Consider the following 57,671-nt stretch of genomic DNA (forward strand, 5'->3'; position numbering starts at 1 on the left):
GCAGACGGAACTGACTGCATTAATCGGCCTGGGAGTCGCCATTATCCTCTTTGAAGGCGGCATGGATCTCAAGCTGAGCGAATTTCGCCGCGTTGGTCAGGGCGTTGGGCGGCTGACCATTCTCGGGCCGCCGTTAGCCTGGGTTTTCGGTGCGCTGGCCGCGCATTACGCTGCCGGGCTGAGCTGGCCTGTCGCCTGGGTGCTGGGCGCGATCCTGGTGGTGACAGGACCGACGGTTATTCTGCCTATGTTGCGCCAGGCCCGTCTTAACAAGGAATCGGCATCGCTGTTGAAATGGGAAGGTATCGTCAATGATCCGCTGGGCGTTCTGCTGGCGGTGCTGACGTTCGAATATTTTACCCATACGGCGAACGGTTGGGCACAGGGCCTGGTCGGACTCGGCTTGGCAATCGGTGCGGCTGCGGTGTTCGGTGGGCTGGGAGGCTGGCTCACCGGCTGGCTCTATCGGCGTGGCGCGGTTCCCGCGCATCTCAAGGCTCCGATGCTCATGGCGCTGGTGCTGGCTGTGTACTGGCTGAGTAACCTCATCCAGCACGAGGCCGGTCTGCTGGCGGTCACGTTGATGGGACTGGTCATCGGCAACATGCAACTGGTCGAGCGTGAGCCCCTGCACCACTTTAAAGAAAATCTGACCGTGGTTCTTTTGTCGATGTTATTTATTGTCATCCCGGCGCAGCTCAAAATCAGCCAGCTTGAATTGCTGAACTGGCGTACCGCCGTGTTCGTGCTGACCGTCCTGCTGCTGGTGCGGCCGTTGACCATTGCCCTGGCTACCCTGGGCGCGCCCATGCGCGGCAAGGACAAGCTGCTGTTGGCGTGGATTGCCCCGCGCGGCATTGTCGCCGCCGCCACGGCGGGGATTTTCGGTCCGGAACTGGTCGCTGCCGGATACCAAGACGCCGAGGCGCTTCTGCCTGTCGTCTTTCTGATCATTGTCGTCACCGTGCTGGCGCATGGACTCACCCTGGGGCCGCTGGCACGGAAAATGTCCCTGGCCGCCGAGAAAGAAAACGGCCTGTTGATTGTTGGTGCCTCTCCCTGGACGCAGGCCCTGGCGCGAACGCTGAAAAATCTTGATGTCGACGTTATGGTAGCTGACGGATCGTATCATCGCCTTAAACCGATCCGCATGGACGGCATCAAGGTGTATTACGGCGAGATCCTCTCTGAGCACGCCGATAATGAACTCGATGATGAGCATCTGAGTTTTCTCTTGTGCGCTACCGACAATGATTCCTACAACGCTTTGGTCTGCAAGGCACAGGGACATGAATTCGGTCATCATCGCACTTTCCAGCTGGCACCGTACCAGGAATCGAAGCAGGAACAAAAACGGCTGGCTTTGCAGCAGCGCGGCTATTTCGCCTTTGATCCGCCGACGGATTTCCACACCTTGCAGCGGCGGCTCAGGGAGGGCTGGGCAGTACAGACAACCAGCCTGAGCAAGGATTTTGATCTCGACCGCCTGGAAAGCTCTCTCGATAAGCTCAGCGATGACTGGTTGCTGCTCGGCGGCGTGTCTCCGCAGGGCGAGCTGCAGCTTTATTCCAATGAACAGCCATTCAAGGCCGCCGCCGGTTGGACATTGCTCTATTTTGCGCCGGAGGACGAAAACGACAACCATGCCGATAGAGCTGGGGCCGAAGCGTTAGCTCTGAGCTGACTTACCCGGCAAGGCTGCATTGCCGCGACTTGGAATAAAGTTTTGCGGCTCCTGTTGCGACATCAACCCAGGGCACTTAAATTAATTTGGACATCACTCAGTGGTGCACTCAAATTCGCCGCTGCCCGTTTTAAGTGATTCTCGGACAGCCTCCTAACCGCAATGGGGTAATCAGTAGATAACCCTCTTTTTAAAAGGATAATTTTATGGATTTATTTAGAATACTCATCGCAATTCTCCTGCCGCCGCTTGGGGTTTTTCTGCAGGTTGGATTCGGCGGCGCCTTCTGGCTGAATATTCTCTTGACGCTGTTGGGGTACATTCCCGGCATTGTTCATGCCGTGTGGATCATCGCCAAACGCTGACAGCAGCGTGACAATAGGTGACCCGAAAGATCCCTGGACCTGCTACTTGTCTTTTTGCGCTGCTTGCTCGCCGGATGTTTTGCGGATCTGCTCGATGCCGCCGCGCAGGTGGATCATGCTGCGGGCGATGAGGTGAGCGCTGACCGGCGCGGTGATCATCAGAAACATGCCGATCAGCAGTTCATGCAGGCTGAGCCCGGCTTCCAGTGAGCTGAAATGGAGCATTGAGGCGACGAGGATGCCGCCGACCCCGAGGGTGGTGGCCTTGGTCGGGCCATGCAGACGCATGAACAGCTCGGGGAAGCGGGCCATGCCGATGGAGCCGATGAGGGCAAAAAGACCGCCGACGATGAGAAAAAAAGAGATGAACAATTCCAGCATTTCATTTCTCCTTATTCAATTATATCGCCGCGTAGCAGGTACTTGCACAAAGCGACGGTGCCGACGAAGCCCATCAGGGCAATAAGCAGGGCTGCTTCGAAGAATACCGTGAGGCTTAAGTGAATGCCGAAGAGTACCAGCAGTGCGGTGGTGTTGATATACATGGTATCCAGTGCCAGGATCCGGTCCGGCATGGTCGGCCCGCGCAGCAGCCGGTAGAAATTGAGGAGAAGGGCTGCGGCGATGCAGATAAAAGCAATGGTCATGGCGGTTTTCAACATTCGAAAATCTCCTGCAGGGGTCGTTCATAGCGCTGTTTGATATGGGCAATGAGCTGTGCTTCATCGTCGACATCAAGGACGTGAATCAGTAGAGAACGCCGATCGATGCTCAGATCGGCCGAGACGGTACCCGGCGTCAGGGAAATGGTATTGGTCAGCACGACAATGGCAAAATTGTTGCACAGATCCAGGGGAAGGTGGATAAATGCCGGGCGAAGCCTGCGCATCGGACCAAGGATCAATCGCGCGACCACCAGGTTGGCGAGGGTAATATCCCAGAGCAGCACCACCAGGTAGCTTATCAGCCGCCAAGGCCGCAGCAGACGAGGGCGATTGGGCCAGAAACGCACGGTAAAAAGAGGGATGGCCACGGCAAGCAGACCGCCCAGCAGCACCTGGCCCGGGGCGGCACTATTGTTCAGCAGCAGCCAGATCAGCCACAGGCACAGACTGAATAAGGGCTGGGGCAAAAGTCGTTTCATTATTGTTTCTCCTCGCGCAGCACGGCGGTGATATAGTTGCCCGGCGTCAGCAACTGGGTGGCGGTGGCCTCTGCATAGCGGCAGATCGGCGCGGCGAAAAGGGTCATGACCACACTCATCGTAAGCAGCAGGACGACTGGCACGACAAGGCGTAGACGAAGCCCTTGCCCCCGCGTGGTCACCATTTCCCCTTCCGTTGTCCAGAATAGCAGGCTGCCGGCCCTGCTGAGGGAAATCAGTGCGGCCAGGCCACCGAGCAGAACGATGGACCACAGCCATATCAGCAATACGGTCTCCTCCGGCGGCACGGCCTGGAGCAGCAGCAGTTTGCCGATAAAACCGGACAGCGGCGGTATCCCGGCAGATGCCACGGCACCGACAAAAAACAGCACCCCCAGCAGGGGCAGAACCTGAGGTGCCATCGGCGGCCCAGGGGAAAACCAATCTGCCGCGGCGCCGCGCTGCCAGGCGATCAGGTCGGCCAGGAGAAACATGCCGGCGGTGATCAGGGTGGTATGGGGGAGATAGTAGAGTACGGCGGTGATACCGGCCACAGTGAACAGGCCGATCCCGGCCAGCAGCGTGCCCACCGACACCACCACCAGATAGGCGATGAGCGCAGTCAGCCGGCGACTGCTGAGCAGTCCCAGGGTACCGGCGGCCATGGTGAGCAGGGCCAGCGGTGGCAACCAGCCGGCGACATCGGATGGTGCACTGTTCAGGGGAAAGATCAGGGTAAAGGTGCGCAGAATGGCGTAGACGCCGACCTTGGTCATGATGGCAAAAAGCGCGGCCACCGGGGCGGTGATGCTGCTGTACAGCGTCGGCAGCCAGAGGTGCAGGGGCAGGACGGCGGCTTTTAAGGCAAAGACCACCAGAAGCAGCAGGGCACTGATGCGCAGCAGGGTCACCTGCTCCGGGGCTGCCGTGGCGACTTCCACCGCCAGATCGGCCATGTTCAGGGTGCCGGTCATTGCATACAGCGTGCCAATCGCCACCAGAAACAGGCTGGAGCCAAGCAGGTTGAGCACCACATAGTGGAGGCCTGCGCGGATTCGCCCCGGGCCCCCGCCATGCACGGCCAGGCTATAGGAGGCGATCAGCAGGATTTCGAAAAAGACGAACAGGTTGAACAGGTCGCCGGCCAAAAAGGCGCCGTTGATGCCGAACACCTGCAGGGGAAAGAGCACATGGAAATTATGGCCGCGCCGGTCATCACCGCCTGTGGCATAGAGCAGCACCGGCCAGGACATGATGGCGGTCAGCAGCAGCAGAAGGGCGCTCAACCGATCGACAACCAGCGCGATACCGAACGGGGCCGGCCAGTTGCCCAGCTGATAGACGATGGGTGCACCGCTGTCGGCCAGACGGAGCAGCAGGACCGCCACCGGCAGCAGACCGGCCACGGCGATGAGGGATACCAGACGCTGCGGACCGGGGCCGCTTTTGACCAGCAGCAGGTTCAGTATACCCGCCGCCAGCGGCAGAAGCAGGGGCAGAATAATCCAGTGGCTCATCAAATGATTCATCGCTTTGCTCCCTGTCCGTCGACATGGTCATTATCAAGTTCACCGCGGGCGCGCAGAGCCAGGGCGACAACAAAAGCGGTCATGCCAAAACCGATAACAATGGCGGTGAGTACCAGGGCCTGGGGCAGGGGATCGGCGGTAGCTGTCGTTCCACCGGCCAGAGGCGGGGCGCCGGTTATCAGGCGGCCGGTAAAAAACAGAAAAAGATTGACCCCGTAGGACAGCAAAGACAGGCCGAGCGCCACCTGAAAGGTGCGCGCCCGCAGCACCAGATAGATGCCGCAGCTAAACAGCACGGCGATGACCAGAGAGGCAAGGATTTCCATCAGTTGGCCTCCCTGGTTTCCAGACAGCGTTCGCTCAGTTTTCCCAGGGTGGCCAGAATCAGCATGATCACCCCGACGACGGTGAAATAGACGCCGAGGTCGAACAGCATGGCCGTGGCCAGCTCAAACTCGCCGATCAACGGCAGCTGGAAGTGGCCGAAAGTGGAGGTGAGAAAGGGGTGATCAAACAGCCAGCTGCCGATGCCGGTGGTGATGGCGATAAACAGGCCCAGGGCAATGGCCTTGTGGTATTTTTGCCGCCATTGCCGGTGCGTCCAGGCAATGCCGCTGGCCATATATTGCAGGATCAGGGCAATGGCCGTGGTCAGGCCGGCGATAAAGCCGCCCCCCGGCGCGTTGTGGCCGCGCAGAAACAGATAGATGGACACGAGCAGGGCCATTGGCAGGAGAAAGCGGGTGATCTGGGTCAGTATCAGCGACTGTCGCTCCGGCGCCCAGCGTCTGCCGATGCCGTGCAGGGTGCCGGGAGCCAGGCAGAGATTGTCGAGCAGGGCGTAAATACCGACGGCGGCAATGGTCAGCACGGTAATTTCCCCCATGGTGTCAAAGCCGCGGAAGTCGACGAGGATGACATTGACCACATTGGCTCCCCCGCCCCCGGGCAGGCTGTTTTCCATGAAATAGTCGGAAATGCTGCTATACGGCCGGGTGAGCACGGCCCAGCTGAGCAGCCCCATGCCGGCGCCGATAGACAGGGACAAGAACAGATCCCGGCCACAACGCAGGGGCGAAGTCTCGGCCTGATCCTGCTGCGGCAAAAAATGCAGGGCAAGCAGCAGCAGGATGATTGTCGCCATTTCCACCGCCAGCTGGGTAAGGGCCAGGTCGGGTGCGGAAAACCGGGCAAAGGTGAGGACCGCCACCAGGCCGACGACGCTGAGGGCGATGAGGGCGATGAGCCGCTGCCGCCGCCACAGTACGGTGGCCAGGGCTGCGGCGATGATCAGCACCCCGCCCAGCAGGGTGACCGGACCGATGGCGGACAGCGGCAGTACGCCGATGAGAGGTGCCTTGCCGGTGCTAATCGGCAGACCAAAGGCCACGGCCGCGGCCAGCAGTAACAGCGCGACAGAGCGCTGCAGGGAGCCGTTCTCCATGGTCGTGGTGATGGCGCGGGCGGCACCGGTGACACGATCAATACTTTTCTGGAAGATAACATCGGCGTCGATCGCGGGAAACAGCCGATCATACACGGTAAAAAGACGCTGTCGCACACTGTAGACGGCAATACCGCCGACAAGAGCGATCAGGCTCATCATGAAAGGCGCATTGAAACCATGCCAGATGGCCAGGTTATAGGCAGGCAGCGGTCCTCCCAGCACATCGGCCGAGGCGAGTGCCAGAAACGGTGCCACGGTCAAGGTGGGGAAAACCCCCACCACCAGGCACTGGCCGACCAGGACCGCCACCGGCAGAATCATATACCGCGGTGCTTCGTGCGGTGGATATATAGGCAGGTTGACCGGTTCCCCGTTGAAAAAGACATCGTGGATAAAGCGGGCAGAATAGGCCACCGCCAAAATGCCGGCCAGGTTTGCCGCCACCGGCAGAAGCCAGGCAGCAGGTCCCAGAGCCGTCAAATGCAGGGTTTCGGCAAAGAACATCTCCTTGGACATGAAACCGTTGAGCAGAGGCACGCCGGCCATTGCCGCGGCGGCGACCATGGCCAGGGTGCCGGTAACCGGCAGGTACTTCCATAAACCGTTGATGCGGCGCATGTCGCGGGTGCCGGTTTCGTGGTCGATAATGCCGGCGGCCATGAACAGCGAGGCCTTGAAGGTGGCATGATTGATGATATGAAAGACCCCGGCCACGGCGGCAAGAGGGGTATCGATGCCGAACAGCAGCACGATAAGACCGAGATGGCTGATGGTCGAGTAGGCGAGCAGCCCCTTGATATCATGTTTAAAGAGGGCGACATAGGCACCGAACAGCAGGGTGAGCAGCCCGGTGCCGCCGACGACGAAGAACCATAAGTCGGTGCCGGAGAGGGCGGGAAACAATCGCGCCAGCAGGAAGACCCCGGCCTTGACCATGGTGGCGGAATGCAGATAGGCACTGACCGGGGTCGGTGCGGCCATGGCCCGGGGCAGCCAGAAATGAAAGGGAAACTGCGCCGATTTGGTAAAAGCGCCAAGGAGGATGAGCAGCAGGGTCGGGGTGTACAGGGCGTGGGCACGGATACCCTCACCGGCGGCGATGATAACCGAGATCTGGTAACTGTGGGCAATATGTCCGAGCAGGAGAAAGCCGGCGAGCATCGCCAGCCCGCCGCCGCCGGTAACCGTCAGGGCCATCTTCGCGCCCCGACGGGCTTCCGAGCTGCGATGACGAAAACCGATAAGCAGAAAGGAACTGACGGAGGTCAACTCCCAGAAGATCAGCAGCTGCAGCAGGTGATCGGAGAGAACTATACCTACCATCGAGCCCATGAACAACAGCAATATCCCGTAAAACCGGCCGCGGGGATCATCTTTTGCCAGGTAGTAGTTGGCGTAGAGAATGATCAGCAGGCCGATGCCGAAGATCAGCAGGATGAACAGGCCGGCCAGGCCATCCATGCGCAGGATGAGAGTAAAATCGGCCTGTGGCAGCCACGACCAGCTGCCTGTCATCGGCTCCCCGCGAAAAGCTGCCAGCAGAGGCTCAACCGACAGCAGCAGGCCCGCTGCCGGCACAGCGGCCGCCGTCCAGGCCGCCGCCCCGCGGCCCAGCCGCAGAGCCAGTGGCGGTAACAGGGCGCCGATAAAGGGCAGCAGAACAATGAGCAGAAGATTCATATCCTGGTTAGTTCATCACCAAAAGGTATCTGTATCCGGTAAAGGCTGGAGCTCTTGCCGGGGAGAAAGAAAACTGCACGGACCTGTATAGGAATACTCATTTCGCTTGAATAATTCAACAATCGTCTTGTCCTCTGCTGCTTTAAAAGAGAGACACTTCTTATAAAAAAATTGCATTTGCCAGTCTCCTCTTCTATCCTTCCTGTATACCAAGAATTACTCATAGCATTGCACCCGGTTGTCCCGATCATTTGTTCAAAAAGAGGATGTCATGGCTCGCAGATCAGGAAGTGTCTTTGACGATATTGCTGATATAACATCGAAATTTTCCTGCTGGGCCGGGGTGTCTTGTGCCTTGGTTTCCTTTTTGTTCTTCCACTGGTATGCAGGAAAAGCACTGCCGCCAGTTACCGGGACGGGTGGGTTTTTCGAGAATGTTGTACCCGGCATGCTGCGCTCGCTGGCATTTTTCGGTCAGTTTGTTGTGCCTGGGACATTTTTGTCAGGATCTTTTGTCGTAGCAATGCATAAACAGAGCAGAACCAGGCTGTATGACAAAACGTCCCGGAGCACTGCTCCGTATCCTCTCAATAACCTGTCCCGGCGGGATTTTGAATTTCTGGTGGGAGAATATTTCCGGCGGCGGCAGTTCACCATTGAAAAAACCAAAACAGGGGCCGGTGGCAACACTGTTCTCATTGCCGAAAAAGGCAGGGAAAAATACCTCGTTCGATGTAAGCAATGGAGAACAGACAAGGTCGGTGTGCAGATTGTTCAGGAGTTGCTTGAGGCTATGGTTGGGACTGAGGCAACCGGTGGAATTGTCGTCACCTCAGGTGAATTCACCAAAGATGCGGTAACCTTTGCCCGAGCTAATAATATTCTGCTGTTGGATGGCAGAGAGCTGCACAACAATATGAAGTCGAGTGTGCACGAGGAACCTCGACCGGAGAAGAAAACAGGCAGGAAGCTGGTGGCGGTGAAATGGGCTCTGGCTGGTCTTCTCATGCTTGCAGGAGGCTCTCTTGTATTGCACTCCGATAAAACCGGGACCACCTTTTATTCGATGTGGTCGAGCCGGATAATCGCAATTCTCGCCGCCGGCGGGGAGAGAGGAGCAAAAATCCTGCAAATTGCGCAACCGATCAGACAAAAAGACACGAGCAGGCAAACTGAGGCAAAGAAGTCTTCTTACGAAATAGAATTTGTTTCCGGGGGGAGAGTATATACCGATAATGTAATAATAACCGACAATGAAATCAGCTACACGACCGATAAAGGCCTGGTGGTTTCTCTTAGTAAAAATGCAGTGAAAACCATGAAGAAAACCACTGCTGTTCGGTGAAAAAAAGGCGCTTTACAGGATGATCGAAACATTGCATGATGGCGACAGATGCGCAGCCATCCCCTGATGAAATCTGTTGAATAAATTCCATGTATTGATAAACTCGTAAAAACATAAATCTCGCGATGGCTACGTAAAAAACGCAGGGAGAGACTAGCGAAATCCTTCAACCCCGAGAGGATGCCATGCCCCCAACCACCATCACCAGGAGCCGTTTTGATGCGGTGCTGTTCGATCTCGACGGTGTCGTTACCGAGACCGCCAAAATCCATGCCGCCTGCTGGAAGAAGATGTTCGATGAATTCCTCAGCGAGCATGCCCGCCGCTCCGGAAAGCCTTTTGTCCCCTTTGACATCGTTGCCGATTACAATCAGTATGTCGACGGCAAACTCCGCCAGGAAGGAGTCCGCAGTTTTCTTGAATCGCGGCAGATTCAGCTGCCCGATGGTGATGCGGAGGCCTCCGGCGACCAGCTGACCATCCGGGAACTGGGCAGGCGGAAGGATAGTCTGTTCACCACCGTGTTGCGGGAAAAAGGCGTCGATATCTTTGACGATGGCATGACCCTGGTTCGCCATGTTCGTGCCTCAGGCCTGAAAACCGCCGTGGTCTCCTCCAGTAAAAATTGTCAAGCCGTGTTGCAGGTGGCAAAAATTGAACAATATTTCGACGTGCGGGTGGACGGCCGCACGGTCGAAGAGTACCAGATCAAAGGGAAACCGGCCCCCGACCCCTTTTTGAAAGCAGCGGAGCTGCTCGGCGTCTCCCCGGATCGAGCGGTGGTGGTGGAGGACGCCATTTCCGGGGTTCAGGCCGGACGTCGTGGCAATTTCGGCCTGGTGGTCGGCGTGGCACGAAAAGGGGATGCGGAGATTCTTCGGGAAAATGGTGCCGATGTCGTCGTTACCGACCTGAGAGACCTGATTGGATAATGCATGCTCGGTAGAAAGGCTCACCCCTCTTTTCCTGGCTGAAAGGACAATTGAAGGGGAAGAAATATGGAGAGATAATTATGCTGCATCGAGAAAGACTCAACCCGCCTCGCTATATCTATCCGGGCAATGAATGGAAAATCATCGAAAAACAGTTCTACCCCGATTTCCTCGGCCAGATGGAGACGATCTTTGCCCTGAGCAACGGCTATCTCGGCATGCGCGGCACCTTTGAGGAAGGCCGCCCCTTCTATAATCACGGCACCCTGATCAATGGTTTTTATGAAAGCTGGCCTATCGTCTACGGTGAAAAGGCCTACGGCTTTGCCAAAACCGGGCAGACTATCGTTAACCTCCATGACCTGAAAATCATACGACTTTTTGTCGATGATGAACCCTTCTTCCTGCCCACCGCCAATCTGAAGCATTTCAACCGTACGCTCGACATGAAAGAAGGCACCCTGTCGCGGGATATTGTCTGGGAAATGCCCTCGGGCAAGCTGGTGTCGATCAAATCGACACGGCTGGTCTCCTTTGAACATCGACATCTGGCGGCTATACAATATGAAGTGACTGTGCTGAACAGCCATGCACCGGTGGCGATCCTGTCGGAGATTGCCCCCCATCGGACGATCCGCGGCACCGATGGCGACCCGCGGGACGCTCGGGTTTTCAGGGAAAAAGTACTCATCCCGCAGGCGAAAATAGCCGAGGATCTGCAGATTATCCTCGGCTTTACCACCCAGAACAGTGGGATGACCCTCGGCTGCGGCTTCGATCATACTTTTGCTACCGAGAACCCGGTCAGCTGGGAGAGCGAAGCCTCCGATGATGCCGGGAGAATTACCTTCTCCGTGCAGGCACAGCAGGGTATTCCCGTCTGCATCACCAAATGGATGAGTTTCCACACCTCGCGGGGGACGTCGCCCGAGGATCTGTGCCGGCGGGCGGGACGGACTCTGGCCCGGGCAAAAAAAAATGGTTTCGAAGCGATTCTCGACTCTCAGAAGCATTTTCTCAAGAATTACTATCGGGTCTGCGATGTCCGGATGGCGGTCATCGAAAGAAGAAAGGGACGCGGCCGTTCCACCGAGGAATGGCAGCAGGCCATCCGCTGGAATCTGTTTCAGCTGTGTCAGGCGTCGATCCGGGCTGAGGGAAGCGGCATCCCGGCCAAAGGTCTGACCGGGGGTGGATACGAGGGGCATTATTTCTGGGATATCGAAATATACGTGCTGCCCTTTCTCATTTACACCAATCCGCGAATCGCCAAAAACCTGCTCAAGTTTCGGCACAGCATGCTCGACCAGGCGCGGCAGCGCGCCCGCGACGTCAATCAGAAAGGTGCCCTGTTTCCCTGGCGGACCATCAATGGCGATGAGGCTTCCTCGTATTATGCTGCCGGAACCGCCCAATACCATATCAACGCCGACATTATGTTCGGCCTGAAAAAGTATGTCGAGGTAACCGGAGATATCGAATTTCTCCACCACGAAGGTGTCGAGATGCTCGTCGAGACGGCCAGGTTGTGGCGGGATCTCGGTTTTTTTTCACAACGAAAAAACGGAAAATTCTGTATCCACGGCGTGACCGGCCCGGATGAGTATAATGCCGTCGTCAACAACAACGCCTATACCAACCTGATGGCCCGGGAAAACCTCTGGTTTGCCGCCGATACCGTTGATGACCTCTGCCTCGGAGATGCGGAAATCTACCAGAGCCTGGTGGACAAGACCGGTCTGGAAGAGAGCGAGGTCGAGGAGTGGCGGCGGGCGGCCGACAATATGTATATTCCCTACGACGAGACCCTTGGCATTCATCCGCAGGATGACAGTTTTCTCGATAAAAAAGAGTGGGATATCAATGGAACGCCGCCGGAAAACTTTCCCCTTCTGCTGCATTACCATCCACTGGTAATCTACCGTCATCGGGTGATCAAGCAGGCCGATCTGGTGCTGGCTATGTTTCTCCTGGGGGATGAATTTTCCAAGGAAGAGAAGGAGCGGAATTTTGTCTATTACGACCGTCTTACCACGGGGGATTCGTCACTTTCCGTCGGCATTCAGAGCATTATGGCCTCCGAGGTCGGTGACCTCAAAAAGGCGGCGGAGTATGGCCGCTTTGCGGTGTTGATGGATCTGGCCGATATCGGTGGCAATATCGGCCATGGCTGCCATATCGCATCGATCGGCGCGGCATGGATGGTGCTGGTGTACGGTTCCGCCGGCATGCGCGATTACAACGGCAATATCTCTTTTAATCCGCGACTGCCCAGTCGTTGCACACTGTTCCGCTTTACCTTGAAGATCCGGAAAAGCATCATGGAAGTTGAGCTTGTGCCGGAAGGCGCCATCTATCGACTTGTGCAGGGACCGGATCTGACCTTTCACCATGCTGAAAAAAAGGTTACCCTGACTCAGGAAAAATCGGAGATGATGTGTACCTATGGCTGTACACCGTTGAACGGTGCAGGCGGGTAAGCGACAAGAGAAAAAAACCTTGTTCTTTCAGGGTCCATGTATTTAAGTTTACCAAGCAGCAATTTTCTGGAGATGTACTTTTTACTTAGCCATCCGAAGATTTAAGTTTTTACGAGTTTATCAAGACATGACAAAAGAAAAAACAAAGTGGGATGATATCCCTTCACTTGAGGGGCTCGAGGTGGACTGGCAGTTTGAGCCGGAAAACCCTCTCGGCAAGAGGGCGTTGATACGCATTGCCAAAAGTGATCTGTATCCGCTTCTTGAGGTAAAAAGCATACCGATTAAGGTCGTCTCGAAAAATTTCGATGAAAAAGGCTATGTGGTCGATCTGGCGCAGAGTGGTCTGGCGGTTCTTTTGCCCAGTCCTCTGACGGAAAGCCAGCAGGTAAAGGTCGGTTTTTTTCTTGGTCAACAGAAGATAGTGTCGCGGGCAGTGGTCAGAAATGTTCGTACTGAACAAGGCGGATACCGCATTGGCCTTGAGTTCGTCGATCTCAACCAGGAGTACGCCTCATTTATCGTCGGGCTTATTTCTTCGAAGGGTTATAAACCTGTCGCCTGACCTGCTTGCTGCAACCTTGCGGAACAGGATTCCGGCCATTCTGCGCCAGAGGGCAAAAGACATGGACAGAAGGCAGTTTGTCAGAGATGTGTTGCTCTGGAGTGCCGGGGTAAGTCTCGGCGTTCCCTGTTGGAAGATCGCTTCACTGCAGGCGGCCAATCCGCCGCCGCTGCTTGGCGTGGCCAAAGGCAAGGACTATCGCCTGCTTGTCGAAAAAGCGGTCACCATCGTCGGAGGCATGGCGGCTTTTGTCACAACCGGCGACACGGTGGTGATAAAGCCGAATATGGGCTGGGACAGATCGCCCGAGCAGGCGGCCAATACCCATCCCCTGGTGGTGCGGGCCTTAGCCGAGCTGGCTCTCGATGCCGGTGCCGCCCGGGTGCAGATTTTTGATCACACCTGCAATGAAAAAAGGCGATGCTATACCAACAGCGGTATTATCGATGAACTGAAAAAAGTTGGTGATGCGCGGATACGCTGGGAACATATCGATGAGCGAAAATTTGTCCCCGTCGATATTGACCGAGGCAAATCACTGAAAAGGTGGGAGATATATAAAGACGCCCTGGCCGCCGACTGCTATATCAATGTGCCGGTCGCCAAGCACCACGGCCTCAGCCGTCTGTCCCTTGGCCTGAAAAATTCCATGGGGGTTATCGGCGGCAATCGCGGCAGACTGCACCATAATCTTGGCCAGGAGCTGGCCGATCTGGCAACGGTGGTCCAGCCGAAGCTGACCCTGATCGATGCCACGAGAATACTACTGCGCAACGGGCCCCAGGGCGGGCGGCTCGATGATGTCCAGGTGCTTGATACGGTGATTGCCTGTTCCGATCCTGTCGCCGCCGATGCGTACGGGACAACCCTTTTCGGCATGCAGCCGCAGGATATAGCCAGTACCATTGCCGCCTATGAAATGGGCCTGGGCGAGATGGATCTAGACAAGATGGAGATCAAGACCGTGCAGGTAGAATGATCGATACACGACGAAAACCACGGGAGACCAGGGACCGCCTGCTCCTCCTGCGGCGCCTCGTGCAGCTGGCATTTCTCGCCCTTTTCCTGGTCCTGTTTATAAAAACCGACTACAACGGTTCAGATCGTCTGGACGCAGCGGTCAATATCCTTTTTCGCCTCGATCCCTTTCTTGCCGCCGCTGTTGTGCTTGGTGCAAAGACCTTGGTCGCTTTGTTGCTGCCTTCTCTTGCGGTCATTCTGCTGACCTTTGTCCTCGGCCGGGTGTTTTGCGGCTGGTTCTGTCCCATGGGCACCCTGCTCGATCTGTCGCAGAAAATTCTTCCTGCACGGGATAAAAAAAACCGCACCTATTTTCCCGGCCTGCCGCTTTTCCTCCTGGCCTTTGCCCTTGTTGCTAGCGCCTGCGGTTTTGCCGTTGCCGGCTACCTCGATCCGTTTTCCATCCTGGTACGCGGGCTGGCCCAGGCAGTCTATCCCGTAGTCAACAGTGTGACGGTGGGTTTTTTTACCTTCACCTATCAGCAGCTGCCGGATTTTGTCAACGCTTTCACCGAACCGGTATACGGGATTTTGCGGGACGTTGTCCTGCCGTCCGGGCAAAAATTTTTTCAGCTGGCCTCTGTTTCACTGTTCATGCTGCTCGGGGTACTCCTTCTGGAGGCGGTGCAGCGGCGGTTTTTCTGCCGTAACCTCTGTCCTCTCGGTGCCATGCTTGGTCTTGTCGGCCGCAAAGGCATGTTTGCCGGCCATGGCGGCAATGAGGCTTGCGGCGCCTGCCGCATCTGCAGCAAGAGCTGCCGCATGGGCGCCATTGATGAGGACAGGAAGATTGCTATGGCGAGCTGTACCTTCTGCCATGAATGCGTGGCAAAATGCCCCCGGCAGATCATTCATTTCGGCTTTTCCTTAGCTGGCAAGCCAGGCAGCGGCGTATCACTGTCCCGGAGAAAGTTTGTTGCCGCCGGCCTGCTGGGTTTTCTGCTGCCCACGGTCAAGGGGGTGGAGGTGCTGGCGAAAAATCCCGACCCTCTGCTCATCCGTCCTCCGGGGGCGCTGGCTGAAAGTGATTTTCTGCGGCGCTGTGTCCGCTGCGCCGAATGTATCCAGGTCTGTCTGGGCAACGCCTTGCAGCCGGCGCTTTTTCAGGCGGGACTCGACGGCATGTTCAGCCCGATGCTGCTGGCGAGGACCGGCTACTGCGAATTCAACTGTACCCTCTGCGGCCAGGTCTGTCCGACCGGCGCCATCCGGCAGCTGACCATGCCGGAAAAGCATCTGTTGAAAATCGGCCATGCCTGGTTTGATAAGGATATCTGCCTGCCCTTTGCCAAGAACATTTCCTGCATGGTCTGTGAGGAACACTGCCCGACACCCGACAAGGCTATCCGCTTCAAGGACGTGACCATACAAAGGGACGACGGGCAATCAATCATGGTTCGACAACCCTACGTCGTTGATGAACTGTGCATCGGCTGCGGTATCTGCGAGACCAAGTGTCCGCTTCAGGGCAGAAGCGCCATTTATATTACCAATGCCGGAGAGCACCGGCATCCGGAAAAATCCCTGACCAGCTATGCCGGATATAACTGAACATCTGCGCGGCATCGTCCAGCGGGTCACCTATCACAACCCGGACAGCGGCTGGTCGGTCCTGCGCGTTGCCCCCTTTGACAGCCCGAGTTCCCTGGAGACGGTGACCGTGCACCAGACCAAGGTGTTTGCCGGCGCGACCATGGAATTTCATGGCGCCTGGACCGTGCATCCGCAGTTTGGTCGACAGTTCAAGGCGGATCGGGCGATTGAGAAAAAACCGGCGACCACCGCTGCGCTGGAGAAATATCTCGGATCCGGGCTGATCCACGGCGTTGGCCCGAAAACTGCCGGGAGGATTGTCCGCAACTTTAAGGAAAATACCCTGGATATCTTTGAACATGATATCGGCCGGCTGCTCGAGGTCCCCGGCATAGCCAAAAAAAAGCTGCGTATGATCGAGGAGGCCTGGCGGGAGCACCGGGTAGTGCGCGAGGTGATGATGTTTCTTCAGGGGCATGGCATCTCGACCCTTTTTGCCGTGCGCATCTACAAGAAATACGGCGACCAGGCCATACATAGAGTCAGTGATGATCCGTATCGGCTGGCCGCCGACTTTTACGGCATCGGCTTTTTTTCCGCCGATAAGGTCGCCCTCAGCCTGGGGCTGGCACCTGACAGCGAGCAGCGGATAACCGCCGCCGTTCGGCATGTGCTGGCCGCCGGTCGCGAGCAGGGCCACTGTTACCTGCTGTCCACGCAGATCAGCAGTGAAGTGGCCAGCCTGCTCGGCTTTAATGCCGATAACCGGCTGGTCGATATTCTGCGCAGCATGGAGGCGGAGCAGCAGCTGAAGGTACGCCGGTGGTCTCTGGCCGAAGGCCCGGAGCAGATCTGTTACTACTCGAAATCCCTCTATTATGACGAGGCGTATGTGGCGGGAAGAGTGGCTGCTATGGCCCGGCCTCTGCCGGTTGATGGCCGGGCGGTCGGCGAGTGGATCGATTCGCATTGTACACAACAGGGCATTTCGCTCAGCGAGGAACAGGCGGTTGCCGTCCAGGCGGTTGTCGCCGAGCAGTTTTCCGTCCTCACCGGCGGGCCGGGCTGCGGCAAGACCACCACCACGCTGGTCATCGTCAGACTGCTCGAGCATCTCGGCAAACGGGTGCTGCTGGCCGCGCCGACCGGGCGTGCCGCCCAGCGCATGGCCGAGGTCATCGGCCGGGAGGCAAAAACCCTGCACCGCCTGCTCGAGTGGCAGAACGGCATGTTCAAGAAAAACGAGGAGCAGCCGTTGCCGGCCGATTTTCTCATCGTCGATGAATGCTCCATGCTGGACATCTCGCTGACCGCCTCTCTCCTCAAAGCGGTGCCTGCCGGCTGCCAGGTGCTGTTTATCGGTGATGGTGATCAGCTGCCGTCGGTCGGCGCCGGCAATGTTCTGCGCGACATCATCGAGTCCGGTTCGGTCGCTGCGTTTACCCTGACCCGGATCTTCAGGCAGGCGCGGCAATCAAAGATCATCGAATATGCCCACCTGATCAACAGGGGCGTCACCCCGCCCATCGATTCGCCCTTTAAAAAGCCGCAAATATGGTCGGAGAAGATCGACTGTCTGTTTATTGATTCCGATGAGGCCACCCAGGAGCAACTGAGCTTTGTCGCCCGGGTGAAAAAAATGTACGCGCTGCAGACACCGCAGCTGGAAGGGCTGGTGACCAATGAAAATCTCTATCAATTTCGCACCGGTGAGCCGATCCGTTCCTCCTACGAGACAGATTTCGTCATTCCGCAGAAGTTCCTGCACGTCGATCTGGACAAGGTGCAGCAGGCACAAGGGGCTGTCGATGAGTTGAAAGCGGTCCTGGCCAGGGTGCATCCCTGGTCAACCCTGCATTATGGCCTGTCCGCCGTCGATGCGGTGGTGCGCCTCTATCTCGAGTGGATCCCGAAATATCATGGCCGGGACTGTGAGATCCAGATCCTCTCGCCGATGACCCGCGGCAGTCTCGGCACGGCGAATGTAAACCGGCTGATCCAGGAAGCGGCCAACCCTGCGGCCGAGGGCAAGGCGCAGCTGCTGGTGGGCGAGAGGATTTTTCGCGTGGGCGACCGGGTGATCCACCGGCGAAATAACTATGATCTCGGGGTCTTTAACGGCGATATCGGTACGATACTGTCTATTGATACCCTTGGTCTTCGGTGTGTGGTGGCCTTTTTCCCTGATAAACGACAGGTGGTCTATGAAAAAGATGATATCCTCGAGCTCGATCTTGCCTATGCGATAACCATTCATAAGTCGCAGGGCAGTGAATTTGGTGCGGTCATCATCCCGGTATTGACGCAGCATTTTAAAATGCTCTATCGCAATCTCATCTATACCGGTTTGACCCGGGCAAGAAACCTTGCCGTGGTGGTCGGCACGCGCAAGGCCCTGGCCATGGCCGTGCGTCAGCAGGATACCAGTAAGCGCCAGACGGCATTGCGCCTGCTGCTTGCCGAAAAGCAGGGTGGCGAAACTGCGTTGCAATGTCCGCAAGGTGTATTACGATATGCCGCAAAGAGACCAGAAAACCCTTTCGGAGGAAGTGATTGATGTACATATGTGTTGATTTTGATGGAACGGTGGTTGATCACCGTTATCCCGATATCGGCGAACCGGTGCCGGGGGCGGTTACCTGGCTGCAAAGGCTGCAGCGGCATGGAGCAAAGATCATTTTGTATACCATGCGCTCGAACAGATCGGAAGATATGCCTTTATTGCGCGATGCCGTGCAGTATATGGAGGAAAACAGCATTCAATTATTTGGTGTCAACAGAAACCCGGATCAGGATGCCTGGACCAGCAGCCCCAAGGCCTACGCGGATGTCTATATCGATGATGCCGCCTTTGGCTGTCCGCTCATTCAGCCGAAAGGTTTCGTCAGACCCTGCGTCGACTGGAAAAAAGTAGGGCCCCTGGTTGAACATATGCTTCTCAGCAGGAGGTAGATTGTTTTCTTTCGTCACTGCAGAGAGAGAATATCGTTGTTCCCCCTAATCGGATGAAAATCGGATATACATATAATACATAGAAAGGAAGAGATCATGGGTATGACCGTCACACAGCTTTATCGTAGAATTGATGAAGATCGAGCCTACTGTTTTAATATCGAATCGAACCGGCAATTAACACCCGAGGAAATGACCTGCCTGCGCCTTATTCTCGCCGATGGTTTTCTGCTTGACACTGTCAGTGAAACCCCGGTTCTGCCGGGAGACAGAGTCGTCGAGGTCGGGCCGCGGCTGAATTTTGCCACCGCCTGGTCGTCGAACATGGTCTCTATCTGCCGGGCGACAGGTCTTGATATGATCACCCGGGTAGAGCGGTCCAGGCGCTATCTGGTGCCGGAAACGGAAGATCTGCAGCAGTTCATCGACCGGCACCATGACCGGATGACCGAGTGTTGTTACCCGGCGCCGCTGTCCACCTTTGCCACCGGCATCGTGCCCGAAGCGGTCTATGAAGTGGATCTGCAAAGCAAAGGCCCCGACGGCCTGACCGAGCTGCCGGGGATTTCCATGGACGAATGGGACCGCAATCTCTATTACGACTACTTTGTCAAGCAGCAGCATCGCAACCCGACCATCGTCGAGATCATGGATCTGAACAATGCCAATTCCGAGCATTCCAGACATGGTTTTTTTAAAGGCAAGCAGGTCATTGACGGTGAGGAGGTGGACGGGACCCTCTTTGATATGGTTACCGCCACCCTGCAGGCCCATCCCAGGGGATCACTGATCGCTTTTAAGGATAACTCCAGCGTGGTCAAGGGTTATCAAATTGACACCCTGGTGCCGGCGCAGCCCGGTGAGCCTTGCCCGCTCGTGCCGGTGCAGGTCACCTATCATCCACTTCTTACCGCGGAAACCCATAACTTTCCCACCGGCGTGGCACCTTTTCCGGGGGCGGAAACGGGGACCGGCGGGCGGATTCGAGACGTGCTGGGGACTGGAAAAGGCGGCTTTGTTGTTGCCGGAACGGCTGGATACTGCGTCGGCAATCTGCATATTCCAGGGTACGACCTGCCCTGGGAGAAGCACTTTCCCTGTCCGGACAACCTGGCCTCGGCCCTCGAGATAGAAATTGACGCCAGTAATGGCGCCTCCGACTACGGCAATAAATTCGGCGAGCCACTGATCCAGGGGTTTACCCGATCCTTTGACATGCGCCTTGACAATGGCGAACGCTGGGGATTTTTAAAACCGATCATGTTCACCGCCGGTATCGGCCAGATTGATGGCCGACATACCGAAAAGGCGTCGGCGGAAAAAGGCATGCTCATCGTCCAGGTCGGTGGTCCGGCCTACCGTGTCGGCTTTGGCGGCGGTGCGGCCTCGAGCATGATGCAGGGGGAAAACGAGTCGAGCCTCGATTTCAATGCGGTGCAGCGCGGCGATGCGGAGATGGAGCAGAAGATGAACCGGGTGATCCGCGCCTGCAATGAGATGGGCGACAAAACGCTGATCGACGTCATCCATGATCAGGGGGCGGGGGGGCCGGCCAATGTCTTGAAAGAGCTGGTGGAGAAGTCCGGTGGTCGCGTCGAGGTACGCAATATCCGGGTCGGCGACCCGACCATGTCGGTGCTGGAGATCTATGTCGCCGAATATCAGGAGCGGTGCGGCTTTCTCATCCGTCCGGAGAATATCGAGAAATTCCAGGCCATCTGCCTGCGGGAAAAAGTCAATTGCGAGGTGTTGGGCGAGGTGACCGGCGATCTGCGCTTTGTCCTGCATGATGCTAGCGACGACACGACCCCGGTGGATATCGATCTGCCGGTCCTGCTCGGGGAAATTCCCCAGAAGACCTTTACCGACACCAGGAAACCACTGGGGGCGCACCCTCTGCACCTTGCGGCAGATCTGACGGTTGCAGAGGCGCTGCACGATGTGCTGCGCCTGGTGTCCGTCGGTTCCAAGCGATTTCTCACCAGCAAGGTAGACCGGGCGGTGACCGGCCTCATTGCCCGGCAGCAGTGCTGTGGTCCTCTGCAGTTGACCGTCAGCAATGTCGCCGTGGTCGCCCAGAGTCATTTCGGCCGGACGGGGATTGCTTCGGCCATCGGCGAACAGTCGATCAAGATGCTCGTTGATCCGGCGGCCGGGGCGAGAATGGCCGTTGGCGAGGTGTTGACCAACCTGGTCTGGGCGAAAATTGACGACCTGGAACAGGTCAAGTGCAGTGCCAACTGGATGTGGGCGCCGAAGCTGCCGGGCGAAGGGGCGGCCATCTATGACGCGGCCCGGGCGATGCGCGATGTGATGATCGAGGTCGGTTTGGCGGTGGATGGCGGCAAGGACAGCCTGTCCATGGCCACCATGGTGGCAGGCGAAACCGTCAAGTCACCACGCGAACTGGTTATCTCCGCCTATGCGGCGGTACCGGATATCACCAGGGTGATCACGCCGGATATCAAAAAGAGTGGTTCGCCGCTGCTCTATCTCGACCTTGCCGGGGGGAAAACCAGGCTGGGCGGCAGCGCCCTGGCCCAGGTCATGGGTCGGCTTGGCGACGTGAGTCCCGATATCGAAAACGGCACGGCCTTAAAAAACAGCTTCCTGGCCGTGCAGGAGCTGATCGGCCAGGATCTGATCTCTGCCGGCCATGATCGCAGCGACGGTGGCCTGATCACCACGCTGCTGGAAATGGCCTTTAGCGGCAACTGCGGGCTTGATCTGAGTCTGCACGGCGACAGTACGGTCTTTGAAGCACTCTTTGCCGAGGAGCTTGGCCTGGTGGTCGAATGTCGACCGGACAAAATTTCCCAGGTGGAAAATATCCTGGCAGCAGCCGGCATCCCCTTTGTCCAGCTTGGCACAAGCAGTGCCGGCAAGCAGATCACGCTCAGCTATAACGGTGAGAAGGTCCTCGATGAGCAGATGATCGTGCTGCGCGGCTGGTGGGAGGAGACCAGTTACCAGCTGGAGCGGCTGCAGATGAATCCGGCCTGCGCGGATGCGGAAAAGAACAACATCTATGAGCGGAAAGGGCCGGGCTATCAGCTGGGTTTTACCCCCGAACCGTCGGCTGTCGACCTGCTCCGTCGCACCGATAAGCCGAAGGTGGCAATTCTGCGCGACGAGGGGTCCAATTCTGATCGCGAGATGAGCTCGGCGTTTTACCTGGCCGGGTTTGAACCCTGGGATATCTGCATGAGTGATTTGCTTGCCGGGACAGTGACCCTCGACGATTTTCGGGGGCTTGCGGCGGTCGGCGGTTTCTCCTACGCCGATGTCCCCGAATCGGCAAAAGGCTGGGCGGCGACCATCCTGTTCAATCCCCGATTAAAGAAGATGTTTGAGGATTTCTACCGGCGGCCCGATACCTTTACCCTGGGCATCTGCAACGGCTGTCAGCTGTTCGGCCTGCTCGGCTGGGTGCCGGAACTGGGTCTGGCCGCCGAACGTCAGCCGCGTTTTGTGCGCAATGTTTCAGGCAGATTCGAGTCCCGCTGGACCACTGTCAAGGTGCAGCAGAGTCAGGCGATGATGCTGGCCGGCATGGAAGGACTGGTCTTTGGCATCCATGTCGACCATGGCGAAGGGCAGTTGCATTTTCCGGACAAAACCATTCTTGACCAGGTAAAAGCCGGCGGCATGACGCCTCTGGTCTATGTCGATGATGACGGCAGGCCGACGGAGCAGTACCCGTTTAATCCCAACGGCTCAATTGAAGGACTGGCCGGGTTGTGCTCGGCCGACGGCAGGCACCTGGCCCTTATGCCGCATCCGGAAAGGGTGTTTCTGCCCTGGCAGGCCCACTATCTGCCCGAGGAGATGAAGGGTCTGCAGGTTTCCCCATGGATGCGGATGTTCCAAAACGCCTACGCCTGGTGCCAAACTGTCAAATAATGATGGCGTCGTAAAAAGTCTTCATTTTGTTCGTTGTTACAATTTTTCTATCATTACGACGTACTCTAGTACGCCGAAATGATAGAAAAATTGCACGCCTCCAACATGAAGCTTTTTACTTATCCATCGGAAATTAAAGTCTTAGGAGTTTGTCAAAGATCTTGCTGAGAAGATGCACTGGTCGGTCGATTTTCCGGCCAGCACGCTGTTGCAGCATCCGGCAATGGCTCCTGCACAGCGCCCGCGGCAAAATAGAGCGGCACAAACCAGTAGATGACCTGGGCCCACGCCGAGGAATAGAGGGCATAGTGGGTATTTACCGGGAAAAAAAGAGCGGCAAGGCCCAGAGCATAAGGCAGCATCTGCGATTTTTGGTATTCGGACCTTGATCGCCAGTACCAGATGAGACCGGCCATGGCAGTGAGAAAGAGGAATCCGCCAACTGCGCCGGTCTCACTCAATACCTCTAATTGCATCTGATGGGAATGCATAGCTCCTATGGTGCGCTTCTTTTCGACAAAGTCCGGTTTCAAAAAGACATCTTTTTTTTCCGCGTAATCCGGATAGGCATAACGAAAAGCCCTGGCGCCAACGCCATTAACGGGATGGGCGCTGATCATCGACGAGGCCGTCTCCCAGATAGGCAGACGCCGTGAGATTGCCCGGTCAATCGATTGCCTGTCGCCTTTGAAGATTTCCAGAGTTGTGTCCATCCTGACGGCAAAGCTGCTGGAATTGTAGTACAAAACAGTTCCGGTCAACATGAGACAGGCAATCAGTCCTCCCATGCCGGCAACAAACATCTTCAGGTTGTTGTGCCACTTGTACGCCAAAAAGACTGTCAAGGCCACGCCATACATGATCCATCCTGCCCGGGTGCCGGCCAGCAACAGAACAATAAAACACAGTAAATTGAGGATGCAGCTGAAAAACAGATATTTTTGCCGGTACAGCAGTACAATAACAAAGGGAGCATACACCGCGAGAAACACGCCTAACTTCAATTTATGACCAAAAACCCCATTCAGGCGTCGAGGAACGAGCGCATAGCCAAATAAATCGGTGCCGGAAAAGTACTGCACCAGGGCATCAAGAATCCAGAAGGAGACAATGACCAGGCTGCATGTATTGATGAGCTTGAAATTGTGCGTATTTACGCAATACTTTAATACGGCAAGGCCAGCGAAAAAAAACCGTAAATATTCAACCGCCAGGCTGGAGGTTTTGCTGATTTTGTAGCTGTCCGGGGCGGAAATAATGATTGGCAGCCACAGACAGAGAAAAAACAACGAAAAAAACAGGCTGGCTTTTCCCCAGGTGCCATGTTTGATCTTGTCAAAAAACACCTTCAAGCCGATAAGGGCCAGGAGGGCTAAAGGCAGCTCGGCCAATCTGCCGACCGGAAAAAGTGCCAGGCAAAAAATGACCAGCCATGGCACGATCTGCGCGAGGGTGTCGTCTTTTCCCATGGACTCTCTGCTCAATTTCATACTATCTCCTGATGCACTGCATATGACTTTTGGTTTTATAAACCTAAATGGGCGAATGCTGTTATCAGAGCGTCGCTGATGCGGGTTTCGCTAAAACAGATTTCAAAGGTCTGCCGTGCCTGTTGAGCCGCGCCGGATAACTGGTCGGGGTTGTCGATCATTTTTTTGACAGCGTCAGCCAGAGCCATCGGATCTCCGGCAGGGACAAAAGTTATACCGCAGTTTATCTGCTCATGTAACGTTGCCGGGTATGCTGTCGATTCACGGGTTATGAGCGGACGACCGCTGGCCAGAGCCTGGTATGCCTTGTTGGGAATCACTCTGGCCGATTTTGGCGAAGAACCGAAGATTCCGAGCAGCACGTCAGCTTTGCCGATTCGTTCCGGTAATTTTTCGTACGGCTGCCAGTCTTCAAAACGGATATGTTGGTACCCAACGCTGAGGTCTTCACAGACCTTTCGAAGGGGACCTTGACCGAGCAGCGTCCAACGGGCCTCCGGCACCTGGATGGCGGCCTGGATGATAACTTCCGGGCCTTGCAGATTTGTGAAACTGCCGAAAAAGAATATTTCAAGCGGAGTGGTCGGATTGTCGAAAGGTTGTACGGTGAAGAGTCTTTCTTCCGCGCCGACCGGGATCACAAAAGTCTTGTCCCGAGAGGCCGAGAGGGTTTCAATGAAATATTCGGCATGGGGTGTGGTGTCGGCAATGACCAGATCGGCAGATGAGAACATCGACCGCTCCCATTGCAGAAGTTTCAATGCCTTACGGTGTGTTTCCGGAAACTTTTTACGTTCAGAAACCGCTTTATCCCAGGCGCTGATCAGCGGATCGAAAATCAGCGGTATCGAATGCTTATCGGCGTAACGTCGGGCCGAAAAGAAATCCTTTTGTCGGAATGCCGGCACCCAGACAGCATCGGGCACAGTCAGTCCGGCAAAGGAAGATTCGATGGTGGCCAGGGAAGAGATCCGGGGGAAGAAGTCCTGCAGCGTGTAGCCGGAAGCTCTGAGAAGGTTTCGTAAAATACGGTTTCTCGAATAACCAGAATCAAATCGACCCCACCAAAGGATATTTTTACAACCTTTGCAGGTGTCCATAGCTTAATGTCAGAGAAAAAAATTCTTCGAGCAGATTTTATACCTGCCGGGGCTCCGGAACAAAGCAGGATCTGAAAATCTCGAGACCATATTCTTTTCATACCTCTATGGCAAGAAGATTTCCACCCCTCCTCGCCGGCACTGGATAAAATACCTCAAGGTGGGATCGGAAAATTATGCTGCGGCAGGTTCACTCGCACCGAATTCCCTGGCCGGCAGCAGCGTTGCCGCTGCGGCCGCACCCAGGACGACAGCCACCGGCTAAAGAGCGAGAATGAACTCAATCTCGATGTTTGAACCAAGGGGCAGGGCGGCCACCTGCACGGTGGACCGGGCGGGCGGTGCCTCGGTGAAAAAGGAGCCGTAGGCGGCGTTGACCTCCTGGAAATCGGCCAGATCGGTGAGGAAAATGGTTGTTTTGACCACCTGGTGCAAACCGGCCCCGGCTTCTTTGGCAACCGCCTGGGCATTTTTCATGATCTGCCGGGTTCTGCTGCCGATATCCCCGTCAATTATCTTGCCGATTGCCGGATCTATCGGCAGCTGGCCGGACATAAACAGCAGGTTGTTTGCCGCTATAGCTTGAGAGTAAGGGCCGATAGCGGCCGGAGCGTTCTGGGTGGAGATGGCTTTTCTGGTCATAGTATTCCTCTGGTCCCACGGTTGACGTGCGGTTGCGCACTTTTTTCAGGTAATTATAGACGGTAGATTTCGTGACCCGCTTCATCTGGGCCACCTGTTCTACCGCCCCTTTGAGCAGGAAGGTGCCGCTTTCTTCCCGTTGGCCGGCAGTATAAGAATCGGTCGTGTCGAAATTGATGCAAAAGGCGGCAAGCGGCCTGCCTGCACTCTCCCTGACAAAGATTGTCGTTGATTTGAGGGAGCGGCCGGCGGCGGTTATCGTCTTATCGATATTATTGTAAATGTGTACTAAATTTTTGTTGCACCTCGGAATTATTTACCACTGTTCCTTGAAAAAATCTCTTTATATGCCGATAATATAAAATCAGTGATACGAAATAATCTATCTCAACCCGTCAGGAGGGGAACGATGGCAGAGCAAAGGAAAAATACACTCCATAACCATTTTACCTCAGTGAAGAAGGGCGAACGTGTTTTTGAAAATGCCTTCCAGGGGGTGTCCCGTATGGTGCTGGAGGGGGATATCGACAAGGTCATGGTCAACGGTAAAAACACCTTTGATTTCAGGATATTCAGGGCAGGAAAAAAACATATCATCGGCATGTACGACGAAATAAATTCGTTCGTTTCCTTTGTCAAAGACGCTTCCCAGGGCGGGTCATCCAAGGAAATGGCCTTTGTGCTGGTCGGGGAGCCCGGCAACGGGAAAACCTTTCTTGTCGAGTATCTGTGTAAAATGTATCGGGATTTCCTGTCCATTCCGAAAAACAGGAAATACACCTTCCGCTTTATCGGCCTGGATAAGCTTGGTTCCTATGGCAATATTTCCACCATTGAATCACAGACCTATGAGGATCCGATGATCCTGGCCATGAATCTCTATGACTCCATTGCGGAAACAGAGAGCTATCTGTCGAGAAAATATCGCCTTACCGACGAGATGCTCGAGACCTGGTATGAAAATTATCGACCGCTTGGTGCCTGCTCGGCCTATATCTGGAACGATATCCGTAATTTTACCGACGGCAACCTCGATGATATGCTCGAGTTTATTGACATAGTGCCGGTTCCATTGATTGAAAGTCTCGGCACGGTAACCGGCAAATATCCGGCAAAAGATAAGATCACCTCTTCGGCGGTCGATCTGCTCGGTGAGGAATCCATCCAGCGACTGCTGCATATTACCGACACCAATAATCCCTACCGTTTTGATCTCCGCCGGGGGGCACTGGCCCGGGTCGCCGGCGGCGGCATCCACTTCAGCGATGAGATCTATAAAAACAAGAAAGATCTCGTGCAGGTCTATCTCGGTATCATTCAGAATCGAAGCATCGAGATCGACGGCTACAAATGGCCCATCGACACCCTGATCATCGCCACCAGCAACAATTCCGAATTTAACCGCTTTCTTGCCGAAAAAGAAGAGGCGCCGATAGTTGACCGCTGCCGTATCTGCTATGTTTCCCATAACACCAATTACGTTCTGCAGAAAGATTTGACCAACTATGCCATCGGCAACGAATCGAAGACGACCCTGACCGGCGATGCCATGCATCAGGATCCCAATCTCAATTACGCGGCGTCGGTCGGCGTGGTGCTGACCCGACTGCCGCGATCGGAGAAACTCACGCCGATTGAGACCATGAAACTTGCCGCCGGCGAGGTGGCCGGAGAGAAGAGCCTGAAGACCCTTTCCGAGGTGATCGACACTCTCAGCCAGGAGCACGATATCACCAAGCGCTTCGGCCAGAAGGGGCTTGGCCAGAGAAATCTTGGTCGGTCGATCCAGTTGATGCTCGAGAGTTCCGAGACCAATGAAGGCAAGTGTTTGTTCGCCTATGACGTTTTCCGTGCCATCGAGCGGGCGATCCTCGATTATGTCTCCGAGGCAAAGGATCGGGCCAAGTTTCTCGATGATATTAAGATTGCCAAGGGGCTTTATCGAGAGCGGGTCATGACCGAGATGTTCAATGCCTACATGGACGAACCGCTGGCCATTCGTAAGGATGTCATGAGCTATGTCAATATGATCATCGGCATCGACGCCGAGAACCTCGGGGCAGACAAGATGTGGAAATACAAGAACCCCCAGACCGGCGAGCTGCAGGCGCTGAAGATCGACGAACGATATATCAATTCGGTCGAGGACGGGCTCGGCCTGAAGACACGGGAGCAGAAAGATTCTTTCCGCACGTCGATCCGCAAAATTTACGGCCAGAAAATATCGGTGAGGCCGGACTACGATTTCATGGATAACCTGGAACTGGTCAAGGCGGTCACCGATGTGCGGCTGAAATCGGATATCGCCGGCTCGGGCAGCCTCATCGGCGCACTGGCCAATCGCACCAATGAAGAGAATCAGAAATTGTACGACCGGATGATCGAAACGATGCTCAACAAGCTCGGGTACTGTACCACCTGTGCCCAGAAAACCATTGAATACTTCTGTACCCAGGTCGATGAAAACTAAACTCCAGACCCTCTATCAGAGCCTGAAGGCACAAGGACTGACGCCGGAGCAGGACCGCAAGATCCGCTACGAGCTGGATTTACTCGAGCTTGACGGCGATCACCGTTATTTTCCCGAACCACAGGTGCGGGATATCTATAGCTACCGGGATGCGGAGATGCTGCATGATGCCTCGCCGCCGAGGTTGATGGCGCTGACCACCGTGCAGTCTCTGGATTATCTGCTGGAAAAGGACAAGCAGCGGGAAAAAGATGGTTTTCCCCGGAAAATCAGGGTCGGCAAGATGGTCAAACCGAGCCTGACCGGCGATGACAAGGTGGTCATCGTGCCGACCACGGTCGAGGAAAAACTGCTGCACGATAAAATTCGCTTCAATGAGGAAGGCGAAGGTGAGGGGCAGGGGGCGGAAGAAGGCGGATCCGGCGAAGGGGAAGAGGGTGAGGTCATCGGCGAACAGCCGGTCAGACCGGAACAGGGCGGACAGGGAGGCGCCGGTCAGGGCCAGGGTGGGGCCCACGACGTCGAATCGAATGCCTATGATCTGGGACGCATTCTCACCGAACAGTTTGAGCTGCCCAACCTGAAAGATAAGGGGAAAAAGAAATCCCTTACCAAATATACCTATGATTTGACCGATAAAAATCGAGGCTTCGGGCAGATACTCGATAAAAAATCCACCCTGCGAAGAATCATCCAGACCAATATCGCCCTTGGGCGGGTGCAGGCAGAGGGCAGTATTGACAGCCGAAAGCTGTTGATATCGCCGCGAGACCGGGTCTACAGGATCCTTTCCAAGGAAAAGGACTATGAATCCCAGGCGGTGGTTTTCTTCGTCCGCGACTATTCCGGCTCGATGGGCGGCAAGCCGACCGAACTGGTGGTCAACCAGCATGTGCTCATCTATTCCTGGCTTATCTATCAGTATAAGAACCAGGTGGAGACCCGGTTCATCCTGCATGATACCGAGGCGAAAGAGGTGAAAAACTTTCAGACCTACTACAATTCCACCGTGGCCGGGGGGACGCAGGTGGCCAGTGCCTACACCCTGGTCAACAAGATCGTCGAAGATGAATCGCTTGAACGGGACAACAACATCTACGTTTTCCATGGCACCGATGGCGATGACTGGGATACCAAGGGCGATAAGGCCCTGCCGCAGCTGGAGAAGATGCTGACCTACGCCAGTCGTGTCGGCATAACCATTGCCGAAAACGGCTACGGAATTTCCGGGCAGACCGAGGTGGAAAGGTATATTCGTAAATCAAGACTGCTCGAGGAGAAAAAGAATCTGCTGCGCCTGGATGTGATCACCCAGGATACCAATGAAGCCCGGCTGATTAAGGGTATCAGGGAGCTTATCTCCTAGACAGAATGCGGAAGTGAGGTGAGGTGCTATGGAACTGGTAAGTCAACATGCCAAGAAAATCATGGAAGGCTGCAAGGAACGGGCCCGGGATATGGGGTTGCGCTTCCAGGATGAGAGCCTTGAATATATCGTCACCAACCGAGATTTTCTGCAGTTGTCACCGAAAAACATGATTCCGACCTTGTACGACTACTGGGTGCAGGATGTCGAGGTATTGAAGGAGCGGGGACAGTATGAACTCTACCCCAACAACCCCTACGAAACGGTCATCAATACCCGGCCGCCGATCTCCTACTATAACGACAACAACCCCGACTGGCTGAACGTGATGATTTTCTATCATGTGATCGGCCACATCGATTTTTTTCAGAATAACCTCTATTTTCGCCACACCTGGGACTACGATTTTGCCGGCAAGGCCCTTGCCGATAAACGGTTGCTGGCCAAGCTCCGTTCGGAGAAAGGCCGCTGGGTTGACTATATTATTGAATTTTCCCGGGCGATTGACAATCTGGTCGGCTATTTCGACCTGCTGACCTCTTTTACCATGGAAAAGAAAAAACTGTCCCGACTGGATTATTATTTCGATGTTTTCCTGCAGCAAAAACAGGACCGGACCATTGCCGGGTATGTGGCTGAGATAGAAAGATACAACACATTCATGCGCGATTTCCCCAAAGATGGGGAGAAGCGATTTCTCGAGACGGTGCAGTTGAAACACGCTGAGTTTACCTCGCTGTACAGCAAGGCCTTGCGCGAACGGGCGAAGGGCAACAGGCTGGATATCCTCCAGTTTCTCATGGAACATTCAGCGTTTCTCAACCGGGAAGAGAATAAATGGATGCTTATGGTCATCGAGGTGATCCGCAGCACCTCGCTTTACTTTCAACCACAGATCCGCACCAAGATTCTCAATGAAGGTTGGGCAAGTTACTGGCATGAAAACCTTTTTTTAAATGATGACCGGATCAGCGGCCATGAAGTAGATTTTGCGGTGATCAATGCCAAGGTGACCTCCATGCCCCGCGTCGGTTTGAACCCCTACGCCCTTGGCATGCGCTTGTTCTATTACCTCGAATCTCAAGCGGAAAATGGAAAAATATCATACGATTACCAGAGGATAGCCGATAAAGAAGAGCGCAGGCATTATCATGCGGCAAGCGGGACAGGGTCCGGTGCCGGCAGGGATTTTATCTTTTTCGTCCGGGAAAACTTCTGTGATGCGATGTTTATCAATACCTTTATCGATCAGGAATTTGTCGACCTGCATAAGCTTTTTGTTGCTGATAAACGGTTGAACAAGGAGCGCATGACCTGGGAATATTATGTCAAATCGAAAAAGGCGAAACATTACAAGCAGATGGTTGCTGATTCTCTCTACCATCCGCCGGCGGTCACCATCAATGTCGATGACGACAATGCCCTGATTATCAATCACCTTTTTGAAGGGAAGCCCCTCTACCGTGATTACATCGAGGGAACGCTTCTCGGCTTGGAATTTCTCTGGGGGGGAAAGGTGAGCCTCTATACCCACGAAGCGGAGTTGGCGAAAAGAGAAGCACAGCAGCCTCCCAGGACGGAGGAACCGGAGGGAAAAATAACCTGGAAACGGATGCGGTACACCATGAAAAACAGGAAAATGTCACGGGTCGTGATTGACTGACAGCTGGGGGGGTGAGGGCATGCGTGATGTAAGCAAGGCCATGGGGAATCTTCAACAGGACAGGGAGCAGTGGCGCCAGTCACCGATCCTGTCATTTACCGATTTTCTGCAGGAAGTCGTCAAGTATCCCGACCGGATGATTCGCAATATTTATCAACTCTACTCGGATATGATTGATTCCCTGGTGGCAAAAGGCATTGATGAATATGGCGGAGATCCGGAATCAATTCAATTTTTGAAATATGACTGCAGTAAACTGTTTGTCGAAGATTCCGACCGGCCTTTTTTTGCCGATCGCCTCTTTGCCAACCGCCTGATGCGCCATGTCGAAAGTTTCAAGGTGGGGGCAAAGCAGAATAAAATCTATATTTTCGATGGCCCTCACGGCAGCGGTAAGTCGACTTTTTTGAACAATCTGCTGCGCTCATTCGAGCAATATGCCAATTCACCCGAGGGTTCGCGTTACGAGGTGGTCTGGCGGTTGAAGAATGATCCTCTGGTCGGCGGGCTGCACAGCTTTAACTCTCTGACCGACAAGCTGGCCTGGGTGCTGGAAAATAACGGCAAGAAAGATCTGGCCGAGGAGATGAAGTGCGTGTGCAGGGAGAATGCCGATCTGAGCGGGCATTTCGATGTGCCCTGTCCGAGCCATGATAACCCGCTGCTGCTCATCCCCAAGGATGTCCGGCGTAAATTCTTTGATGATCTTTTCGAAAATGACAGGTTCAAATGGCAGCTGTTTACCGGCAAGAAATATGAATGGATCTTCCATGAGGAGCCGTGCACCATCTGCGTTTCCCTGTATGAGGAGTTACTCCGAAAATATCAGGATCCGCAGAAGGTTATGGAATGCATCCACGCCCGGCCCTATATATTCAATCGACGTCTGGGCGAAGGCATATCGGTCTTCAATCCCGGGGACAAACCGCTGCGGCAGGGCATCATCAGCAACGACATTATTCAGCGAAAACTCGATACCCTGCTGGAGGGGAAGCGGGTCAGTTATGTCTATTCCCGCTATGCCAAGACCAATAACGGCATTTATGCCTTGATGGATATTAAATCTCATAATACCGAGAGGTTAATGGAGCTGCACAATATTATCAGCGACGGCGTGCACAAGGTGGAGGATATAGAGGAGACGGTGAACTCCCTGCTCTATGCCCTGATGAACCCCGAGGACAAGAAATTACTCGAGGACCTGCATGCCTTTTCCGATCGCGTTGAATATATTAATATCCCTTATGTTCTCGATTTAAAAACAGAAGTGGATATATATCGGGAAAATTTCGGCAAACATATTGATGAAAGTTTTCTGCCGCGGGTGCTGCATAATTTTGCCCGGGTCATTATTGCCACCAGGTTACGCACCAAATCGGCGGCGCTGGAAGAATGGATCGGCCGGCCGGAAAAATATGAGACCTATTGTGATATCCATCTCCAATTACTGAAGATGGAGATCTATACCGGGTACATTCCCGAATGGCTGACGGAAGAGGATGTGACCAATTTTACCGCCAAGAGAAGACATAGAATCGTTGCCGAATCGGAGAAAGATGGCTGGAAAGGACTCTCCGGTCGTGATTCGATTAAACTTTTCAATGATTTTTATTCGACCTATGCCCGGCCCGATAAACTGATCGACATGTCGATGCTCGGCAAGTTTTTCAGGAAATTCTGTAAAAATGACCGCGATATCCTGCCCATGGGCTTTCTTGATTCCCTGCTGCGCATGTATAATTACACGGTATTGCAGGAGGTGAAGGAGTCGCTGTACTACTATAACGAGGAACAGATCTCCCGGGAGATCATGAACTATATTTTTGCGGTAAATTTTGAGATCGGTGCGGTCGAGACCTGCAATTTTACTGGGGAGAAACTGGAAATTACCGAGGATTTTTTTCGACGCATGGAGGACCGCCTGCAGATTGTCCCGGCCGGCAGGCTGTCATTTAGAAACAGCGTCCAGAAAACCTATACCACCATTGCCCTGCCCCAGGAGATGCTGCGCGACGGCCTGCCCATCAGCGAAACCACGCTCTATCAGCATCTTCATGAAAGATTCACCTATAATCTCAAGGAAAAAGTCCTCGAACCGTTTCTGAAAAATGAAAATTTCCGGCGGGCGGTGAAGGATTTTAACCGGGATGATTTCAAGACCTATGATAAAAAAATCCAGAGCGACGTCACCTTTATGATAGAAAACCTGCAGCAGAAATTTCGCTATTCCCGGCAGGGGGCAAAAGAAATCTGCATTTATGTTATCGACAATAACCTTGCCCGACAGTACTCCGGGACAAAACAACTGCCCGCCAGCTGATTTGTACAGGTAAGAAACGGGAAATACAGCTATTCTTACACACGCACACCCCTACGAAATTTTTATTCCCGCAGGTGCCGAAAGGATCATTGTCGGCACCTTGCCGCCGCCGAGGTTTTCCCAGGGCCGGCTCAAGGAGCGCGATGTCGACTTTTGCTACGGCAGTTGCGACGGCACGCTCTGGCCGGTTCTCGATACAATCTTTCACCTTGGTCTGCGTTATGACAATTCCCGGGCGGCGGTAACCGAACGACAGCAATTCCTTATCCGGCAGAGGATCGGCATCTGCGATATTGTCGAGTCGTGTCGGCGGAGCAGGATGGAGTCCTCGGACCTCGGCATGATGGACATCCGCCAACGCGATATACTGCGCCAGCTCGAGCTGCATCCAACCATCACAACCCTGATATTTACCGGCGGCAACAGCAAAAACGGCCCGGAATATCTCTTTCGCCGGCAATTAAAGGAACAGTTTGACACCGACAAGGCGTCAACTTCACCGGCGTATGGTCCCTCTGATCTGCAGCTGCACTGTGTCGACAGCGATGTGCCGAGAAAACATCAGTTCACCCTTTGCCGCAGGACCTACACCACCGTTTCTCTCACCTCTCCCTCCAATGCCGCCAACCGGGCCATCGGCAGCAGCGCGCTGTACAAAAGACGTAAAAGAACACAGCCTTCCTATACTACCTTTGATTTTCGCGTCGATCAGTACCGGCAGGTGTTTTGGTCATCTGTTGTCGATTGATTTCCTAGCCACTACAATATGTCGGATGATAAGTTCTTCCAGTCCCGGATAGAGGCCCAGGCCGTAATCAAGGGATTCCACGGCGATGTTTCTGCGCTGCAGCCGCGATCGCCAGGAGGATGGACTGTCACTGATGATGTCCCGGCGATAGTGCATGCCGGCGACGAGAAAAAGTGGCAGGATGCACACTCGAGTAAAACCACGGTTGGCGATCTCCTCGACCAGGTGGGCTGAATCGGGAAATTTTTCCACCACCCCGACAAAGATTCTCTCGCCGAATTTTTTGCGCAGAATTTTTTCCAGCGTGTAATAGGCAGTCCAGATCGGATGATCGGTGCCATGGCCGAGGACCAGAATGGCCTTTTGCGGCCGCTCGGCGATGACCGGCCGCAAAATTTCCCCCACCTGCTGGTAGTCCTCCGGACTGGTCAGCAGCGGTTTGCCGACAGTGCAGTTGAGCGGCGATGTTCCGGCGATGCGCAGCAGCCCGTGGAATTCGGTACCGGGGAATAAATGCAGGGATTGCATGATAACCGCCCGCACCCCTTCGGCGGCAAGCCGACGCAGGACTTCTGCGGGATGCTCGACGGTCGATTCCTGCCGCTGGTGCAGCTCCCGAGTGATCATTCGCGACGAATATGCCCAGATGATCTCCGTGCCCGGGAAATGATGGCGGAGAGCGGTATCAAGCCGGGTATAGGTGGCCACGGCCTTCGAGGTCGTGCCGAAAGCGGACATAATAATGGGAATTTTCATAGGGCATGCACAATATTGTGGTCTTTGAGGCGTGGCTCCTGATATGGCGTGGGTTTGGGACAGCCTCCTGGCGAATATATACCCGTCCGCTGCCCTCCCTGTCAAAAAAAGATAATAATGGCAAAAAAGTATTAAAATAAATAAGCAAAAGTGATACAATATTTTGTACGACGTTACAGTTTTTTTGATAAAGCCCCTTGACAGCAGCTGGACGCTTGTAGTATTCAGAAACTTATCTATTCAATTAAATGCTTTTTTTCTTAAGCGTAGATGCCGGAAAGCAATGGTACACAAAATCGGGAAGTAGAAACAATTACCCTGGGGGAAAAACAATGGTGAAAAAAATTTCAGTCATGGCACTGGCCGGAATGCTCGCCCTGCCGACGTGGGGCATGGCCCAAGACAACGCGAATGTCGCCGACCTGGAGAAAAAGATCGACGAGCTGAGCAGGCAACTCGAGGAGCTGCGTGGCGCGATGGCCGCCCAGTCCGACCAGAACAAGGCGCTGGCGGAAAATGTTGAAGAGCTTGGCAGTGATGTCGAGGACATGGATGAACGTTCTGAAGCGTGGGACCTCATCTCCCGCTTTGATCTCAGCGGAGATTATCGCAGCCGATTGGATTTCTACAACGCCGAAACGGTCTTTGGCCGCGATCTCGATAACGACACCCTGTGGACCAACCGCTTCCGCCTGAACATGCGCGTCAAGGCGACGGAAAACGTCGAGTTTAAGGGTCGTCTGGCCATGTACAAGACCTGGGGCAACCAGTCCGCCTTTACTGACGACAGTGGCGCGATGTATCCGCTTTTCGATGGCAATATTGCCCGGTCGCCTGTCGGCAGCAGTGCCCTCTATGTTGACCGTGCTTTTGTCAACTGGAACAATATCGGCGGCCTGCCGATGTGGTTCTCGATCGGCCGCCGGCCGACCACCGATGGTCCTCCCGGCCAGATGAGAATGAATGATGAGGAGCGCCTGGCCACGCCGATGGCCTTTATGGACTGGCCCTTTGACGGGATATCCCTGGGCTACGCCTGGAACTGGGGCCTGGAAGATCTTGGCTCCAGTCGCATTCGCTTCTGCTATGGCCGAGGCTTTGAGGCCGGTCTGGAGGATCAGGAGACCAACATTAAGGATACCGATTTCGCCGGCCTGAGCTGGGATATCATGAAAAAAGGCGATCGTTTTGCCTATATCCAGAGCTTTCTCGCCTTTGATCTCTTTAATTATCCCAATTTCCAGGATCCAATCATCAATGCAAATTTTGGTGCACCCCCTCCCATGGGGTCTGGCATGGGTCCCCGAGAAAACCTTGGCGATGTCTGGCATACCGCCGCTGTCTATCAGGATAAGATTGCCGGCTTGAACTACTTCATCTCCGGCGGCTGGTCGCAGACCCGGCCGGACAGTGGTCTGTTCAACGATCCGTTCAGCCCAACTTATTACAATGACGACAAGGAAAACGGCTATTCGGCCTACGTCGGCGTGCGCTATGATCTCGATAATGTTGGTTTGAAATTCGGTGCCGAGTTTAACTACGGTTCGGAATACTGGCTGGCCATGGCCCCGGGCCATGATGATATTTACCAGTCCAAGCTGGCCACCAGAGGCCAGGTCTATGAGATCTACACCATCTGGGATCTGCCGACCGGCGAGGCTATCTCGAAATATGCCAAGACCTTTGTACGCCTTGGCTATCAGCACTACGAGTATGATTATTCCGGTTCAGGCGACTGGAATATGAAACCCATTGATCTGGATGATAGTGCGACAATTGGGATGTTAAATTCGGTGATGCCAAATGGTTTCGATCCGGTGGAAAGCGCCGATCAGATCTATCTTACCTTCGAGGCGTTTTTCTAATCAGTAAAGCTCCAACCTGAAAGCCCAGGGGCCATGTTCATAGCAATGAACATGGCCCTTTTTTATTGCCACCAGGCGGTGCCTGCTTTACCTTGAAGAGGATTGTCGTTTTAAAACGGCTTGCTAAAAAGAAAGGCTGTCGAGAATGGTTATGCAAGACTTAAATATTAAACAGTTTCCCGAACAAGGTGCCAGGCACTGCAAATATGCCATGTTCGATCGCCATGGCGGCGTGAGCCGGGGCGTCTATGCTTCGCTCAACGTCGGCGAGCAGGTCGGCGATCTGCCACAGGCCGTGCGGGAGAATCGCGAAAAGGTGCGCTCGGCGCTGTCCGTGGCCCATATCCTGTCGGCCAGGCAGGTGCATGACACCGGCATCTTCTGTCTGACCGAGCCCTTGACCGACAACCGAGAGGTCGACGGGTTTGACGCCCTGATCACCGATCGGCCGGGTGTCGGCCTGATGATCCAGCAGGCCGACTGCCAGGCGGTCCTGCTCTTTGACCCGGTGCACCAGGTGATCGCCGCCGTGCATTGCGGCTGGCGGGGCAGTGTGCAGGGTATCCTTCCACAGGTGCTTCAGGTCATGGCGCAAAACTATGCCACCGTACCGGCGGATGTCCAGGCGGTCATCAGCCCTTCTCTCGGACCCTGCTGCGCCGAATTCGTCAATTACCGCCGGGAGCTGCCTCCCGAGTTTGAGCAATTCATGGTCCGAAGAAATTATTTTGATTTCTGGCGCATCAGCAGGCATCAGCTGCTCCGTGCGGGCATGTCCGATGCGCGTATCGCGACGGCTAACATGTGCACCTGCTGCAGTGATGATTATTTTTCCTATCGGCGGGCGAGCCGCCTGCATAATGGGCTGACCGGCAGAAACTGTTCGGTGATTGCTCTCCAAGATAAATCAGCGTGAACTCTTTTCCGAAACACCATGCGTATTTTACTGATTGAAGACGATGTGAAAATTGCCTCCTTTATCGAGAAGGGCTTAAAGGAAGCAGGTTTTAGTGTCGACAGATGCGCTGATGGCCAGTCGGGCCTGGAATGTGCCTTGACCGCCAGCCACGACGCCGCGGTCATCGATCTGATGCTGCCGTATCGCGATGGCCTGAGCGTTATCGAAACCATGCGCGCCGAAGAGGTCAATACCCCGGTGCTCATCCTCAGCGCCCGGCAATCCGTCGATGACCGCATCCAGGGGTTGCAGCGGGGCGGCGACGACTATATGGTCAAGCCCTTTTCCTTCAGCGAGCTGCTCGCCCGGGTCCAGGCCCTTATCCGGCGGGACAAGAAAAATACCAAGCCGATGTTTCTCACCGTGGGCAAGCTGGAGATGGATCTGCTCAAGCATGAGGTAGTCAGAGACGGCGAAAAAATTGAGCTGCCGGCCAAGGAATATGCCCTTCTGGAATACATGATGCACAATCCGGGCATTGTCCTGTCCAAGACCTCGATCCTCGAACGGGTCTATGACTACGCCTTTGATCCGCAGACCAACGTCGTTGATGTGCTGGTCTGCCGTCTGCGCAATAAGGTCGATAAGGACTTTGCGGACAAGATGATCCATACCGTCAGGGGCGTGGGCTATGTTCTTAAAGCTGACTAGAGAGGATTTCTCCTGGTCCCGCGCCAGGAAAGCGCTGCCACTGTTTCTCCTTCTCTGGGTCGGAGGGATCCTGCTGGCACTGGTGTATCTGTTCAGTGTGCGCAGCCACCTGCAGACCAAGGAGCGGGACCAGATCGAGAGGATGCTCGATGGCTATCTTGCCTCGCACCGCTCGGCCAGTCGCCTGATTGGTTCTTCGTGGGGTTCTTCGCTTGGCTCGGCTTTTCCCCAGCCGGAGCCTCTGCCGGGGGGGCTGGTTTTCCTGCGCATCATCCAGGGCGGCGACCAGATGGTCGTGGTCGGCGAGCAGGCCGGGGCGCTCAGTTTCAAGGGATTGATCGACCTGTCGCCGGAGCGCAGCGGCGTGTGGCTACCGGTGGGGACGGGCGAGGAACAACGCATCCTGACCCTTATCGTCCGGCGCTATGATGACGGCGTGGTCATTCAGGCGGGCATGGATGGCCGGGCCGGTTATGGTCTTTATCACCAGCTGCTGCGCGCGACACTGGGCATCATTGGCGGCAGCGCGTTTCTGCTCTGGCCGCTGGCCCTGCTGTTTATTAAACGCAGCCTTGCGCCGTTGATCGTCACCAGGGAGAAAATTGCCGAGCTTATCCAGCGGCCAAAGGCCGGACTGCTGGCGGAACAGGGCAACGGGCCGGAGCTGGACCGCCTGTACGGCCAGATCAACCAGCTCATCCGGCAGAACCGCCGGCTGGTGTCGGAGATGCAGCAATCCCTGGACAACGTCGCCCACGACCTGCGCACGCCGATGACCAGGCTGCGCTCCGTTGCCGAGTATGGGTTGCAGGCGGAAAATGACACCTGGCGGCTGCACGAGGCGCTGTCCGACTGCCTGGAAGAGTCCGATCGGGTGCTGGCCATGCTGAAGATCATGATGAGCGTCGCCGAGGCGGAATCAGGGACCATGCGACTCGAATTGCAGGGCTGTGATCTCACCTCGACTCTGCAGCAGGTGGTGACGCTGTACGAATACGTCGCCGAAGAGAAGCAGGTGGCGGTGCAGCTGGAGGTGGCCCAGGCGCTGCCGGCACACGTTGACAGTACCCGCATCTCCCAGGTATGGGCCAATCTTCTCGACAACGCCATTAAGTACGGCAAGGAAGGCGGCTGGGTGAAAATTGTTGGGCAGGTGGTCGGCGGGGAGGTGGTTGTCACCTTTGCCGACAACGGCATGGGTATTTCCGAGAGTGAACAGGGCCGGATCTGGGAGCGTCTCTACCGCGGCGATCGCAGCCGATCGCAGAAAGGCCTCGGCCTCGGCCTCAGCTATGTCCATGCGGTCATCGCCGCGCATCGGGGTATCGCTTCCGTGTCGAGCCGGCTGCACCAGGGCAGCTGCTTTGAAGTCCGCCTGCCTGTCGGCCAGCTGATTGGTCAAGCTGCCGGTCAAGCTGTTGGTCAGCTCAGCACGCAGGAAAAATCACAGATCAGCGGAGAATGATCGGACAAACGTATGTCGGGAATATAAAAATTATCGATGCGGATGCCGGAGCTGTGCAGGATGAAATCAATCTGCCGCAACGGCGCGTGGCTTGGGTGGGATGGCATATTGGTCAGGTTGGCGTTTTTCAGTGCGGTCGCGGCGAGGAAAAGATTCAGTTCCCGGCTGCCCCAGAAGGTGTTGAAGTCACCGGCAATGATCACCTCCTTGTCGGTTTCCTGGATGAGGTCGTGCAGTTTTTCAAGCTGGTTCTGCCGGTGGCGGTATTTCAGCGACAGATGAACGATGAAAACGGCGACGGCCTGCAGGTCGGTCTGAATGACCAGTCGCTTGACGCCCTGCTCGAAATAGTGAAAATGAAAATTCTCTATACTCTGTTTGGTCAGCAGGGCATTGGACTGCTGGCGCAGCACCGGAACCTTGTGCGCCAGGGAGTGGAGGTTATACTTGCTTTCGACGATATAATTATAGCCCAGGGTGTCGGCGATGCTCTGTGCCTGGCAGAGGTTGCCGCTGCGATAGGAGCCGGAGTCGACTTCCACCAGGGCGACGATATCCGGATTCACCGCCGCGATGAAGCTGATGATCCGCTCGAGGTTGACGCTGGTCCGTTTGAAAAACCCGGCAAAAGGGAGCGGCAGGTGGTACCCGGCTTTATGACCGGTACCGTAACGTATGTTGTAAAGAAGTAGTCGCATGTGCATATGATACTGATTTGCACCATATCAGGCAATGGTTGACCGAAAGAAATGGATGTAAATTGTCATTTCGGCAAAGCCGGTTATGTTGTAGTCTGCTGGTTTGAGGTTTTCTTGGAAAAAAACCGAACGGAAATCAATAACCGGCTAGGATTATAAAAGAAAGACTAATTGAGTATATCGGATACGTATTTGGAATAATGTTATGATAAAAATTGGAACACGGAAAAGTAAGCTGGCCATGTGGCAGACCGAGACGGTCGCCGGTTATCTGAACGGTGCAGGAATGGCGACGGAGATCAGCTCCATGGAGACCATTGGTGACAAGGTACTCGACACGTCCATTGCCAAGATCGGCAGTAAAGGGGTGTTTACCGTCGAGCTCGAGGAGCAGCTGGCCGGCGGCATGACCGACATCGCCGTACACAGCGCCAAGGACATGCAGTCGCAGTTACCGGAACAGTTTCGCCTTATTGCCTTCACCGAGCGGGAAAAGGTCAATGATGTGCTGGTCAGCCTGGACGACTCCATCGATATAGCCGACAGCACCCGGCCCCTGGTGGTCGGGACCTCGTCGGTGCGCCGCAGGGCCTTTCTCAAGCACTATTATCCCCATGTCGCCATCGTCGAAATGCGCGGCAACCTGCAGACGCGGATCAAAAAGATGCAGGATGGTCACTGCGATGCGCTGATGCTCGCCTACGCCGGAGTCAAGCGGATGGGCTACGGCGACATGATCGTCATGGAGTTTGACGAGCAGCAGTTTGTCCCGCCGGTGGGCCAGGGGTGTATCGCCATCGAAGCGGCCACCACGCTCGAGGCCGGGAAATTGGAGAAGATCCGGGCATGTCTGAATAATCCGCTCAGCGAGGTCTGTCTGCTCGCCGAGCGGGCCTTTCTGAAAAAACTCGAAGGCGGCTGCAGTATTCCGGCCTTTGGCTACGCCGTCGTCGACGGCGACGAACTGACCCTTACCGCCGGGCTGGCCGGGCTTGACGGCGGCAGAATTTTGCGGCGGACGGCAACAGGCTCTGCGCGTGAGCCGGAAGTTCTCGGCAGGGCCGTCGGCGAATATATTCTAGATAACGGCGGGCGGGAGATGCTCGCTGAAATCAGGCGCTTGCAGAGTGAAGCGTAGGTGTCTCTCCCGCCGCCCTGACTCTCCTCTTGACGCGGGCCTGCTTTCAGGATAGAAAAAGAGATGTCAGGGTGTCGCAAGACCAGAAGCACGACCAGAGGGAACCCGGTGTAAATCCGGGACGGGCCCGCCGCTGTGACCGGGGACGAAAATCGCTTGAGCCACTGAGAATACTACGGGAAGGCGCGATTTGTAGGTAGATCCGGAAGTCAGAATACCTGCCTTGACAATTGATGCTGTTCTCCCCGCGGATCAGGGAGAAAGAGCGCTCACCCCGTGAGCGCTAAAGCGTATGTCTGTGGTGAAATCAGGGCCCCCGGACCAAACTCTTTGGTCCGGGGGCCTTTTTTGTCGCCGGATCAAAACTGTCTAAAATTTGGAGGATGCGTACATGGACAAAAGAGAACTGGCGTACACGAAACAGACGATGCTGGCCGTAAAAGACTGGGATGCCTTTCAGGATGTGCTGCGGTTCTGGGCAAAATTGCTGAAACCCGCACCCCTTGCCGTTTGCCCGAACGGGGTGAAAAAGAGCTGATAAGGCCACGGGAGTCCGCCGGTTGCAGTTGACCGGCGGGCTCTTTTCCGTTTTACTGTGCAGGAAAATTACCGCCTCCTGGTCTATAACACGATTGTGGATTATTTCGGTGCCGGTGAACGTTTAGCAAAAAAATGGCTGGACATGTCACGCGGACTGTGCTAATTCACAAAACACATTCCGAAAGGACCAACCAAAAAAATCACTCTGTCGGGGAGTGGCTCAGTCTGGTAGAGCACAGCGTTCGGGACGCTGGGGTCGGAGGTTCAAATCCTCTCTTCCCGACCAATTTTAAAGGGTTTCAGGCAATCGTCTGAAACCCTTTCTTCGTTACTGTTTTCCACGCTGATTTGATCGACCGAATTCGTTTATCTATATATTTTTTCAAGTCACTCATAGTTGTACAATGGTCAAGCCGGCGCTGATTAAAGCGTTGTGGAATTTTTTATCAAATGTGGCAATGGACGTTCCTTTTGTTTTTTTGCAATATGCCGCAAGAACGGCATCACCGTAATCCGGAATACTTTTCGGCCAGAGCGAAAGAAGCATGTGCATATCCACATCAGATGTATACGTCACTCCAGGCATGGATATCAGGTCTGCAACCATCTGCTGCACCTTGTCAGCTTTTAATGAGTATACGCTGGTCAGGACATAAACAAACTCACTGATAACATGATGATGGCATATTACTCCACTTTTTAACTGTTTGGTTTTGTTGAAGAGCGCGGCGATTTTTTCCTGCTGATCGGCATTGCGATCGCTTACAAATGAAATCAGGCAGTTGGTGTCAATAATGATTTTTTTCATGCGTACCTGTTCGCCCGTTTCTTTCTTGCCTGTTGAATATCCTCTTGAATATCACCGGGCCCCACTGGAATTGAGTTTTTGTATTTCAAAAAATCGGACTGGGCAGAGGTCACAATTATACGACCATCTTCCACTTCCCATTCCAGGGTGTCACTCACAGAAAGAGAGAGTTGCTCTCTGATTTTTTTAGGAATGGTGGTTTGAAACTTTGATGATATGACAGTTTGCATGATGCACCTTTTGAAGAATTTTTCTTACCTTTTCAATGTAAGGTAAGAAAATGAGTGTGTCAAGAGCAGAAGGAAAGCGGAAGGAGAGGGTCGCAATGCTATCCATCAACACAAAACTGACCCCTTTTTCCTCACTGGAAGGCTATTGATGCGTTAAGCGGGTTACTGGTAGTCGAGCGCAAGGGGCGCGAGTATCAAGCGCCAAGTACCTACGAAGAGGTTAAGGCCGTGGCGAAAGAGGGGGAGGTCGTTTTTCCGCTGGTTCCCAATGAAAAGATCATGGAAGACTACAGCCCGAAAAAACGGGTCAACGTGATGCTGCCGGTGGATAGACTGGACACCATTGCCGATATAATAAAGCAAAGCGACGGCCTTGACCGGTCAAAATTTATAACCAAGGCTATTGATTATTATGTTGAAAACCTTGGCAGGCATGCGGCAAGATAGCGTTATACTAATTCTTTTTGTCCGGAGACACGATGTGGACGACCATCGTGTCCCCGGATAAAGAAAAAGCCATTTATTTCTCCGCAGCCTCCTTAATCTCCCCACTTTTGCCGATAAGTGACTGCATCATGTCCACCGGGAAGGGAAAAACAATCGTGCTCGAATTCTGGCTCGAGGAGATGTCGTTTAAGGTCTGCAGATAGCGCAGTTGCAGGGCCTGCGGGTTCTGTGAGATAATTTCGGCGGCGGCCAGTAATTTTTCCGCGGCCTGATATTCGCCCTCGGCATGGATGACCTTGGCCCGTCTTTCCCGTTCCGCCTCTGCCTGTCTGGCAATGGCCCTGATCATGGTATCATTGAGGTCGATGTGCTTGATCTCGACATTGATCACCTTGATGCCCCAGGCGTCGGTCCGCTTGTCGATTATTTCCTGGATGCTGTCGTTTAACCTTTCCCGTTCGGAGAGCATTTCGTCCAGCTCATGCTGGCCGAGTACCGAGCGCAGGGTGGTTTGCGCCAGCTGGTTGGTCGCCACAAGGAATTCCTCCACCTGGATGATCGCTCGTTCCGGATCGACCACCCGGAAGTAGAGCACCGCATTGACCCGGACGGTGACGTTGTCTTTGGAGATAACATCCTGCGGCGGGATATCCATGGTCACCACCCGAAGGTCGACACGAAAGGCGCGCTGGATGCCGGGCACGACAATCCTCAGCCCCGGTTTTTTTACCGTCTGGAAGCGGCCGAGAAAAAGAATCACCAGCCGTTCGTATTCGGCGACTATGCGAAAAGAAAGCACGATAAAAGCGATGAGCAGGCTTATCGGTACCAGGTACTGCATATATGGATAGATAGTCATCTCATGGGTCCTCCCTTATTTTGTCCACCGTCAGTTCCAGCCCCTTGCGGGCAGTAATTCTTACCTTGGCGCCTTTGCTGAAATGTTCGTCTGCCGGGCTTTTGGCCGACCAGGACTCGCCAAGCAGCAGGATCCGCCCTTCGCCGGTAAAATCCTGCGCCGCTTCGCCGATCATGCCGATAAGAGCCTCTTCGCCGGTGCGGACTTTTGTCTTCCTCAGGCTCAACATGCGGCCGAGCAGCAGCAGGATAAACAGGGCCGACATGCCGGTGGTGCTGATGATCACCGACAGGGAAATGCGCAGGCTTGCATCATCGATCAGGATCAGCGAACCGATGGCAAAGGCGACGATGCCGCCGATGCCGAGCGAGCCGAAACTGGGGATAAAGGCCTCGCTGATCAACAGAGTGATGCCGAGCAGAATCAAGGCCAGCCCGCTGTAGTTGATCGGCAGAATCTGGAAGGCGTAAAAAGCCAGCAGTAAACAGATGCCACCGGCGACGCCCGGCAGGAAGACGCCGGGATTGGCCAGTTCGTAAATAAGCCCATAGAAGCCGAGCAGCAGCAGAAAATAGGCAACATTGGGATCGCTGATCACCGCCAGCAGCCGGTAGCGCCAGCTTGGCTCGATCCTGGTCAGGGTCATCTCCTTTGTCGAGAGACGCTGCACGCCGGCATCAAGGCGTATCTCATGGCCATCCAGCTGATGCAGCAGATGCGGCAGGTCCGTGGCGACAAAATCGATGACCTGCAACCGCAGGGCTTCTTCCGCCGACAGACTGACCGCTTCACGAACCGCCCGTACCGCCCAGTCGGCATTGCGGCCGTGTCGCTCGGCCAGGGCCTTGATATAGGCCGAGGCGTCATTGATCACTTTTCTCTTCAGGGTGGCGGCATCATCGGTCGGCAGCTCGTCCTTGTCCTGCTTTTTTTCCCCTTCCTCAGGCCTGGGTGATCCCGGCAGCCCGCCGATACTGATCGGCGTGGCTGCGCCGAGATTTGTCGCCGGAGCCATTGCCGCGACATGGCTGGCATAGAGGATATAGGTTCCGGCGCTGGCCGCCCTGGCACCAGCCGGGGCCACGTAGCTGACCACAGGAATGGGCGAGGCAAGAATCATCTGAATGATATCGCGCATCGAGCGGTCAAGGCCGCCCGGTGTGTCCATCTGCACAATCACCAGGTCGGCCAGAACGTCGGCCGCTTTGCCCATACCCTTTCTTATATAGTCACTTGTCGCCGGGCTGATGGCTCCCTGGATGTCCAGAACCACAGCCTGGGAGGAGGGTTCGCCTGCCAATAGTAGTAATGGATGAGAAGGAAGGCTGAGAGTGAGAACGGCAATAAGCAGGAGGAGATAGCGGACCCAAATCAACTGTGCAGAACCTTTTATTGTTTTGACGACGGCTCCAGGCATCAGATACCTCCATTACAGGTCCCGGGTATACGAGTGTTTTGCTCTTCAGGGGGTTGGTGTCAAGAGGAATAAAGGTACTCTCTTTACCCTGCATCACATTGCACTCCGTGTCACCGTTTATCCTGTAATTATAACCACTGTCATCAATTGTGTCAGTTGTACTCTTTTGCAGGGGGTATGGATTGCTGCTCCACAATGGATGTTGAAAGTGATTTAAGACCGATTGTAGCGCCTGTTGTTTCTCAAAAAGTACATCAAATGATGGCCAAGTTGATTTGAGTTGAATCCCTTAATGCCTATCGTATTTGTCTCTTGAAAAAGCAAAATTATGAGAGACAAATCGGTTTGAGCTCAATTATTGCGACTCAACGTGTTTATTCTCTCAAATATAAAAAAATATTGACGATTAACTGTTTTGTCGTTAATTTTTGTGAAAATATATACATCAATAGAGCAAGGAGCCGAATATGGAATTAAGTTTAGAAAATGCTATCGACTATCATTATGACAAATTTCCCCCAGAAAAGCTGGATTATGGGCAATTTGTCGAGCCATTAATAAAAGCAACCGATGCAGTAGCTCGCTATGATCAGATGTTAAAAAATATGCATAATAGCGAAGTACTGCTAGCTCCTCTGCGTAATCAAGAGGCTGTTATCTCCTCAAGAATGGAAGGTACAGTAAGTACCATGGATGAAATTTTAAAATATGAGGCTGACCATGATGCGGAAATAGAGAACACAACAAATGTAAGATCCGAAGTCATCGAAACCATTCTGTATCAGAGGGCCTTGAAGGCTACACAAAAAGCAATGGAGGAGGGATATCCTCTGACCCAATCTCTTATCAAGGGCATCCATCAACGCTTACTGTCTTTTGGACGTGGTGCTTTAAAATCGCCGGGTAAGTTTAAGAACGAGCAAAACTACTTAGCCGATAAGTTAAAGAAGAAAATATTATTTATTCCTATTTCCCCGGAAAAACTACAGGATGGATTGGATAAGCTCTTTCAATATATAGACCACGGCACACATCCGGCATTAGTCAAAACAGGTATTACCCATGTTGAATTTGAGGCATTACATCCATTTAAAGACGGTAATGGTCGTATTGGACGTATGTTGATAACGTTGATGCTCTGGAAATATGGAACAATATCTGCGCCACACTTCTATATAAGTGGGTACTTGGAGGAAAATAAAGATATTTATGTTGATACAATGAGGAATGTTTCCGAGCATGGAGACTGGGAAAGTTGGAGTGCTTTTTTTCTGGGAGCTGTAGAACAGCAAGCTATTAGAAATCTGTCCATTGCAGAGAACATAAGGAGCCTTTATGAAGAGATGAAAACCGTCTTTTTTAATGCACTCTCCTCAAAGTGGAGCGTCAATGCATTGGATTTCGTGTTTACAAACCCAGTTTTTAGAAACAACAAATTCACTGCGGGTAGTGGTATCCCAGCAGCGTCTGCCGCTCGATTTACAAGGATACTTTTAGAAAAAGAAATAATTCTGACCCTGGAAGAAGCATCTGGGCGCAGACCTGCTCTCTATTCTTTTGAGCCGTTAATGAAACTTGTCAGAGTTTAGAGCGGAAAGGGTCAAATCTTTAACCTTGACACTTCCCGCTTATCCGTCCGATAAGCCGGCTTATGTTGCTGTCCTTATCAGACCTGTCCCGCAGACGTTTTCTGGCTTGGCTGACCGTGGAGTAATCTACCCCCAAAATATCGCCTATCTCCCGGTTATTGAGACCTGCAAAGTTATAAAGGGCGGTCATGACTATCTGTCTTGTTGTTCCGGTTGCAAGGAGGACTTGGCTGATGCCCGTTTCTTGCTCGACAATTGCCAACACGGCATCCATGGACAAAAATCGATGAATTTTTTGGATATCCGGTCTCTCCCGGTCCTTTTCATTGGCAATATATTTTTCCTTCACCCAAGAGACAAATTTTTTACTGCCGAGAATGGTTTGGCCGACAATCTGTTCCCGGACCGGCACCCCGGCTGTCAGATCGTCGATTATCTGTTTCTTATATTCCATCTTTCCATTCTGGGTGTCACCACCGTATTCGGCAAGAACAGTTTTATATTCGACAAAATTAAGCGTATTTTTTATGCCGATATATCCTGGAAGGCTGCTCCATTTGTAAGCCCAGAGATATTCCAGTTGTCTGTCAACCGGCATCTTTTGCCTCTCTGATACCTTTACCGGGTTTAAATGAATATAGCGTGAGACTTTGGAGAGGTAAGAATCGAATTCAACGAGGAAACTTTTGTACCGTCCCTGGTAGAGATGCCCGACTCGTTTATGTCGGCGATTATAGTGCGAGGTGTAGGTGATATTGAAGTGGCGCATGAATTCGCTAAGATTGCCCAAGGGGGTTTGGGCCAGGATGTGCCAATGATTATCCATCAGCACAAAACTGTGCAGGATGACGCCATAGGTATGTATCGAATGAGAGAGAATATTTAAGAACTGATTCCTGTCAACATCATCCTTGAAAACGGCACTGCGCTCATTGCCACGATTGGTGACATGATACAGCGCCCCGGGATATTGAATTCGTAATGCTCTGGCCATGGTAAGAGGATACTTTATTTAAAAATTGTTTGTCAAGGGTAAAGATTTGACCCCACGTCCCGAAGATTGCAATTGACATCCTTTGGAAGCTGGCGTACATATAAAAATATACTATACGTCGCAATGTAAAGGAGGCTTGTGTATGAATACCAAATTAACTTTGAGAATGGATGATAATCTCATTGAATACGCTAAGCAATATTCGGCAAAGACGGGGAAGTCCGTGTCTCAGATAGTCGCAGATCTATTTGAAATGATGAAAAATGAAAAATTTGAGAAAGATTTTCCGATAACTCCGGCAGTCCTCTCCCTCAAGGGAGTCTTGAGAGGAAATTTCGTTGATGAGAAGGATTTTCATAAATATTTAGAAGAAAAATATTTATGAAAATCCTCTTTGATACAAATGTCATTATAGACGTTCTTTTAGACAGAGAGCCCTTTTCCAACGATGCGGCGTTCTTAATGTCCTTAGTGGAACGGTCTGAAATCATAGGTTTTGTATGCGCAACCACTATAACAACGATTTATTATCTCATCAGCAAATCACTTGGTTCTCAAGCTGCTTCCCGCCATATTCAAACTCTGCTTGCTCTCTTTGTCATAGCGCCTGTCAATCGAGTTGTTCTTGAAGGTGCTGTCAAATCGAAATTCAAAGATTTCGAGGATGCTGTTCTTCATGAGTCTGCAATCCATACAGGGGCTGAATATATTGTTACAAGGAATATTTCTGATTTCAAAAAATCAAAACTTCCGACTTTTAGTCCTGCTGATTTAATTAGCACTATGGAATTATTAAATAAAAGAAAGGGAGGGGTAAATCCTTAACCTTGACACCTCCGCTTATACATACGATGAGCCGGCTTATGTTGTCCACCTTGGCCTTGAAAACGGTATCGTGCTCATTGCCACGATTTGGGACATGATAAAGCGTAAAAGGTGTTGAATTTGTCATGCTCTGGCCATGGATACGGGGGTATTTTAGTTGAAAATTAAATGTCAAGGATAAAGATTTGACCCCATCTCCTCCTGCCGTAGCTCATTTCTGTCAGCATGTAAAGGTCTTGAATGGTAAAGGTAGGCCAACCGGAAAAAAGTCATTAGGAATTTGTTTGAGAATGCCCTTGCGAAGGCTCTGGCCATGGTAAGAGGATACTTTATTTGAAAATTAAATATCAAGGATAAAGATTTGACCCCACCATTCCTTGGTTTTGCCGACCCCGTTTTGCCGTTCTGCACCATTTTTTAACTTGCCGTCAATCCTTGCGCGAACGGTTGTATTAGTTGCCATTGTAAACACCCCCTTTTGGGCTACATTGTAGCTCATTTCTGTCAGCATGTAAAGGTCTTGAATGGTAAAGGTAGGCCAACCGGAAAAAAGTCATTAGGAATTTGTTTGAGAATGCCCTTGCGAAGGCTCTGGCCAAGGTAAGAGAATACTTTAATTGAAAATTAAATGTCAAGGATAAAGATTTGACCCTGTTTTGTTCTTTAGTTGAAAATTGTTTGTCAAGGATAAAGATTTGACCCCGATTCCCCTGACCCCGATTCCCCCCCCTAGAATTTGTTTGAGAATGCCCTTGCGAAGGCTCTGGCCATGGTAAGAGGATACTTTATTTGAAAATTAAATGTCAAGGATAAAGATTTGACCCCGATTTCGCTTTCATGAATTCGCTAAGGTTGCCCAAGGGGGTTTGGGCCAGGATGTGCCAATGATTATCCATCAGCACAAAACTGTGCAGGATGACGCCATAGGTATGTATCGAATGAGAGAGAATATTTAAGAACGCATTCCTGTCAACATCATCTTTGAAAACGGCACTGCGCTCATTGCCACGATTGGTGACATGATACAGCGCCCCGGGATATTGAATTCGTAATGCTCTGGCCATGGTAAGAGGATACTTTGTTTGAAAATTAAATGTCAAGGATAAAGATTTGACCCCTATTTTCCCTATTTTCCTATTTTCTATTTTCTGTCAAGGATAAAGATTTGACCCCTATTTTGAAACTGTATTCCGGAAAATCGGTGAAAAGTGGCTGCTCGCTGATAGTTTTGAGAATAAGGATTTTCAGGTAAGTTCCTAGAAATAAGGTAAATTAAGAATAATTCTTCTTTCTGTGGATTTGGCCTAAATTTTGCTAAAGTTAAGTAAAAGGCAGGCTTTTTGCTGTAATTATCGGCTAGTAATTATCGGCTAGGGCTAGTGTTGAGTTATAATAAACTTAAAAACAAGGGGGATATTATGAAAAAGAAATGCTTCGTTGGGGTATTGACTGGATTCTTGGTATTTGGGCTGGTGGGGTTGGCCAGCGCCTATACTATGCTGTTTGGGACGACGACTGCGGAATATAAAGTGTGGGATAGAAGTGATTCTAGTTATGATACCTATGTGGGTGATCCTTATTTTGGGTATACTGGGGATGATTATGCAGGGTACTACATAGGTACTTTTACCCAACCTGACGGAAGTGCTCTCAATGATAATAAGATCCTTGAGGATATTGTAACGGATTATCTAGGGATGGTCCCAACGAACTTTACTTCAGGCACTAGTGATGCAGGTGATGTAACTATTACTTCATCTGATGGTTGGTATTCCGGCATGTGGTCTGTAGCAGGAATATACGATCCGGAAAAATATGTGAATTTTTATTCTGTTAAGGCATCAAATGAATTTGCTCTGTACTTTGTCGATCCGCAACTGCAGACAGGGGAATGGACTACTCGACATACGTTGAATGATGGATTAAATATACCAACAATATCTCATCTCTCAGTAAGTCTGGTTGGTCCTCCAACCTCCGTCCCCGAACCAGCAATGATGCTGCTCTTCGGGACAAGCTTGGTCGGCTTGGTAGGTGTAGCCCGTAGGCGCAACAAGAAATAAGCTTATTACCTAATCTGCAAAATCTAAAGGCAGGGTCACTTATGGCCCTGCCTTTTTTTGTGTGCATTTTCGTCCTCCTTCCCGGAAGTTTTTCTCGACAAGTGAATCAGTACGGTTTTCCAAACAAATGGCTGCCCACGACGCAGCCAGGCGCCTCCGTCAAAAGCCTATTGTGAGTTTTAACAAGGGTTTGTCGCTGAATGTCAGCTAGGTCATGCCAATCTCCGAAGACTCCTTGCAGTAATGTATCCCGCTGCATGCGTCGATAAACGGCATAATATGGTACTGTTTCAATCACGGAAATACGAGTATTCAATCCTGACCTGCTAATTTATTTCGGAAATCCGGATAAAATATCCGATAAAATCCGTAATGACGAAGAAAACGACCAACACCTGCTCGGCTATATACTCTTAATATACTGTTATTTAAAGCATATTGCGTTTTTTTTAAAATGGCTCAAATGTTGCATTCCTGTTATATAAGTTGAGTTTTGGTTTTTGCATGGTGTTGAGCAGGGCTTTTCAGAAGATTTGCTGATTTTATATCAGTGCAGGAAGAAATTCGACTGCATAAGAAAGAGACGGCACTGTATTTTAAAGAGAGTGAGGATTGGCCTCAAAACAAGAAAGGTGGAAAATATGAAAAAGAAATTTTTGGCAGCACTGGCTACTGGATTTTTTCTGGTAGGTATGGTCGGCCTGGCGCAGGCACTAACCATTAACAATGGCACCACTGAGGTTGGAGATAAAGACATTCTTCTTTTTAGTACTGCTCTTGGTAACAGTGGAGAAGCCACGGAGTTGGAGTGGGTACAAGACGTGCTTAATGATACTACTATTGTTATGACGGATAAATATGACACTAATGAGGGTGCAGGGTGGGTTGCTGTTGATAACAAGACTGGTTACTTTGCCCACCAGCTCTATACTGATCCTGCATGGTTTCTCATCAAAACAGGGAATCTGCAGGTTACCGATAATGATACTTTTTTGTTTCAAAATAATTCCTTAGCGGGCTATGGGGTAGTCGAGCTCTTAGACATGGGATTCGCAATGAAGGATATCATCAACGTTTCAAAAATCAGTCATGTTGGTGAGTTCAATGGCACAACCCCCGTACCCGAGCCGGCAACCATGGTGCTGCTCGGTGCAGGCTTATTCGGCTTGATCGGTGTCACCCGCAGGCGGAAAAAGAAATAAGCAGAGTACATCATTTTTTACATAATTTTCAAAATTGAAAGGCGGGGTCATTGGTGGCTCTGCCTTTTTTTTGTGCATTTTTGTTCTTTTTTCCGGAATTTTTTCCGGAAAAGGGAATTATTGCCGTTTTCTAACAAACATAAGTATCTTCAGAAAAGGCCTATTGTTTGTTTTAACAAGGTGTTGTACCTGAAACTTAGTCACGTTACCGCAATACACCCCGAAGAACCTGGAAAAAACGTGCCACCCAGCGTAGAGCGCGAGCCCGGATAATAAAAGCTGCTCCTCGTGGCAATCACCTCGCCCACCCAGGTTTTTCGAACGTCAAGCTCGGCAGCAGGTCGGGGCCGACCAGATAATTGAAGGCCCCGGCCTGGACGAGCTGCTGGGCCTTTTGAATATCCGGGGCAAAATAGCGGTCCTGGTCATAGAAGGGCACGACCGCGCGGATAAGGGCCTTTGCTGTCTCCAGCCTTGGCGAGGTCTTCAGCGGCGCGCGGAAATCGACGCCCTGGCAGGCGGCGAGCAGCTCGATGGCCACGACCCCGGCACTATTCTCGGCCATTTCCAACAGTCGCCTGGCGGCAAAGGTGGCCATGGAGACGTGGTCTTCCTGGTTGGCCGAGGTCGGCAGGCTGTCGACCGATGCCGGATGGGCCAGCGATTTGTTCTCACTGGCCAGGGCCGCCGCGGTCACCTGGGCGATCATGAAACCGGAGTTGAGGCCGCCTTTTTCAACGAGAAAGGGCGGCAGTTTGGACATATGGCCGTCGATGAGCAGGGCCATCCGCCGCTCGGACAGGGCGCCGATCTCGGCAATGGCCAGGGCCAGGTTGTCGGCGGCCATGGCAATCGGTTCGGCGTGGAAGTTGCCGCCGGAGATGATGTCGTTCTCCCTGGAAAAGACCAGGGGGTTGTCGGACACGGCGTTGGCCTCAACACCGATGACCTCGGCCGCGTTGCGGATCTGGGTCAGGCAGGCGCCCATGACCTGGGGCTGGCAGCGCAGGGAGTAGGGGTCCTGCACCGCCTCGCAGCCGAGATGGGAAATTTCGATTTCACTGTGATCGAGGAGCATGCGGTAGCAGGCGGCGGCATCGATCTGGCTTTGGTGGCCGCGCACCTCGTGCACCAGCGGATCGAACGGCCGGCGGCTGCCCTGTGCCGCCTCGACGCTTAAACTGCCGGAAACCATGGCGGCGGCGAACAGCTCCTCGGCGGCAAACAGTCCTTCCAGGGCAAAGGCGGTGGAGGCCTGGGTGCCGTTCAACAGGGCGAGGCCTTCCTTGGGTCCGAGGGTGATCGGCGATAATCCGGCCCGCTGCAGGGCCTCGAGGCCGGAGATCTTTTGTCCCTGATGCATGGCCTCCCCTTCGCCAAGGAGCACAGTGCTCATATGGGCGAGCGGGGCGAGGTCGCCGGAGGCGCCGACCGAGCCTTTCTGCGGGATGCACGGAGAGACCTCGGCATTGACCAGCCGGATCAGCGCGTCGATTACCTCGAGCCGGATGCCGGAATAACCCCGGGCCAGGCTGTTGATTTTCAGCACCATCATCAGCCGGACCGTCGATTCCTTCATGAAGGCCCCGACGCCGGCGGCATGGGACAGGACAATCGACCGCTGCAGATGCTCGAGTTCCTCGACCGGAATAATGGTGCTGGCCAAGAGACCGAAACCGGTATTGATGCCGTAAATCACCCGCCCCTGGCTGATGACATCCCTGACCGTTGCCACCGAAGCATCGATTTTTGGGGTGCAGCTTTTTGCCAACCGCACCCTGACCGGCGCCTTGGCGATGTGACGAAGTTGGGCGAGACTGAGTCTGCCTGGGTCGATTTCTATCTCGGGGATCATTATCTTCTCTCCTGTGGAGGATGTGGGCGCATGCCTCCTATTGCTGTTCTGCCGCGGAGGCAAGTATCGTTCGGGTGAGCGGCTGCGCTTGATTGTATAGACAAATTCTGCATGGTACTATCGTGCGAAAATTTTCACTACCAATAAAATCGATCATCTGAAAACAGAAACCGAGGAGAAACCTATGTTGAACAATGCACGGATTGCCGAGGTGATGAACATTCGACTGGATGATGAGCTGCCGGAACAGGAAGACTTTCAGCCGGACATTCGGCGGGCGCCGGATCGCGGCTTTCGCTTGACCAGGAGCCAGACCGAAACTGCCTTGAAGAACGCCTTGCGTTATATCCCGGAACAGCACCATCGCCTCCTTCTGCCGGAGTTTCTTCACGAGCTGCACACCAGGGGGCGGATCTACGGCTACCGCTTTCGCCCCCATGGTCCGATCAAGGCCAGATCCATTGACGAATACGCCGGCAACTGTCTGGCTGGCAAGGCCTTCCAGCTGATGATCGACAACAATCTCGATTTTGACGTCGCCCTCTATCCCTATGAGCTGGTCACCTACGGCGAGACCGGCAGCGTCTGCCAGAACTGGATGCAGCTGCGGCTGATCAAGAAATATTTGCAGGTGATGACCGACCACCAGACCCTGGTCATGCAGTCAGGCCACCCGCTGGGACTTTTCCGCTCCAGCCCGGATCAGCCGCGGGTGATCATCACCAACGGTCTGATGGTCGGCCTGTACGATAACCCGGACGACTGGGAAATCGCCGCGCAGATGGGCGTGTCCTCCTATGGCCAGATGACCGCCGGCGGCTGGATGTATATCGGGCCGCAGGGCATTGTTCACGGCACCTACAACACCCTCCTCAATGGCGGCCGGAAGATGTGCGGCGTGGCGGCGGAGGGTAATCTGGCCGGGCTGCTCTTTGTCACCTCCGGGCTTGGCGGCATGAGCGGCGCGCAGCCCAAGGCGGCGAAGATCGCCGGGGCGGTGTCGATTACCGCCGAGGTTGATATGTCGCGCATTGCCACCCGCCACCAGCAGGGCTGGGTCGATGTCGTCTCCAGCGATCTGGCCGAGATTTTGCGACTCGCCGAAAAGAGCCGCACGGCCAAAGAAAGCAGTTCCATCGCCTACCACGGCAATGTCGTTGATCTGCTCGAGTATCTGGCGGCAAAAGAGTTCCCGGTCGACCTGCTGTCCGACCAGACCTCCTGCCATGTCGTCTACGACGGCGGCTATTGCCCGCAGGGTATCGAATTCGCCGAGCGGACCCGCTTGCTGGCCACCGACCGGACGACCTTCAGGAGGCTGGTCGACAACAGCCTGCGCAGGCACTATGCGGCGATAGAAAAGCTGTCGCACCAGGGGGCCTATTTCTTTGACTACGGCAATGCCTTCCTGAAAGCGGTCTTTGATGCCGGGGTGACCGAGGTGGTCAGAAACGGCGTCGATGCCAAGGACGGCTTTGTCTTTCCCTCGTATTTTGAGGATATCATGGGGCCGATCTTTGATTACGGCTACGGTCCCTTTCGCTGGGTCTGTCTCAGCGGCCGGGCGGAAGACCTCGATAAAACCGACCAGGCGGCGATGTCCTGTATCGACCCGGCTCGCCGGGCGGAGGACCGGGATAATTATATCTGGATCAAGGAGGCTAAGGCCAACCGGCTGGTGGTCGGCAGCCAGGCGCGTATTCTCTACTCCGATGCGGCGGGACGCACGGCCATTGCCCTGAAATTCAATGCCATGGTGCGTCACGGCGAGGTCGGCCCGGTCATGCTCGGCCGTGATCATCATGATCCGGGCGGCACCGACTCGCCGTTCAGGGAAACCGCCAACATTCATGACGGCAGCAACGTCTGCGCCGATATGGCCACGCACTGTTTTGCCGGCAACGCCGCCCGGGGCATGTCCATGGTCGCCCTGCACAACGGCGGAGGAACGGGCATAGGCAAAGCAATCAACGGCGGCTTCGGCATGGTCCTGGACGGCAGCGAGCGGGTCGACGAAATCCTGCGCAGCGCCATGTCCTGGGATGTCATGGGCGGGGTTGCCCGGCGCAGCTGGGCGAGAAACCCCAACGCCATGGAAGTGGCCATGGCCTACAACCGCGACAATGACAACGGCGATCAGATCACCATTCCCTTTCAGACCGATACGACGCGGCTGGCGGAAGTGGTGCAGGATCTGTTTTCGCAACTGGATAAGTAAAGGAGACTGCGGATTATGCCACAACACCTCTTTCACAATACGACGATATACAGCCCGGTGGACAGGGGCCGGCCGTTGGCCGGCAAGGCCCAGGGCGAGCTGGCGCATTTCAAGAGCGGCGCCCTGCTGGTCGAAGACGGGCTGATTGCCGCCGTCGGCGATGAGCAGCAGGTGCGGGCTGCAGTAAAGGCGGCAGGGGACTTGGCGGAAATCGACTGCGGCGGCAGATGCATGGTCCCGGGCTTTGTCGATCCGCACACGCACATGTGCTTTGCCGCCCTTCGTGAAGAGGAATTTGCCCTGCGCCTGGCCGGGACGCCCTATCTGGAGATACTTCGCCGGGGCGGCGGCATTCTCTCCTCGGTGCAGGCGGTGGCCGCAGCCAGTGAAGAGGAGCTCTTTGCCAATACCCTGGCCCATGTACACACGGCGCTCAGCCTCGGCACCACCTGTCTGGAGATAAAAAGCGGCTATGGGCTGGACACGGCAAACGAGCTGAAGATGCTGCGCATTATCGGCCGGGTGGCGATAGAGAGCCCTGTCGATATCGTCGCCACCTTCCTCGGTGCCCATGCCGTCCCCGAACAGTATAAACAGGATGCCGACGCCTTCGTGGACCTGCTCATCGACGAGATGCTGCCGCAGGTCAAGAAACAGAACATTGCCCGGTTCTGCGATGTATTCTGCGAGACCGGGGTCTTTTCCATAGCGCAGA

The 57,671-nt window shown here is 53.8% G+C and carries 50 protein-coding genes, 1 tRNA gene and 1 riboswitch (1 of these 52 running past the window's edge); of the genes, 31 read left to right on the forward strand and 20 right to left on the reverse strand.

Going from position 1 to position 57,671, the window contains the following annotated elements:
- Together ACYQ8U_RS18425 and ACYQ8U_RS18430 are read left to right on the forward strand one after the other, a co-directional pair.
- On the forward strand, positions 1–1,684 hold a 1,684-nt coding region (locus ACYQ8U_RS18425; RefSeq protein WP_459947030.1), incomplete at its 5' end, for a cation:proton antiporter.
- Between the two features lie 206 nt (positions 1,685–1,890).
- Positions 1,891–2,049 carry a YqaE/Pmp3 family membrane protein gene (locus ACYQ8U_RS18430; protein ID WP_459947031.1) on the forward strand — a complete coding sequence of 53 codons (159 nt, stop codon included), beginning with the start codon at positions 1,891–1,893 and terminating at the stop codon, positions 2,047–2,049.
- A 42-nt stretch (positions 2,050–2,091) separates the two neighbouring features.
- Here the strand turns inward: ACYQ8U_RS18430 and ACYQ8U_RS18435 are convergent, their stop codons facing one another.
- Genes ACYQ8U_RS18435 through ACYQ8U_RS18460 form a run of 6 tightly spaced genes read right to left on the reverse strand, consistent with a single transcriptional unit; the run spans position 2,092 to position 7,849 of the window.
- On the reverse strand, positions 2,092–2,430 hold the full coding sequence (locus tag ACYQ8U_RS18435) for a Na+/H+ antiporter subunit G (protein WP_459947032.1): 339 nt from the start codon (positions 2,428–2,430) through the stop codon (positions 2,092–2,094).
- Between the two features lie 11 nt (positions 2,431–2,441).
- Positions 2,442–2,711, reverse strand: coding sequence for a K+/H+ antiporter subunit F (locus ACYQ8U_RS18440; RefSeq protein ID WP_459947033.1), 270 nt, complete (start codon positions 2,709–2,711; stop codon positions 2,442–2,444).
- Positions 2,705–3,193, reverse strand: coding sequence for a Na+/H+ antiporter subunit E (locus ACYQ8U_RS18445; protein ID WP_459947034.1), 489 nt, complete (start codon positions 3,191–3,193; stop codon positions 2,705–2,707). Before ACYQ8U_RS18445 ends, ACYQ8U_RS18440 begins: the two co-directional genes overlap by 7 nt.
- A complete protein-coding gene (locus ACYQ8U_RS18450) occupies positions 3,193–4,710 on the reverse strand; it encodes a monovalent cation/H+ antiporter subunit D (protein WP_459947084.1) in 1,518 nt (505 codons plus the stop codon). Before ACYQ8U_RS18450 ends, ACYQ8U_RS18445 begins: the two co-directional genes overlap by 1 nt.
- A gap of 8 nt (positions 4,711–4,718) precedes the next feature.
- Positions 4,719–5,048, reverse strand: a complete 330-nt coding sequence (locus ACYQ8U_RS18455; protein ID WP_459947035.1) for a Na+/H+ antiporter subunit C — start codon at positions 5,046–5,048, stop codon at positions 4,719–4,721.
- A complete protein-coding gene (locus ACYQ8U_RS18460; protein ID WP_459947036.1) occupies positions 5,048–7,849 on the reverse strand; it encodes a monovalent cation/H+ antiporter subunit A in 2,802 nt (933 codons plus the stop codon). Before ACYQ8U_RS18460 ends, ACYQ8U_RS18455 begins: the two co-directional genes overlap by 1 nt.
- A 271-nt stretch (positions 7,850–8,120) precedes the next feature.
- Here ACYQ8U_RS18460 and ACYQ8U_RS18465 point away from each other — a divergent pair, with 271 nt between their 5' ends.
- The 9 genes from ACYQ8U_RS18465 to purL all read left to right on the forward strand — a co-directional run bounded on the left by ACYQ8U_RS18465 (position 8,121) and on the right by purL (position 22,579).
- Positions 8,121–9,194, forward strand: a complete 1,074-nt coding sequence (locus tag ACYQ8U_RS18465; protein WP_459947037.1) for a restriction endonuclease — start codon at positions 8,121–8,123, stop codon at positions 9,192–9,194.
- Between the two features lie 185 nt (positions 9,195–9,379).
- Positions 9,380–10,126, forward strand: a complete 747-nt coding sequence (locus ACYQ8U_RS18470; protein ID WP_459947038.1) for an HAD family hydrolase — start codon at positions 9,380–9,382, stop codon at positions 10,124–10,126.
- An 80-nt stretch (positions 10,127–10,206) separates the two neighbouring features.
- Positions 10,207–12,606: a glycoside hydrolase family 65 protein gene (locus tag ACYQ8U_RS18475; RefSeq protein ID WP_459947039.1), complete on the forward strand. Its 2,400-nt coding sequence runs from the start codon at positions 10,207–10,209 to the stop codon at positions 12,604–12,606.
- A gap of 127 nt (positions 12,607–12,733) precedes the next feature.
- A complete protein-coding gene (locus ACYQ8U_RS18480) occupies positions 12,734–13,171 on the forward strand; it encodes a PilZ domain-containing protein (RefSeq protein WP_459947040.1) in 438 nt (145 codons plus the stop codon).
- A 61-nt stretch (positions 13,172–13,232) separates the two neighbouring features.
- Positions 13,233–14,150, forward strand: a complete 918-nt coding sequence (locus tag ACYQ8U_RS18485) for a DUF362 domain-containing protein (RefSeq protein WP_459947041.1) — start codon at positions 13,233–13,235, stop codon at positions 14,148–14,150.
- Entirely contained in the window at positions 14,147–15,742 is a 1,596-nt protein-coding gene (locus ACYQ8U_RS18490; protein WP_459947042.1) for a 4Fe-4S binding protein, read from the forward strand. The genes ACYQ8U_RS18485 and ACYQ8U_RS18490 overlap by 4 nt, the downstream gene beginning before the upstream one ends.
- Entirely contained in the window at positions 15,726–18,281 is a 2,556-nt protein-coding gene (gene recD2, locus ACYQ8U_RS18495) for an SF1B family DNA helicase RecD2 (RefSeq protein ID WP_459947043.1), read from the forward strand. Before ACYQ8U_RS18490 ends, recD2 begins: the two co-directional genes overlap by 17 nt.
- The gene (locus ACYQ8U_RS18500; RefSeq protein WP_459947044.1) at positions 18,281–18,676 is read left to right on the forward strand and encodes an HAD family hydrolase; all 396 of its coding nucleotides are present in this window, start codon (positions 18,281–18,283) and stop codon (positions 18,674–18,676) included. Before recD2 ends, ACYQ8U_RS18500 begins: the two co-directional genes overlap by 1 nt.
- Before the next feature lie 96 nt (positions 18,677–18,772).
- Positions 18,773–22,579 (forward strand): phosphoribosylformylglycinamidine synthase, encoded by a 3,807-nt coding sequence (gene purL / locus ACYQ8U_RS18505; protein ID WP_459947045.1) that lies wholly within the window; start codon positions 18,773–18,775, stop codon positions 22,577–22,579.
- Between the two features lie 152 nt (positions 22,580–22,731).
- On the opposite strand, the gene ACYQ8U_RS18510 is transcribed toward purL, so the two are convergent.
- From ACYQ8U_RS18510 to ACYQ8U_RS18525, 4 genes are all read right to left on the reverse strand, one after another.
- A complete protein-coding gene (locus ACYQ8U_RS18510; RefSeq protein WP_459947046.1) occupies positions 22,732–24,069 on the reverse strand; it encodes an O-antigen ligase family protein in 1,338 nt (445 codons plus the stop codon).
- A 35-nt stretch (positions 24,070–24,104) separates the two neighbouring features.
- Positions 24,105–25,169 carry a glycosyltransferase gene (locus tag ACYQ8U_RS18515; protein WP_459947047.1) on the reverse strand — a complete coding sequence of 355 codons (1,065 nt, stop codon included), beginning with the start codon at positions 25,167–25,169 and terminating at the stop codon, positions 24,105–24,107.
- A gap of 261 nt (positions 25,170–25,430) precedes the next feature.
- Positions 25,431–25,796, reverse strand: coding sequence for a RidA family protein (locus ACYQ8U_RS18520; RefSeq protein ID WP_459947085.1), 366 nt, complete (start codon positions 25,794–25,796; stop codon positions 25,431–25,433).
- Positions 25,678–26,034: a helix-turn-helix domain-containing protein gene (locus ACYQ8U_RS18525; protein WP_459947086.1), complete on the reverse strand. Its 357-nt coding sequence runs from the start codon at positions 26,032–26,034 to the stop codon at positions 25,678–25,680. Before ACYQ8U_RS18525 ends, ACYQ8U_RS18520 begins: the two co-directional genes overlap by 119 nt.
- Before the next feature lie 186 nt (positions 26,035–26,220).
- Here ACYQ8U_RS18525 and ACYQ8U_RS18530 point away from each other — a divergent pair, with 186 nt between their 5' ends.
- The 5 genes from ACYQ8U_RS18530 to ACYQ8U_RS18550 all read left to right on the forward strand — a co-directional run bounded on the left by ACYQ8U_RS18530 (position 26,221) and on the right by ACYQ8U_RS18550 (position 34,378).
- Entirely contained in the window at positions 26,221–28,281 is a 2,061-nt protein-coding gene (locus ACYQ8U_RS18530) for a serine protein kinase PrkA (protein WP_459947048.1), read from the forward strand.
- The gene (locus ACYQ8U_RS18535; protein WP_459947049.1) at positions 28,271–29,647 is read left to right on the forward strand and encodes a DUF444 family protein; all 1,377 of its coding nucleotides are present in this window, start codon (positions 28,271–28,273) and stop codon (positions 29,645–29,647) included. Before ACYQ8U_RS18530 ends, ACYQ8U_RS18535 begins: the two co-directional genes overlap by 11 nt.
- A 28-nt stretch (positions 29,648–29,675) precedes the next feature.
- Complete coding sequence (locus ACYQ8U_RS18540; protein WP_459947050.1) at positions 29,676–31,310, forward strand: SpoVR family protein; 1,635 nt, start codon at positions 29,676–29,678, stop codon at positions 31,308–31,310.
- A gap of 19 nt (positions 31,311–31,329) precedes the next feature.
- Positions 31,330–33,630, forward strand: a complete 2,301-nt coding sequence (locus ACYQ8U_RS18545) for a serine protein kinase PrkA (protein WP_459947051.1) — start codon at positions 31,330–31,332, stop codon at positions 33,628–33,630.
- A gap of 100 nt (positions 33,631–33,730) precedes the next feature.
- A complete protein-coding gene (locus tag ACYQ8U_RS18550) occupies positions 33,731–34,378 on the forward strand; it encodes a uracil-DNA glycosylase family protein (RefSeq protein WP_459947052.1) in 648 nt (215 codons plus the stop codon).
- Here ACYQ8U_RS18550 and ACYQ8U_RS18555 read toward each other — a convergent pair.
- Positions 34,361–35,134: a sirohydrochlorin cobaltochelatase gene (locus tag ACYQ8U_RS18555; RefSeq protein WP_459947053.1), complete on the reverse strand. Its 774-nt coding sequence runs from the start codon at positions 35,132–35,134 to the stop codon at positions 34,361–34,363. The two genes, ACYQ8U_RS18550 and ACYQ8U_RS18555, sit on opposite strands and share 18 nt — an antisense overlap.
- A 332-nt stretch (positions 35,135–35,466) precedes the next feature.
- Here ACYQ8U_RS18555 and ACYQ8U_RS18560 point away from each other — a divergent pair, with 332 nt between their 5' ends.
- The 4 genes from ACYQ8U_RS18560 (at position 35,467) to ACYQ8U_RS18575 (ending at position 40,073) form a co-directional block, all read left to right on the forward strand.
- On the forward strand, positions 35,467–36,999 hold the full coding sequence (locus ACYQ8U_RS18560; protein ID WP_459947054.1) for a DUF3373 family protein: 1,533 nt from the start codon (positions 35,467–35,469) through the stop codon (positions 36,997–36,999).
- A 151-nt stretch (positions 37,000–37,150) separates the two neighbouring features.
- Positions 37,151–37,915 carry a peptidoglycan editing factor PgeF gene (pgeF, locus tag ACYQ8U_RS18565; RefSeq protein ID WP_459947055.1) on the forward strand — a complete coding sequence of 255 codons (765 nt, stop codon included), beginning with the start codon at positions 37,151–37,153 and terminating at the stop codon, positions 37,913–37,915.
- 18 nt (positions 37,916–37,933) lie between these two features.
- The gene (locus tag ACYQ8U_RS18570; RefSeq protein WP_459947056.1) at positions 37,934–38,608 is read left to right on the forward strand and encodes a winged helix-turn-helix domain-containing protein; all 675 of its coding nucleotides are present in this window, start codon (positions 37,934–37,936) and stop codon (positions 38,606–38,608) included.
- Entirely contained in the window at positions 38,589–40,073 is a 1,485-nt protein-coding gene (locus ACYQ8U_RS18575) for a sensor histidine kinase (protein ID WP_459947057.1), read from the forward strand. The genes ACYQ8U_RS18570 and ACYQ8U_RS18575 overlap by 20 nt, the downstream gene beginning before the upstream one ends.
- Here the strand turns inward: ACYQ8U_RS18575 and ACYQ8U_RS18580 are convergent.
- Positions 40,031–40,777: an endonuclease/exonuclease/phosphatase family protein gene (locus tag ACYQ8U_RS18580; protein WP_459947058.1), complete on the reverse strand. Its 747-nt coding sequence runs from the start codon at positions 40,775–40,777 to the stop codon at positions 40,031–40,033. The two genes, ACYQ8U_RS18575 and ACYQ8U_RS18580, sit on opposite strands and share 43 nt — an antisense overlap.
- Positions 40,778–40,976: 199 nt before the next feature.
- On the opposite strand from ACYQ8U_RS18580, the gene hemC reads away from it, so the two are divergent.
- From hemC to ACYQ8U_RS18595, 3 genes are all read left to right on the forward strand, one after another.
- The gene (gene hemC, locus ACYQ8U_RS18585) at positions 40,977–41,909 is read left to right on the forward strand and encodes a hydroxymethylbilane synthase (RefSeq protein WP_459947059.1); all 933 of its coding nucleotides are present in this window, start codon (positions 40,977–40,979) and stop codon (positions 41,907–41,909) included.
- Positions 41,910–41,961: 52 nt separating this feature from the next.
- Positions 41,962–42,149: riboswitch (cobalamin riboswitch) on the forward strand.
- 151 nt (positions 42,150–42,300) lie between these two features.
- Positions 42,301–42,447: a hypothetical protein gene (locus tag ACYQ8U_RS18590; protein ID WP_459947060.1), complete on the forward strand. Its 147-nt coding sequence runs from the start codon at positions 42,301–42,303 to the stop codon at positions 42,445–42,447.
- A gap of 211 nt (positions 42,448–42,658) precedes the next feature.
- Positions 42,659–42,735: transfer RNA gene (locus ACYQ8U_RS18595), tRNA-Pro, on the forward strand.
- A gap of 105 nt (positions 42,736–42,840) precedes the next feature.
- Here the strand turns inward: ACYQ8U_RS18595 and ACYQ8U_RS18600 are convergent.
- Entirely contained in the window at positions 42,841–43,257 is a 417-nt protein-coding gene (locus ACYQ8U_RS18600; RefSeq protein ID WP_459947061.1) for a type II toxin-antitoxin system VapC family toxin, read from the reverse strand.
- Positions 43,254–43,487: an AbrB/MazE/SpoVT family DNA-binding domain-containing protein gene (locus ACYQ8U_RS18605; protein ID WP_459947062.1), complete on the reverse strand. Its 234-nt coding sequence runs from the start codon at positions 43,485–43,487 to the stop codon at positions 43,254–43,256. The genes ACYQ8U_RS18600 and ACYQ8U_RS18605 overlap by 4 nt, the downstream gene beginning before the upstream one ends.
- Positions 43,488–43,715: 228 nt before the next feature.
- Between ACYQ8U_RS18605 and ACYQ8U_RS18610 the strand changes: the two genes are divergently transcribed.
- Positions 43,716–43,934 (forward strand): hypothetical protein, encoded by a 219-nt coding sequence (locus ACYQ8U_RS18610; protein ID WP_459947063.1) that lies wholly within the window; start codon positions 43,716–43,718, stop codon positions 43,932–43,934.
- Between the two features lie 73 nt (positions 43,935–44,007).
- On the opposite strand, the gene ACYQ8U_RS18615 is transcribed toward ACYQ8U_RS18610, so the two are convergent.
- Both ACYQ8U_RS18615 and ACYQ8U_RS18620 read right to left on the reverse strand, forming a co-directional pair.
- The gene (locus ACYQ8U_RS18615; RefSeq protein WP_459947064.1) at positions 44,008–44,793 is read right to left on the reverse strand and encodes a slipin family protein; all 786 of its coding nucleotides are present in this window, start codon (positions 44,791–44,793) and stop codon (positions 44,008–44,010) included.
- A gap of 1 nt (position 44,794) precedes the next feature.
- A complete protein-coding gene (locus ACYQ8U_RS18620) occupies positions 44,795–46,210 on the reverse strand; it encodes an NfeD family protein (protein ID WP_459947065.1) in 1,416 nt (471 codons plus the stop codon).
- A gap of 467 nt (positions 46,211–46,677) precedes the next feature.
- Here ACYQ8U_RS18620 and ACYQ8U_RS18625 point away from each other — a divergent pair, with 467 nt between their 5' ends.
- Positions 46,678–47,799: a Fic family protein gene (locus tag ACYQ8U_RS18625; RefSeq protein ID WP_459947066.1), complete on the forward strand. Its 1,122-nt coding sequence runs from the start codon at positions 46,678–46,680 to the stop codon at positions 47,797–47,799.
- A 19-nt stretch (positions 47,800–47,818) separates the two neighbouring features.
- Here ACYQ8U_RS18625 and ACYQ8U_RS18630 read toward each other — a convergent pair whose 3' ends face one another.
- Positions 47,819–48,793 carry a transposase gene (locus ACYQ8U_RS18630; protein WP_459947067.1) on the reverse strand — a complete coding sequence of 325 codons (975 nt, stop codon included), beginning with the start codon at positions 48,791–48,793 and terminating at the stop codon, positions 47,819–47,821.
- A gap of 142 nt (positions 48,794–48,935) precedes the next feature.
- Between ACYQ8U_RS18630 and ACYQ8U_RS18635 the strand changes: the two genes are divergently transcribed.
- Complete coding sequence (locus ACYQ8U_RS18635; protein WP_459947068.1) at positions 48,936–49,178, forward strand: DUF6364 family protein; 243 nt, start codon at positions 48,936–48,938, stop codon at positions 49,176–49,178.
- The gene (locus ACYQ8U_RS18640) at positions 49,175–49,618 is read left to right on the forward strand and encodes a PIN domain-containing protein (protein ID WP_459947069.1); all 444 of its coding nucleotides are present in this window, start codon (positions 49,175–49,177) and stop codon (positions 49,616–49,618) included. Before ACYQ8U_RS18635 ends, ACYQ8U_RS18640 begins: the two co-directional genes overlap by 4 nt.
- A gap of 340 nt (positions 49,619–49,958) precedes the next feature.
- On the opposite strand, the gene ACYQ8U_RS18645 is transcribed toward ACYQ8U_RS18640, so the two are convergent.
- Positions 49,959–50,129 (reverse strand): hypothetical protein, encoded by a 171-nt coding sequence (locus ACYQ8U_RS18645; protein WP_459947070.1) that lies wholly within the window; start codon positions 50,127–50,129, stop codon positions 49,959–49,961.
- A 292-nt stretch (positions 50,130–50,421) separates the two neighbouring features.
- Positions 50,422–50,682, reverse strand: a complete 261-nt coding sequence (locus tag ACYQ8U_RS18650) for a transposase (protein ID WP_459947071.1) — start codon at positions 50,680–50,682, stop codon at positions 50,422–50,424.
- Between the two features lie 354 nt (positions 50,683–51,036).
- On the opposite strand from ACYQ8U_RS18650, the gene ACYQ8U_RS18655 reads away from it, so the two are divergent.
- Positions 51,037–51,681, forward strand: a complete 645-nt coding sequence (locus ACYQ8U_RS18655) for a PEP-CTERM sorting domain-containing protein (protein ID WP_459947072.1) — start codon at positions 51,037–51,039, stop codon at positions 51,679–51,681.
- 641 nt (positions 51,682–52,322) lie between these two features.
- Positions 52,323–52,883, forward strand: coding sequence for a PEP-CTERM sorting domain-containing protein (locus ACYQ8U_RS18660; RefSeq protein ID WP_459947073.1), 561 nt, complete (start codon positions 52,323–52,325; stop codon positions 52,881–52,883).
- A gap of 295 nt (positions 52,884–53,178) precedes the next feature.
- Here the strand turns inward: ACYQ8U_RS18660 and hutH are convergent, their stop codons facing one another.
- Entirely contained in the window at positions 53,179–54,738 is a 1,560-nt protein-coding gene (hutH, locus tag ACYQ8U_RS18665) for a histidine ammonia-lyase (protein ID WP_459947074.1), read from the reverse strand.
- A 184-nt stretch (positions 54,739–54,922) separates the two neighbouring features.
- Between hutH and hutU the strand changes: the two genes are divergently transcribed.
- Positions 54,923–56,956 carry a urocanate hydratase gene (gene hutU / locus ACYQ8U_RS18670; protein ID WP_459947075.1) on the forward strand — a complete coding sequence of 678 codons (2,034 nt, stop codon included), beginning with the start codon at positions 54,923–54,925 and terminating at the stop codon, positions 56,954–56,956.
- 15 nt (positions 56,957–56,971) lie between these two features.
- Positions 56,972–57,671: the 5' portion of an imidazolonepropionase gene (gene hutI, locus ACYQ8U_RS18675; RefSeq protein ID WP_459947076.1), read on the forward strand. 557 nt of this gene lie beyond the right edge of the window; the window shows 700 of its 1,257 coding nt (coding positions 1–700); the start codon lies at positions 56,972–56,974; the stop codon falls past the right edge of the window.

The sequence above is a fragment of the Desulfocastanea catecholica genome (assembly GCF_054657295.1).

Coding starts and splice junctions, on each gene's coding strand:
- ACYQ8U_RS18430 (WP_459947031.1), top strand. CDS start 1,891: ATGGATTTATTTAGAATACTCATCGCAATTCTCCTGCCGCCGCTTGGG.
- ACYQ8U_RS18625 (WP_459947066.1), top strand. CDS start 46,678: ATGGAATTAAGTTTAGAAAATGCTATCGACTATCATTATGACAAATTT.
- ACYQ8U_RS18485 (WP_459947041.1), top strand. CDS start 13,233: ATGGACAGAAGGCAGTTTGTCAGAGATGTGTTGCTCTGGAGTGCCGGG.
- ACYQ8U_RS18480 (WP_459947040.1), top strand. CDS start 12,734: ATGACAAAAGAAAAAACAAAGTGGGATGATATCCCTTCACTTGAGGGG.
- ACYQ8U_RS18445 (WP_459947034.1), bottom strand. CDS start 3,193: ATGAAACGACTTTTGCCCCAGCCCTTATTCAGTCTGTGCCTGTGGCTG.
- ACYQ8U_RS18580 (WP_459947058.1), bottom strand. CDS start 40,777: ATGCACATGCGACTACTTCTTTACAACATACGTTACGGTACCGGTCAT.
- ACYQ8U_RS18575 (WP_459947057.1), top strand. CDS start 38,589: ATGTTCTTAAAGCTGACTAGAGAGGATTTCTCCTGGTCCCGCGCCAGG.
- ACYQ8U_RS18455 (WP_459947035.1), bottom strand. CDS start 5,048: ATGGAAATCCTTGCCTCTCTGGTCATCGCCGTGCTGTTTAGCTGCGGC.
- ACYQ8U_RS18450 (WP_459947084.1), bottom strand. CDS start 4,710: ATGAGCCACTGGATTATTCTGCCCCTGCTTCTGCCGCTGGCGGCGGGT.
- ACYQ8U_RS18470 (WP_459947038.1), top strand. CDS start 9,380: ATGCCCCCAACCACCATCACCAGGAGCCGTTTTGATGCGGTGCTGTTC.
- ACYQ8U_RS18605 (WP_459947062.1), bottom strand. CDS start 43,487: ATGCAAACTGTCATATCATCAAAGTTTCAAACCACCATTCCTAAAAAA.
- ACYQ8U_RS18660 (WP_459947073.1), top strand. CDS start 52,323: ATGAAAAAGAAATTTTTGGCAGCACTGGCTACTGGATTTTTTCTGGTA.
- ACYQ8U_RS18620 (WP_459947065.1), bottom strand. CDS start 46,210: ATGCCTGGAGCCGTCGTCAAAACAATAAAAGGTTCTGCACAGTTGATT.
- ACYQ8U_RS18515 (WP_459947047.1), bottom strand. CDS start 25,169: ATGGACACCTGCAAAGGTTGTAAAAATATCCTTTGGTGGGGTCGATTT.
- ACYQ8U_RS18465 (WP_459947037.1), top strand. CDS start 8,121: ATGGCTCGCAGATCAGGAAGTGTCTTTGACGATATTGCTGATATAACA.
- hemC (WP_459947059.1), top strand. CDS start 40,977: ATGATAAAAATTGGAACACGGAAAAGTAAGCTGGCCATGTGGCAGACC.
- hutH (WP_459947074.1), bottom strand. CDS start 54,738: ATGATCCCCGAGATAGAAATCGACCCAGGCAGACTCAGTCTCGCCCAA.
- ACYQ8U_RS18530 (WP_459947048.1), top strand. CDS start 26,221: ATGGCAGAGCAAAGGAAAAATACACTCCATAACCATTTTACCTCAGTG.
- ACYQ8U_RS18545 (WP_459947051.1), top strand. CDS start 31,330: ATGCGTGATGTAAGCAAGGCCATGGGGAATCTTCAACAGGACAGGGAG.
- ACYQ8U_RS18475 (WP_459947039.1), top strand. CDS start 10,207: ATGCTGCATCGAGAAAGACTCAACCCGCCTCGCTATATCTATCCGGGC.
- ACYQ8U_RS18655 (WP_459947072.1), top strand. CDS start 51,037: ATGAAAAAGAAATGCTTCGTTGGGGTATTGACTGGATTCTTGGTATTT.
- ACYQ8U_RS18560 (WP_459947054.1), top strand. CDS start 35,467: ATGGTGAAAAAAATTTCAGTCATGGCACTGGCCGGAATGCTCGCCCTG.
- purL (WP_459947045.1), top strand. CDS start 18,773: ATGGGTATGACCGTCACACAGCTTTATCGTAGAATTGATGAAGATCGA.
- ACYQ8U_RS18500 (WP_459947044.1), top strand. CDS start 18,281: ATGTACATATGTGTTGATTTTGATGGAACGGTGGTTGATCACCGTTAT.
- ACYQ8U_RS18645 (WP_459947070.1), bottom strand. CDS start 50,129: ATGCTGACAGAAATGAGCTACAATGTAGCCCAAAAGGGGGTGTTTACA.
- ACYQ8U_RS18540 (WP_459947050.1), top strand. CDS start 29,676: ATGGAACTGGTAAGTCAACATGCCAAGAAAATCATGGAAGGCTGCAAG.
- ACYQ8U_RS18650 (WP_459947071.1), bottom strand. CDS start 50,682: ATGGCCAGAGCATTACGAATTCAATATCCCGGGGCGCTGTATCATGTC.
- ACYQ8U_RS18570 (WP_459947056.1), top strand. CDS start 37,934: ATGCGTATTTTACTGATTGAAGACGATGTGAAAATTGCCTCCTTTATC.
- pgeF (WP_459947055.1), top strand. CDS start 37,151: ATGCAAGACTTAAATATTAAACAGTTTCCCGAACAAGGTGCCAGGCAC.
- ACYQ8U_RS18555 (WP_459947053.1), bottom strand. CDS start 35,134: ATGAAAATTCCCATTATTATGTCCGCTTTCGGCACGACCTCGAAGGCC.
- ACYQ8U_RS18635 (WP_459947068.1), top strand. CDS start 48,936: ATGAATACCAAATTAACTTTGAGAATGGATGATAATCTCATTGAATAC.
- ACYQ8U_RS18510 (WP_459947046.1), bottom strand. CDS start 24,069: ATGAAATTGAGCAGAGAGTCCATGGGAAAAGACGACACCCTCGCGCAG.
- hutU (WP_459947075.1), top strand. CDS start 54,923: ATGTTGAACAATGCACGGATTGCCGAGGTGATGAACATTCGACTGGAT.
- ACYQ8U_RS18615 (WP_459947064.1), bottom strand. CDS start 44,793: ATGACTATCTATCCATATATGCAGTACCTGGTACCGATAAGCCTGCTC.
- ACYQ8U_RS18630 (WP_459947067.1), bottom strand. CDS start 48,793: ATGGCCAGAGCATTACGAATTCAATATCCCGGGGCGCTGTATCATGTC.
- ACYQ8U_RS18640 (WP_459947069.1), top strand. CDS start 49,175: ATGAAAATCCTCTTTGATACAAATGTCATTATAGACGTTCTTTTAGAC.
- ACYQ8U_RS18600 (WP_459947061.1), bottom strand. CDS start 43,257: ATGAAAAAAATCATTATTGACACCAACTGCCTGATTTCATTTGTAAGC.
- ACYQ8U_RS18460 (WP_459947036.1), bottom strand. CDS start 7,849: ATGAATCTTCTGCTCATTGTTCTGCTGCCCTTTATCGGCGCCCTGTTA.
- ACYQ8U_RS18440 (WP_459947033.1), bottom strand. CDS start 2,711: ATGTTGAAAACCGCCATGACCATTGCTTTTATCTGCATCGCCGCAGCC.
- ACYQ8U_RS18590 (WP_459947060.1), top strand. CDS start 42,301: ATGGACAAAAGAGAACTGGCGTACACGAAACAGACGATGCTGGCCGTA.
- recD2 (WP_459947043.1), top strand. CDS start 15,726: ATGCCGGATATAACTGAACATCTGCGCGGCATCGTCCAGCGGGTCACC.
- ACYQ8U_RS18435 (WP_459947032.1), bottom strand. CDS start 2,430: ATGCTGGAATTGTTCATCTCTTTTTTTCTCATCGTCGGCGGTCTTTTT.
- ACYQ8U_RS18535 (WP_459947049.1), top strand. CDS start 28,271: ATGAAAACTAAACTCCAGACCCTCTATCAGAGCCTGAAGGCACAAGGA.
- ACYQ8U_RS18490 (WP_459947042.1), top strand. CDS start 14,147: ATGATCGATACACGACGAAAACCACGGGAGACCAGGGACCGCCTGCTC.